General features: G+C 73.4%; 40 protein-coding genes and 1 riboswitch. Of the genes, 15 read left to right on the forward strand and 25 right to left on the reverse strand.

Annotated elements, in window-relative coordinates; all coding sequences use genetic code 11:
• Positions 1–411: 411 nt before the first annotated feature.
• The gene (locus PIJ49_RS13465) at positions 412–813 is read right to left on the reverse strand and encodes an SCO2097 family morphological protein (protein ID WP_066653735.1); all 402 of its coding nucleotides are present in this window, start codon (positions 811–813) and stop codon (positions 412–414) included.
• Between the two features lie 125 nt (positions 814–938).
• Between PIJ49_RS13465 and PIJ49_RS13470 the strand changes: the two genes are divergently transcribed.
• A complete protein-coding gene (locus PIJ49_RS13470) occupies positions 939–2057 on the forward strand; it encodes a polyprenyl synthetase family protein (protein ID WP_396137141.1) in 1119 nt (372 codons plus the stop codon).
• A 153-nt stretch (positions 2058–2210) separates the two neighbouring features.
• Here PIJ49_RS13470 and PIJ49_RS13475 read toward each other — a convergent pair whose 3' ends face one another.
• Positions 2211–2567: an Rv2175c family DNA-binding protein gene (locus PIJ49_RS13475; protein ID WP_271826835.1), complete on the reverse strand. Its 357-nt coding sequence runs from the start codon at positions 2565–2567 to the stop codon at positions 2211–2213.
• A 171-nt stretch (positions 2568–2738) separates the two neighbouring features.
• Here PIJ49_RS13475 and PIJ49_RS13480 point away from each other — a divergent pair, with 171 nt between their 5' ends.
• Both PIJ49_RS13480 and pknB read left to right on the forward strand, forming a co-directional pair.
• Complete coding sequence (locus PIJ49_RS13480) at positions 2739–4004, forward strand: LysM peptidoglycan-binding domain-containing protein (protein WP_251160129.1); 1266 nt, start codon at positions 2739–2741, stop codon at positions 4002–4004.
• Positions 4005–4116: 112 nt separating this feature from the next.
• A complete protein-coding gene (gene pknB, locus PIJ49_RS13485) occupies positions 4117–6159 on the forward strand; it encodes a Stk1 family PASTA domain-containing Ser/Thr kinase (RefSeq protein ID WP_251160130.1) in 2043 nt (680 codons plus the stop codon).
• A 182-nt stretch (positions 6160–6341) separates the two neighbouring features.
• Here pknB and PIJ49_RS13490 read toward each other — a convergent pair whose 3' ends face one another.
• The 3 genes from PIJ49_RS13490 to PIJ49_RS13500 all read right to left on the reverse strand — a co-directional run bounded on the left by PIJ49_RS13490 (position 6342) and on the right by PIJ49_RS13500 (position 9590).
• On the reverse strand, positions 6342–7685 hold the full coding sequence (locus tag PIJ49_RS13490) for a class II 3-deoxy-7-phosphoheptulonate synthase (RefSeq protein ID WP_144411431.1): 1344 nt from the start codon (positions 7683–7685) through the stop codon (positions 6342–6344).
• A gap of 187 nt (positions 7686–7872) precedes the next feature.
• The gene (locus PIJ49_RS13495; RefSeq protein ID WP_066653708.1) at positions 7873–8595 is read right to left on the reverse strand and encodes a lysophospholipid acyltransferase family protein; all 723 of its coding nucleotides are present in this window, start codon (positions 8593–8595) and stop codon (positions 7873–7875) included.
• A 41-nt stretch (positions 8596–8636) separates the two neighbouring features.
• The gene (locus PIJ49_RS13500; protein WP_066653706.1) at positions 8637–9590 is read right to left on the reverse strand and encodes an ROK family glucokinase; all 954 of its coding nucleotides are present in this window, start codon (positions 9588–9590) and stop codon (positions 8637–8639) included.
• A 233-nt stretch (positions 9591–9823) separates the two neighbouring features.
• Between PIJ49_RS13500 and PIJ49_RS13505 the strand changes: the two genes are divergently transcribed.
• Positions 9824–11671, forward strand: coding sequence for an AMP-dependent synthetase/ligase (locus PIJ49_RS13505; protein ID WP_271826836.1), 1848 nt, complete (start codon positions 9824–9826; stop codon positions 11669–11671).
• A 112-nt stretch (positions 11672–11783) separates the two neighbouring features.
• On the opposite strand, the gene PIJ49_RS13510 is transcribed toward PIJ49_RS13505, so the two are convergent.
• The 3 genes from PIJ49_RS13510 to PIJ49_RS13520 all read right to left on the reverse strand — a co-directional run bounded on the left by PIJ49_RS13510 (position 11784) and on the right by PIJ49_RS13520 (position 16014).
• Entirely contained in the window at positions 11784–11909 is a 126-nt protein-coding gene (locus PIJ49_RS13510; RefSeq protein WP_268746771.1) for a hypothetical protein, read from the reverse strand.
• Between the two features lie 189 nt (positions 11910–12098).
• On the reverse strand, positions 12099–12602 hold the full coding sequence (locus PIJ49_RS13515) for a peptide deformylase (protein WP_066653701.1): 504 nt from the start codon (positions 12600–12602) through the stop codon (positions 12099–12101).
• Between the two features lies 1 nt (position 12603).
• Positions 12604–16014, reverse strand: coding sequence for a pyruvate carboxylase (locus tag PIJ49_RS13520; protein ID WP_271826837.1), 3411 nt, complete (start codon positions 16012–16014; stop codon positions 12604–12606).
• Between the two features lie 60 nt (positions 16015–16074).
• Here PIJ49_RS13520 and PIJ49_RS13525 point away from each other — a divergent pair, with 60 nt between their 5' ends.
• Positions 16075–16887, forward strand: a complete 813-nt coding sequence (locus PIJ49_RS13525; protein WP_058729211.1) for a ParA family protein — start codon at positions 16075–16077, stop codon at positions 16885–16887.
• A 701-nt stretch (positions 16888–17588) separates the two neighbouring features.
• On the opposite strand, the gene PIJ49_RS13530 is transcribed toward PIJ49_RS13525, so the two are convergent.
• The 7 genes from PIJ49_RS13530 to PIJ49_RS13560 form a co-directional block, all read right to left on the reverse strand.
• Entirely contained in the window at positions 17589–18149 is a 561-nt protein-coding gene (locus tag PIJ49_RS13530) for a MerR family transcriptional regulator (protein ID WP_066658032.1), read from the reverse strand.
• 199 nt (positions 18150–18348) lie between these two features.
• A complete protein-coding gene (gene ftsR / locus PIJ49_RS13535; protein ID WP_066653699.1) occupies positions 18349–19053 on the reverse strand; it encodes a transcriptional regulator FtsR in 705 nt (234 codons plus the stop codon).
• The gene (locus tag PIJ49_RS13540; RefSeq protein WP_066653698.1) at positions 19053–19532 is read right to left on the reverse strand and encodes an FHA domain-containing protein; all 480 of its coding nucleotides are present in this window, start codon (positions 19530–19532) and stop codon (positions 19053–19055) included. Before PIJ49_RS13540 ends, ftsR begins: the two co-directional genes overlap by 1 nt.
• Positions 19533–19722: 190 nt before the next feature.
• Positions 19723–21321 (reverse strand): chitinase, encoded by a 1599-nt coding sequence (locus PIJ49_RS13545; RefSeq protein WP_066653695.1) that lies wholly within the window; start codon positions 21319–21321, stop codon positions 19723–19725.
• Positions 21321–23756 (reverse strand): glycosyltransferase family 2 protein, encoded by a 2436-nt coding sequence (locus PIJ49_RS13550; RefSeq protein ID WP_271826838.1) that lies wholly within the window; start codon positions 23754–23756, stop codon positions 21321–21323. Before PIJ49_RS13550 ends, PIJ49_RS13545 begins: the two co-directional genes overlap by 1 nt.
• A gap of 595 nt (positions 23757–24351) precedes the next feature.
• Entirely contained in the window at positions 24352–25332 is a 981-nt protein-coding gene (locus tag PIJ49_RS13555) for a FecCD family ABC transporter permease (RefSeq protein ID WP_251154921.1), read from the reverse strand.
• On the reverse strand, positions 25329–26381 hold the full coding sequence (locus PIJ49_RS13560; protein WP_066653690.1) for a FecCD family ABC transporter permease: 1053 nt from the start codon (positions 26379–26381) through the stop codon (positions 25329–25331). The genes PIJ49_RS13555 and PIJ49_RS13560 overlap by 4 nt, the downstream gene beginning before the upstream one ends.
• A gap of 189 nt (positions 26382–26570) precedes the next feature.
• Here PIJ49_RS13560 and PIJ49_RS13565 point away from each other — a divergent pair, with 189 nt between their 5' ends.
• On the forward strand, positions 26571–28091 hold the full coding sequence (locus PIJ49_RS13565) for a S1C family serine protease (protein WP_271826839.1): 1521 nt from the start codon (positions 26571–26573) through the stop codon (positions 28089–28091).
• Positions 28092–28173: 82 nt separating this feature from the next.
• On the opposite strand, the gene PIJ49_RS13570 is transcribed toward PIJ49_RS13565, so the two are convergent.
• Complete coding sequence (locus tag PIJ49_RS13570) at positions 28174–29331, reverse strand: hypothetical protein (RefSeq protein ID WP_271826840.1); 1158 nt, start codon at positions 29329–29331, stop codon at positions 28174–28176.
• Positions 29332–29495: 164 nt separating this feature from the next.
• Positions 29496–29786: a hypothetical protein gene (locus tag PIJ49_RS13575; RefSeq protein ID WP_271826841.1), complete on the reverse strand. Its 291-nt coding sequence runs from the start codon at positions 29784–29786 to the stop codon at positions 29496–29498.
• 97 nt (positions 29787–29883) lie between these two features.
• On the opposite strand from PIJ49_RS13575, the gene PIJ49_RS13580 reads away from it, so the two are divergent.
• Complete coding sequence (locus PIJ49_RS13580; RefSeq protein WP_271826842.1) at positions 29884–30246, forward strand: Hsp15 family ribosome-associated heat shock protein; 363 nt, start codon at positions 29884–29886, stop codon at positions 30244–30246.
• A gap of 23 nt (positions 30247–30269) precedes the next feature.
• On the opposite strand, the gene PIJ49_RS13585 is transcribed toward PIJ49_RS13580, so the two are convergent.
• Together PIJ49_RS13585 and PIJ49_RS13590 are read right to left on the reverse strand one after the other, a co-directional pair.
• Positions 30270–31211 carry a J domain-containing protein gene (locus tag PIJ49_RS13585; protein ID WP_209683119.1) on the reverse strand — a complete coding sequence of 314 codons (942 nt, stop codon included), beginning with the start codon at positions 31209–31211 and terminating at the stop codon, positions 30270–30272.
• 355 nt (positions 31212–31566) lie between these two features.
• Positions 31567–32319: a phosphotransferase enzyme family protein gene (locus tag PIJ49_RS13590; RefSeq protein WP_081984784.1), complete on the reverse strand. Its 753-nt coding sequence runs from the start codon at positions 32317–32319 to the stop codon at positions 31567–31569.
• 150 nt (positions 32320–32469) lie between these two features.
• Between PIJ49_RS13590 and PIJ49_RS13595 the strand changes: the two genes are divergently transcribed.
• Both PIJ49_RS13595 and PIJ49_RS13600 read left to right on the forward strand, forming a co-directional pair.
• On the forward strand, positions 32470–33111 hold the full coding sequence (locus tag PIJ49_RS13595) for a GntR family transcriptional regulator (RefSeq protein WP_066653683.1): 642 nt from the start codon (positions 32470–32472) through the stop codon (positions 33109–33111).
• Positions 33108–34361, forward strand: coding sequence for an MFS transporter (locus tag PIJ49_RS13600; RefSeq protein WP_271826843.1), 1254 nt, complete (start codon positions 33108–33110; stop codon positions 34359–34361). Before PIJ49_RS13595 ends, PIJ49_RS13600 begins: the two co-directional genes overlap by 4 nt.
• A gap of 79 nt (positions 34362–34440) precedes the next feature.
• On the opposite strand, the gene PIJ49_RS13605 is transcribed toward PIJ49_RS13600, so the two are convergent.
• On the reverse strand, positions 34441–35385 hold the full coding sequence (locus PIJ49_RS13605) for an NUDIX domain-containing protein (RefSeq protein ID WP_209683127.1): 945 nt from the start codon (positions 35383–35385) through the stop codon (positions 34441–34443).
• 68 nt (positions 35386–35453) lie between these two features.
• Positions 35454–35549: riboswitch (TPP riboswitch) on the forward strand.
• Between PIJ49_RS13605 and thiM the strand changes: the two genes are divergently transcribed.
• The 3 genes from thiM (at position 35538) to thiD (ending at position 38715) form a co-directional block, all read left to right on the forward strand.
• Positions 35538–36446 (forward strand): hydroxyethylthiazole kinase, encoded by a 909-nt coding sequence (thiM, locus tag PIJ49_RS13610; RefSeq protein WP_209683130.1) that lies wholly within the window; start codon positions 35538–35540, stop codon positions 36444–36446. (Overlaps the previous riboswitch by 12 nt.)
• A complete protein-coding gene (gene thiE / locus PIJ49_RS13615) occupies positions 36443–37111 on the forward strand; it encodes a thiamine phosphate synthase (protein ID WP_209683133.1) in 669 nt (222 codons plus the stop codon). Before thiM ends, thiE begins: the two co-directional genes overlap by 4 nt.
• A complete protein-coding gene (thiD, locus tag PIJ49_RS13620; protein WP_271826844.1) occupies positions 37108–38715 on the forward strand; it encodes a bifunctional hydroxymethylpyrimidine kinase/phosphomethylpyrimidine kinase in 1608 nt (535 codons plus the stop codon). The genes thiE and thiD overlap by 4 nt, the downstream gene beginning before the upstream one ends.
• 124 nt (positions 38716–38839) lie before the next feature.
• Here thiD and PIJ49_RS13625 read toward each other — a convergent pair whose 3' ends face one another.
• The 4 genes from PIJ49_RS13625 to PIJ49_RS13640 form a co-directional block, all read right to left on the reverse strand.
• A complete protein-coding gene (locus tag PIJ49_RS13625; RefSeq protein WP_066653676.1) occupies positions 38840–39349 on the reverse strand; it encodes a metallophosphoesterase family protein in 510 nt (169 codons plus the stop codon).
• The gene (locus PIJ49_RS13630) at positions 39346–39882 is read right to left on the reverse strand and encodes a MarR family winged helix-turn-helix transcriptional regulator (protein ID WP_066653673.1); all 537 of its coding nucleotides are present in this window, start codon (positions 39880–39882) and stop codon (positions 39346–39348) included. The genes PIJ49_RS13625 and PIJ49_RS13630 overlap by 4 nt, the downstream gene beginning before the upstream one ends.
• Positions 39883–39969: 87 nt before the next feature.
• A complete protein-coding gene (locus tag PIJ49_RS13635; protein WP_271826845.1) occupies positions 39970–40431 on the reverse strand; it encodes a VOC family protein in 462 nt (153 codons plus the stop codon).
• Between the two features lie 56 nt (positions 40432–40487).
• Positions 40488–40784 (reverse strand): GNAT family N-acetyltransferase, encoded by a 297-nt coding sequence (locus PIJ49_RS13640; protein WP_066653669.1) that lies wholly within the window; start codon positions 40782–40784, stop codon positions 40488–40490.
• Here PIJ49_RS13640 and PIJ49_RS13645 point away from each other — a divergent pair.
• Both PIJ49_RS13645 and PIJ49_RS13650 read left to right on the forward strand, forming a co-directional pair.
• Positions 40783–41532 (forward strand): NADPH-dependent F420 reductase, encoded by a 750-nt coding sequence (locus tag PIJ49_RS13645; RefSeq protein WP_271826846.1) that lies wholly within the window; start codon positions 40783–40785, stop codon positions 41530–41532. The genes PIJ49_RS13640 and PIJ49_RS13645 overlap by 2 nt on opposite strands.
• A 174-nt stretch (positions 41533–41706) precedes the next feature.
• Entirely contained in the window at positions 41707–42969 is a 1263-nt protein-coding gene (locus tag PIJ49_RS13650) for a hypothetical protein (protein ID WP_271826847.1), read from the forward strand.
• A gap of 3 nt (positions 42970–42972) precedes the next feature.
• On the opposite strand, the gene PIJ49_RS13655 is transcribed toward PIJ49_RS13650, so the two are convergent.
• Positions 42973–43830: a LysR substrate-binding domain-containing protein gene (locus PIJ49_RS13655; protein WP_066653658.1), complete on the reverse strand. Its 858-nt coding sequence runs from the start codon at positions 43828–43830 to the stop codon at positions 42973–42975.
• Between the two features lie 141 nt (positions 43831–43971).
• Between PIJ49_RS13655 and PIJ49_RS13660 the strand changes: the two genes are divergently transcribed.
• The gene (locus PIJ49_RS13660) at positions 43972–45294 is read left to right on the forward strand and encodes an MFS transporter (protein ID WP_066653656.1); all 1323 of its coding nucleotides are present in this window, start codon (positions 43972–43974) and stop codon (positions 45292–45294) included.
• The last annotated feature ends 34 nt before the right edge of the window (positions 45295–45328 follow it).

Raw genomic sequence — 45328 nt, forward strand, 5'->3', positions numbered from 1 at the left:
CGCCGTCGCGCGCGTCGCGCCGTCGCGCCGTCGCGCCCGTCGCGCCGTCGCGCCCGTTCCTTCCCATCACACCCGCGATGGCAGGCGGAACCGGGCGTACCTGATGGTTCCGTTCGACCCGGTACGCCCGGTTCCACCCGCTACCCCCGGTTCCACCCGCTACGCCCGATTCCACCCACTACGCCCGGTTCCACCCACTACGCCCGGTTCGACCAGGCACGCCCGGATTCGCCAGGGACAGCGGCAGGAGCATGGGGTGCGAGGGCGGGCACGGATGCCACGGGCGGGTGTCACTGGCGGGCGGACGGCGCGGAGCAGCGGCCACGAGCACGACCGCGACCCCGGACACGACGACGGGGCCGGTCCCGAAGGACCGGCCCCGTGGAGGCGTGTGGAGGGCGTGCGGTGCGGCTACTGCTGCCCCGGGTCGTTGCGCTTGTCCCAGCGCTCGTTCATGCGGTCCATGAAGGAGCCACCGGAGGAGGACGGGCGCGACGGCCGACCCGCGGACTGCCCCTTCGCCCGCGGCGCCTTCGCCCCGGACTTCGACATCCGCATCCCCGGGCGCAGTGCGTAGAGCACACCGGCGAGCATCACCACGAAGCCCGGCAGCCCGAGCCACGGCTGCTTCACGACGAGCGCCACGATCACGATGGCGATCCCCACGAGGGCACCGAGCACACCGATCGTGATGGACGTGTAACTCGCGCGTCCCTGGCGGCGCGTGACACGCGCCACGAAGTCGGAGTCGTTCTGGTAGAGGCTCCGCTCCATCTCTTCGAGGAGTCGCTGCTCTTGCTCCGAGAGTGGCATCTCGTTTCCCTCTTGTTCCTGGGGATGCTGTCTGACGACCGCTGGTGTGCCGCGCTGCCGCCGGGTTGTGGCATCGCTGAAGTGGACCGATTCTATGACTCGACCGCTCCACTAGGGTAGGAGTCGTGGCTGAGAGTACGCGATTAGTGGACCTCGTTTCGGCACGGGTCGGACGGGCACTCGACGAGCAGCGTGATCGGCTCCTCGCGATCAGCCCGGACCTCGCGCCGTTCGACCGGTACGCCCGTGACCTGCTGTCCGGCGGCAAGCGCTTCCGAGCGCTGTTCTGCTACTGGGGATGGCAGTCCGTGGCCGGCCGCTCGGGGTCCTTCGACCCCCTCGCCGAGGGCTCCCGTCAGACCACGGCCGAGGCCGTCGTCACGGTGGCCGCCGCGCTCGAGATCTTCCACGCCGCCGCCCTGGTGCACGACGACATCATGGACCGTTCGGACACCCGTCGTGGTCGTCCCGCCGCGCACCGGCGCTTCGAGTCCCTGCACGAGGAGTCCGGCTGGGTCGGCGACCGCTCGCTGTACGGCACGAACTCGGCGCTGCTGCTCGGGGACGTCCTGCTCTCGTTGAGCGACTCCGTCTTCGACGAGGGGCTCGCGCTCCTCGACCCGGCGCGCGCACGCATCGTCCGCCAGGAGTTCCACACGATGCGGCTCGACGTGACCGCGGGGCAGTACCTCGACGTGCACGAGGAGACCGCCTGGCCGACGATCGACGAGACCGAGCACCTGGTGCGGGCACAGCGGGTCATCGTCTTCAAGTCGGCGAAGTACTCGATCGAGGCACCGCTCGTCATCGGAGCCCTGGTCGCTGGCGCCTCGGAGGCGCAGCTCGACGGCCTGCGGTCCTTCGGCCTGCCGCTCGGCGTCGCGTACCAGCTCCGCGACGACGTGCTCGGTGTGTTCGGCGACCCCGAGGTCACCGGCAAGCCCGCCGGCGACGACCTCCGCGAGGGCAAGCGCACCGTCCTCATCGCCTCGGCCCGCAAGGCGCTCCCGCCCGGCCCGAGGCAGCTCCTCGACGAGCTGCTCGGCGACCCCGACCTCGACGAGGAGCAGGTGCAGATGCTGCGCGCCACGCTCACCGAGTCCGGGGCGGTCGCCGCCGTCGAGCGCTCGATCGACCGGCACGTGCAGCGCGCGAAGGCAGCGCTCGAGGCCGCGCCGTTGACGCCGTCGGCGCGCGACCAGCTGCTGTCGCTGGCCGACACGGTCAGCAGCCGCGTCGCCTAGACGCCGACCACGACGACGGACGGGAGGCCCGTGGCGACACCGCCACGGGCCTCCCGTCCGTCACCCGATCGTCCTCACCGGGGCGGCTCCTGCTGCGCGGGCCAGCCCGCCGGGACGGGTCTCCGGTCCAGGGCGCCGGGTCGGCTCCCGGGCTCAGAGCAGGGACTGTGCGACGCGGCGCACCTCGGCCTTGCGGCCGGCGCGCAGCGCGGCGATCGGCGAGGTGCGGAGTGCGGGCTCCTCGGAGAGCATCCAGCGGACCGCCTCGTCGTCGGAGAACCCGTTGTCACCGAGGACGATCAGCGTGCCGCGCAGCTCCGGCATCGGCTCGGAGCCGTCGAGGAACTCGCTCGGCACCCGCAGCACGCCGCCCACGCGGGCAGCCAGCAGCGTCTTCTGCTCGAACAGGCGGTGGACGCGCCCGGGGCTCACCCCGAGCAGGTCCACGAGGTCGGGCACCGTCAGCCAGCGCTCGGAGAGGGTCGTGTCGTCGGTGGGTCCATCACTCACCCGCCCCATGTTGCCAGAGCACCGGCCTGCGTCGTGCCGTCACGCTGATCACACGAGTCACACGCGCAACACGCGGCTCTCTGGTTGACTTGGGAATCACGCCATGTCAGCGTGGAGCCACCTGTGAGTACCCGCTCCCGCGCACGGCTCACCCAGGACAGGAGACAACCCGTGGACAACGCTGCAGACGACGCCGCCCGGCGCGCTCGATCCGCCCGGTTCGCCACCATGCCCATCGTCCTCGCGGGCACGATCGCCGTGACCGCCGGCCTCACCGGCCCGGTGGCGCACGCCGAGCCCCGGCACGACGACGCCGCGAAGAAGCGGCACGTGGACGAGGACCGGAACGTGGGCCAGCGCCCGGTGTTCGGCACCGCCGTCGCCCGCCCGTCGACCACCACCGTCACCACGGTCGCCGCGGTGTCGAAGGCCCCCACCACCTACACGGTGCGTCAGGGCGACACCGTCTCGGGCATCGCAGCGCGCTTCGGGCTCTCGGCGCAGGAGGTCCTGGTCCGCAACGGCCTCGGCTGGAACACGATCATCCACCCCGGGCAGACGCTGCACCTGTCCTCGACACCCGCCGCCCCCGCAGCAGCACCCGCGACGTCGAGCACGAGCGGCAGCTACCACGTGAAGTCGGGCGACACCGTGTCCGGCATCGCCGCCCGCGTCGGCGTGTCGACCTCGGCGATCCTCGCCGCGAACAACCTCTCGCAGCGCTCGCTGATCTACCCGGGCCAGACCCTGACCATCCCCCGCGCCGGGACGGCACCCGCCGCGAAGCCGGCGCCCGCCGTGAGCACCGCGCCGGCCGCACCTGCCCGGGCGTCGAGCGTGAAGATCGTCGCCGGCGACACCATCGGGGCGATCGCGGCGAAGCACGGGGTGTCGGTGAAGGCCCTCCTCGCGGCGAACGGCCTCAGCTACACGAGCACGATCTACGCGGGGAAGACCCTCGTGCTGCCCGCTGCGACCTCGAAGCCGACGACCACCCCGACCGGGGGTGCCGTGACCACGGCCGTCGGCAGCGTCAACGGCGTCGAGCTGACCGGTGAGCAGCGGCGCAACGCGGCCACCATCGTCAGCGTCGGCCGGACCCTCGGCGTCCCCGACCGCGGCATCGTGATCGCCCTCGCAGCGGCTCTGCAGGAGTCGAGCCTGCGCAACCTGTCGCACGGCGACCGCGACTCCGTCGGCCTGTTCCAGCAGCGTCCGAGCCAGGGCTGGGGCACGTCGGCAGCACTGCAGGACCCGGCCACCGCCGCCGAACTGTTCTTCGTGGGCAACCCCGGCAAGACCCGCGGCCTGCTCGGCGTGCGTGGGTGGTCGTCGATGGCCCTGACCGACGCCGCCCAGGCGGTCCAGGTCTCCGCGTACCCGAACGAGTACGCGAAGTGGGAGCAGACCGCGCGCGCCCTGCTGGCCTCGCTCTGAGGTCCCGCCCGTCTGGTCGGCCGGACAGCCGACTCATCCTCGAGATCGAGATTGGGTCACGGTCGGTGCGTCAGGTCGGACCGTACCGGCAGCCCTTCGTAGAATGCCGCCGATGACCACGAACGCCGCAACGGACCCGATGATCGGTCGCATGATCGACCAGCGGTACCGCGTGCGCTCGCGCATCGCGCGCGGGGGCATGGCGACGGTGTACCTCGCCACCGACGTCCGGCTCGAGCGTCGCGTCGCGATCAAGATCATGCACGGGCACCTGGCCGACGACCAGGCCTTCCGTGAGCGCTTCATCCAGGAGGCCCGCTCGGCCGCCCGGCTCTCCCACCCGAACCTCGTCGGGGTGTACGACCAGGGTGCCGAGGACGACACGGCGTACATCGTCATGGAGTACATCCCGGGCATCACCCTGCGCGACCTGCTGCAGGAGCACCGGGCGCTCACCCCGGAGCAGGCCACCGACATCCTGCGCGCCGTGCTCGCCGGCCTCGCGTCGGCGCACCGTGCCGGCATCGTGCACCGCGACCTCAAGCCCGAGAACGTCCTGCTCGCCGACGACGGGCGCATCAAGCTCGGCGACTTCGGCCTGGCGCGGGCGACCACGGCGAACACGGCCACCGGAGCAGCCCTGCTCGGCACGATCGCATACCTGTCCCCCGAGCTCGTGACGCGCGGCGCCGCCGACTCGCGCAGCGACATCTACGCACTCGGCATCATGCTCTACGAGATGCTCACCGGCGAGCAGCCCTACAAGGGCGACCAGCCGATGCAGATCGCCTACCAGCACGCCAACGACACGGTCCCGGTGCCGAGCGCCGCGGAGCCGGGCGTCCCGCCGGAGCTCGACGACCTGGTCGCCTGGGCCACCGCCCGCGACCCCGCAGACCGTCCGCGTGACGCCCGCGAGATGCTCGACCACATGTCGGGCAACCAGCAGCGCGCGACCGGCCAGTACCGCACCGCGGTGCTGCGTCCGGAGAACGCCACCGCGATCCTGCCGGCCGGCAGCGCGTCGCCCTCCTCGGCCGATGCGTCCGGACGGTGGGACGGCCCCGAGCAGGACGACGCCACCCGGGTGATCGCCGACACGACGGGCGGTGCGCCCGCTGCTCCGGCCCGCCGCGGTGCGCCCGGCCCCCGACGCACGGGAGCCCAGCCCGGGACGCTCTCCCCGGCGGCGCAACGCCTCGCCGACAAGTCCGTCAAGCGTCGGAAGCGCGGGTGGATCCTGCTCGCGGTCGTCGTGGTCCTCGCGATCATCGCCGGCGTCGTCGGCTGGGCCCTCGGTCCGGGGCCCTGGGGCAACGTCCGCATCCCCGAGGTCGCCGGGAAGTCCGTGGCACAGGCCCGGCAGCTGCTCCAGGCACAGGGGCTCCAGCCCACCGCCGAGACCGACAGCCGGTACGACGCCGTCGTGGCGAAGGGGCAGGTGTCGACGACCAAGCCGGCGGCCGAACGCGAGGTCCGCAAGGGCACCCCGGTGCGGATCGTCGTGTCGGACGGCCCGCGGATGATCGCCCTGCCCGCGATCGTCGGGCAACCGCTGTCGACCGTGACGGCCGCACTGGACGACGACTTCCAGCTGCAGGACGACCAGTACGAGTTCTCGGCCGACGCTCCGGAGGACACCGTGATCGCGGCGAAGGGCCTGGGCACCGACGGGCAGACGGTCGACCTGTCCTCCGTCGGCGAGTACGCCGAACGCGGGCCGGTCACGCTCACGGTCTCGCTCGGCGCCGTCCCGGACGTCACGGGGAAGACCCTCGACGGCGCGACCGCCGCGCTCGACGCCGTCGGTCTGGTCGTCGGGGCGCAGCAGGAGCGCTACAGCGACGACGTGCCGAAGGGGCAGGTCATCTCGTCCAGCGTCGAGGACTCCCCCGCCGTGCAGGGCTCTGCCGTCGACCTCGTGCTCTCGAAGGGCCCGACGCCGATCACGCTGCCCGACGTCGCCGGCAAGACCATCGACGAGGCGACCTCCACGCTCGAGAACCTCGGCCTCGACGTGAAGGTGCCCGACTGCACGAACGTGCTCTGCCGCTTCTACGACTGGAAGTCGGCGCTCCCGGTCACCGCGACGGACCCGGTCCAGGGTTCCACGGTGTACCGCGGCGACACGATCACGCTCTCCTACGAGCAGTAGCCGCCAGGCGGCCGCTCGGCTGCTCGACCGCTCGCCGGTTCCGGTCCCACGACGTGCCGTCGGCGGTCGCTGCGGTCAGGACGGGCGACCGGAGCCGGGCAGGACGGGCGGACGCACGAGCGGACGGACGGGAGGCGCGGTGCCGGCTGGCACCGCGCCTCCCGTCCGGCGTGCGGTCGCGACTACGGCCGCTGGTAGGGGTGGGCGCTCAGCTCCTCCGCCACCAGGAAGGCGAGCTCGAGCGACTGCATGTGGTTGAGCCGCGGGTCGCACAGCGACTCGTAGCGCGTCGCCAGGGTCGCCTCGTCGATCTGCTCGGAGCCGCCCAGGCACTCGGTGACGTCGTCACCGGTGAGCTCGACGTGCATGCCGCCCGGGTAGGTGCCGACCTGGCGGTGCGCCTCGAAGAAGCCGAGGACCTCGTCCACGACGTCGTCGAAGCGACGGGTCTTGTAGCCCGTCGGGGTCGTCAGGCCGTTGCCGTGCATCGGGTCGGTCACCCAGAGCGGGTTCGCGTCCATGCCCTTGATCGCCTCGAGCAGCTTCGGCAGCTCGTCGCGGATCCTGCCCGCACCCATCCGGGTGATGAACGTCAGACGTCCGGGCTCGCGCTCCGGATCGAGCGTGTCGACCAGGGCCTTCATGTCGTCCACGGTCGTCGTCGGGCCGAGCTTCACACCGATCGGGTTCCGCACGCGGGACAGGAAGTCGACGTGGGCGCCGTCGAGGTCGCGGGTCCGCTCGCCGATCCAGATGAAGTGGCCGGAGGTGTCGTAGGCGAGACCGGAGCGCGAGTCGATGCGGGTCATCGGCCGCTCGTAGTCCATGAGGAGCCCCTCGTGCGAGGCGTAGAACTCGGTGTGCTTCAGCGCCTCGAAGTCGGCTCCGCAGGCGTCCATGAAGCGGATCGCGCGGTCGATCTCCTTCGCGAGGTGCTCGTAGCGGGCGTTCGCCGGGTTCGACGCGAAGCCCTTGTTCCACGAGTGCACCTGCCGCAGGTCGGCGAACCCGCCCTGCGTGAATGCACGGACCAGGTTCAGCGTCGACGCGGCCGTGTGGTAGCCCTGCACCAGGCGGCGGGGGTCGGCCTGGCGGCTCTCCGGGGTGAAGTCGTAGCCGTTCACGATGTCGCCGCGGTACGCCGGCAGCGTCACGTCGCCGCGCGTCTCGAAGTCGCTCGACCGCGGCTTGGCGAACTGCCCCGCCATGCGTCCCATCTTGATCACCGGTGTCGAGGCACCGTAGGTGAGCACGACGGCCATCTGGAGGATGGTCTTCACGCGGTCACGGATCGAGTCCGCCGTGGCTCCGGCGAAGGTCTCGGCGCAGTCGCCGCCCTGCAGCAGGAACGCCCTGCCCTGCGCCGCTGCGGCGAGCCGGTCACGGAGCTTGTCGACCTCGCCCGCGAAGACGAGCGGCGGCAGCGTCGCGATCTCGGCGGACGCCGCCTCGGCCGCGGCGCGGTCGGGCCAGGTCGGCTGCTGCTTGATCGGCAGGGTGCGCCAGTGGTCGAGACCCTCGATCACGTCCGGATCCTGCAGGGCGACGACGTCGGTCGACTCGATCAAGGCGGTACCTCGGTGTTCTGGGTCGGGCGGGAGCGGGAGGCCTGCGCGCAGGCCGGTCCGGCCGGGGCCGGAGTCCTCAGATCCTACCGTCCGCGCCCGACCCGCCGCTCCCGCGTGACGCGGGGGCGACGACGGCGGTCGCCCGTCAGGCCGTCGGCGTACGGCGGTCCTTCATGACCTGCTCACGAGCGCTGCTGGCACGCTCCTTGACGCTCGTCGCGTAGACGTCGACGTACTCCTGGCGGCTCAGCCCGGCGAGTTCGTGCATGACCTCGTCGGTGACGCTGCGCAGGATGAACCGGTCGGTCTCGAAGCCCTCGAACCGCGAGAAGTCGAGCGGCCTGCCGAAGACGACGCCGACGCGCTTGAACTTGGGGAACTTCTGGCCGATCTGCTGCACCTCGCGCGTGCCGACCATCGCGACCGGAACGACGGTCACCCGGCCCTCGAGGATCATCCGGGCGATGCCGGTGCGGCCGCGGTAGAGCTTGCCGTCCGGGCTGCGGGTGCCCTCGGGGTAGATGCCGAGCTGCTCGCCGCGTGCCAGGACCTGGAGCCCGGTGTGGAGCGACGCCTCGGACGCCTTGCCGCCGGAGCGGTCGATGGGCAGCTGCCCGATGGCGTTGAAGAAGGTCTTCGTCGCCCAGCCCTTGAGGCCCCGACCGGTGAAGTAGTCGCTCTTCGCCAGGAAGGAGATCCGCCGGTCGAGCACCGCCGGCAGGATCACCGAGTCGATGAACGAGATGTGGTTCGACGCGAAGATCACCGGGCCCTTCGCGGGCACGTGCTCACGGCCGACGACCCAGGGTCGGAAGAGCGTCAGGATGAGCGGGCCGAGCAGGAAGTTCTTGAGCAGCCAGTAGGTCATCGTCGACTCCAGTTCGGGACGCGCGTACCGTCGGGGTGACCCTACGCCGTGCGGGCGTGGATGCGGGCGAGGTCGGCCGCGCCGACGACGCCGGCGTCGTTCACGAGCTCGGCGATCACGAAGTCGGGCTCCGGGTGGTACCCGCGCGCCGGCAGGTTGTTGAGGTAGGCCTGCTTGATCGGCTCGAGCAGACGGTCGCCGGCGCTCGCGACACCGCCGCCGAAGACGAACAGCTGCGGGTCGAGCACCGCGGACAGCGACGCGCAGGCCTCGCCGAGGTGGCGACCGAGGCGACGGAGCGCGGCGAGGGCGCCCGGGTCGTCGGCCAGGATCAGGTCGCCGACGATCGCGCCGTCGAGCTGCCCGCCGTTCTGCTCGCGCGCGTCGGCGAGTGCCGAACCGATGCCGCCGGCGTCGGCGACGTCGTTCGCCATGCGCTGCAGGGCACGGCCGGAGCCGTACTGCTCGATGCAGCCGCGGGCGCCGCAGCCGCAGGGCAGGCCGTTCGGGACGATCCGCAGGTGACCGATCTCGCCGCCGGTGCCGAAGCCGCCGCGGAAGAGCCGGTCCTCGGTCACGATCGCGCCACCGACACCGGTCCCGATCGTGAGCATCGTCATGTCGGACACGAGGCGACCGGCACCGAAGCGGAACTCCGCCCAGCCGGCGGCGTTCGCGTCGTTGTCGACGGTGATGTGCAGGTCGCCGAGGCGCTCCTGGAGCTTCTGCCGGAGGGGCTCGTTCCGCCAGCGGATGTTCGGCGTGTAGTAGACGATCGACTGCGACGCGTCGATGAAGCCCGGTGCCGCGACACCGACCGCTCCCACGTCGTGGGCGGCTCGCAGACGGGTGACCATCGTCACGACGTCGTCGAGCATGGCGTCCGGGTCCGCCGCGTTGGTGGCGACGCGGTCCTCGGCGAGGATCTCGCCGAGCTCCGAGACGACCGCTCCCGCGATCTTGGTGCCCCCGATGTCGATTCCGATGGCATGCACGAGGGTCGAGCCTACCGTCTCCGCGTGGCGACGCCGAACGCCGGCAACGCGACCGAGGCGGGTGCCGGGCACCGTTCGTCCGCACGGCCTCGGCCGACGACGCCCGACGGCTGACGAGGTGCTGCGAACCGCACCGGAGCCCGTCCGTCCGGTGCCGCTCCGCCCGTATGCTGGCGGTGACGTCTCATCGTCGAGGCGTCCTCGTATCGCACCGGCCGACAAGGGAGTCAACCGTGAACGATCAGCGGCAGCCCGCACCCAACTCCGCACCCGACCACGGCTCCGCCGCCCGACTGCTCTCCGACCGGGCGCGTCGGACGCCCGACCGGCCGATCCTCGCCCAGCGGCACGGCGACACCTGGACGACCGTCAGCGCCGCGGACACCCTCGCGCGCGTCCGCGGGATCGCGAAGGGCTTCGTCGCCGCCGGGCTCGCCCCGGGCGCGCACGTCGCCGTCCTCTCCCGCACCCGCATGGAGTGGACGCTCGTCGACTTCGCCGTCTGGACCGCGGGGCTCGTGTCCGTGCCGGTCTACGAGACGAGCTCCCCCGACCAGGTGCGCTGGATCCTCTCCGACTCGGAGACCGTGGCGATCGTGGTCGAGCAGGAGGAGCACGCCCGCCGGGTGGCGTCGATCGCCCCGGACCTGCCGCACCTCGGACAGCACTGGACGATCGACGGCGGCGGTCTCGACGACCTGGTCCGCCTCGGCGAGACGGTCACCAACGCCGAGCTCGACGCCCGCACGGCGGACGTGCACGGGCACGACGACGCGACGATCATCTACACGTCGGGCACCACCGGACGCCCGAAGGGGTGCGTCCTGCGGCACGACAACTTCACCGGGACGGTCGAGGGCGCCACCGAGGCGATGCCCGAGGTCGTCGCCGACGGGTCCTCCACGCTGCTGTTCATCCCGATGGCCCACGTCTTCGCCCGCTTCATCGCGGTCATGTCGATCTCGACCGGGGTGCTCGTCGGCCACGAGCCGGACACCCGCGACCTCATGCGCGCCGTGTCGACGTTCAAGCCGACCTTCCTGCTGGCGGTGCCCCGCGTCTTCGAGAAGATCTACAACTCGGCCGAGCAGAAGGCCGACCTCGGCGGCAAGGGTCGGATCTTCCGTGCCGCGGCCGACGTCGCGGTCGCCCACTCCGAGGCGGTGGCCGCGGGACGGGTGCCCCTCGGCCTGAAGCTGCGGTTCGCGCTGTTCGACAAGCTGGTCTACGCCAAGCTGCGCGACGCGATCGGTGGACGCGTGCAGTACGCGATCAGCGGCTCCGCTCCGCTCTCCCCCCGCCTGTCGCACTTCTTCCGCTCGATCGGCGTGCACATCCTCGAGGGCTACGGCCTGACCGAGACCACCGCGCCGGCGACCGTGAACCGGGCGCGCGAGCTCCGCATCGGCACGGTCGGTCGAGCACTCCCGGGCGTCGAGGTACGGATCGCCGAGGACGGCGAGATCCTGATCCGCGGCGTCGACGTGTTCGACCGCTACTGGCACAACGACGAGGCGACCGCGAAGGCCTTCAGCGACGGCTGGTTCCGCACGGGCGACCTCGGGCGGCTCGACGCCGACGGGGTGCTCACGGTGACCGGTCGGGCGAAGGAGCTCATCGTCACCGCGAGCGGCAAGAACGTCGCGCCGGCACCGCTCGAGGACGGCATCCGCGAGCACCCGCTGGTCGGGCAGGTGGTGGTCGTCGGCGAGGGCAAGCCCTTCGTCGCCGCGCTCGTCACGCTCGACCGGGAGATGCTCCCCGGGTGGTGCGAGGCCCGCGGCATCACCCCCGCGCTCACGCCGCGCGAGGCGGCCTACGACGAGCGCGTGCACGTCGCCGTGCAGGAGGCCGTGGACACCGCGAACCAGCGGGTGTCCCGGGCCGAGTCCGTGCGGTCCTTCACCATCGTCGACACCGAGCTGACGGAGGCCTCCGGCCACCTCACCCCGAAGCTGACGATCAAGCGCGCCGTCGTGCTGCGGGACTTCGCCGCGGACGTCGAGCACATCTACTCGGGGTCGAAGGTCCAGACCACGGCCACCCCCGTGGTCGCGTCCCGACGACGGGGCCGCGCGTAGGGACGACGGACGGGAGGCCCGGTGCCGGTCCGACGGACCGACACCGGGCCTCCCGTGTGTCGTCTGCGCGCGGGGCGCGACCCGTCGCCGGGTTCGCGGACGCGCTCTCGGATCAGGCCTCCGGGGCCTGCACCTCCGGCGCGTCGAGGACGGCGACCGACGACGTCGTCGGCGCGGGGTCGGGGCGGCGGTTGGTGCGGGTGCGGTGCGAGCTGAGCTCGTCGTTCTGAACGGTCATGCTGGGTGTCCTGAGGGTGTGGGAGCCGTGTCGGTGGGAAGCCGACGCGGACACGGTACCTCGCGACCGGGACGTTCGGACAATCCCGCGAAGGGGTGTCACGCCCTGGTCGCCGGAAGCGGCCCGACCGCGTGCGCCGTCGGTCGCGGGAACGGCCGGGGCGCCGTCGCCCGCGTGCTCGGGACGCGGTCAGTGGAACCAGGACTGGGCGCGGACGTCACGCAGTGCGGCGCGACGGACCTCCGGGGCGAGGGTCATCACGTAGACGGTGCCGTCGAGGTGGTCGACCTCGTGCTGCAGCGCCTCCGCCATCAGCCCGGTGCCCTCGAGGACGACCTCGGCGCCGTCGACGTCGACGCCGCGGACCCTGGCCCACGGGTGGCGCGGGGTCGGGTAGGAGAGCCCGGGGACGGACAGGCAGCCCTCGTCCATGAGCTCGACCTCGCCGCGCACCTCGACGACCTCGGGGTTGAGCACGTACCCGACCTCGCCGTCGACGTTGTACGAGAACGCGCGCAGGCCGACACCGATCTGCGGAGCGGCCACGCCGGCACGACCGGGCTCGCGCACGGTGTCCAGGAGGTCCTGCACGAGGTCGCGCACGCCCGGCGAACCGAGGGCGTCCGGTGCGATCGGGTCCGCGGGGGAACGGAGGACGGGGTCGCCGAACAGGCGGATGGGACGGACGGTCACGTTACTGCAGCACCACCAGGAGGTCGCCGGCGTCCACCTGCTGGGTCACCGGGATCGCGAGACGGCCGACGGTGCCCGACACGGGCGCCGTGATGGCCGCTTCCATCTTCATAGCCTCGATGCTCGCCACGGGCTGACCAGCCCGGACGACGTCACCGACGGCGACCTTGAGCGTCACCACACCGGAGAACGGTGCGGCGACGTGCTTCGGGTCGGACGGGTCCGCCTGCTCGGCGACCTTCGTCGCGACCTCGACCGAGCGGTCACGGACGGCGACCGGGCGGAGCTGCCCGTTCAGCGTCGTCATGACCGTGCGCACGCCCCGCTCGTCGACCTCGCCGATCGCCTCGAGCCCGACGAGCAGCTCCACGCCGCGCCCGAGCGGCACGACGTGCTCCTGCCCGGGACGCAGACCGTAGAGGTAGTCGAGGGTCGGCAGCACCGAGAGGTCGCCGTACTGCTCCCGCACCGCGGCGAACTGCCGGGTCGGCTGCGGGAAGAGCAGTCGGTTGAGGGCCTGCTGCCGCTCGGGTCCGGCGGTCGCGAGCGCGGCGCGTTCCGACTCCGGCACGGGGGTCGTCCCGACGTGCACCTCGCGGCCCTCGAGCACCTTCGACCGGAACGGCTCCGGCCACCCGCCGGGCAGGTCGCCGAGCTCGCCGGCCATGAAGCCGATCACCGAGTCGGGGATGTCGTACTGCTGCGGGTTCTGCTCGAAGTCGTCGGGGTCGGCGCCGACCGCGGCCAGCTGCAGCGCCAGGTCGCCGACGACCTTCGAGGACGGCGTGACCTTGGTCGGGCGGCCGAGGATGCGGTTCGCCGCGGCGTACCAGTCCTCGACCTGCTCGAAGCGGTCGCCGAGTCCCAGGGCGATGGCCTGCTGCCGGAGGTTCGACAACTGCCCGCCGGGGATCTCGTGCTGGTACACGCGGCCGGTCGGACCGGGCAGGCCGGACTCGAACGGGGCGTACGCGCGACGGACCGCCTCCCAGTAGGGCTCGAGCGCGCCGACCGCGGTCAGGTCGAGGCCGGTGTCGCGCTCGGTGTGCGCCAGCGCCGCCACGAGCGCGGACATGCTCGGCTGGCTCGTCGTCCCGGCCATCGGCGCCGCCGCGACGTCGACCGCGTCGGCGCCGGCCCGGCTGGCCGCCAGGAGCGTCGCGAGCTGCCCGCCGGCGGTGTCGTGCGTGTGCACGTGCACGGGCTGGTCGAACCGCTCACGCAGCGCGCCCACGAGCCGCTCGGCCGCTCCCGCACGGAGCAGACCGGCCATGTCCTTGATGCCGATGACGTGCGCGCCGGCCTCCACCATCTGCTCGGCGAGCCGCAGGTAGTAGTCGAGCGTGTAGAGGTCCTCTGCCGGGTCGAGGAGGTCGCCGGAGTAGCAGAGCGCCGCCTCGGCGACGGCCGTGCCGGTCGCGAGCACGGCCTCCAGGGCGGGACGCAGCTGGCTGACGTCGTTCAGCGCGTCGAACACGCGGAAGACGTCGACGCCGCTCGCGGCGGCCTCGGCGACGAAGGCGTCGGTGACCTCGGTCGGGTACGGGGTGTAGCCGACCGTGTTGCGCCCGCGCAGCAGCATCTGCACCGGGATGTTCGGGATCGCCCCGCGGAGTGCCGCCAGGCGCTCCCACGGGTCCTCGCCGAGGAAGCGCAGGGCGACGTCGTAGGTCGCTCCGCCCCAGGCCTCGACGCTCAGCAGCTGCGGGGTGAGCCGGGCCACGTGCGGCGCCACGGCGACCAGGTCCTTCGTCCGGACGCGCGTGGCGAGCAGCGACTGGTGGGCGTCACGCATCGTCGTCTCGGTGACCGCGAGCGCGGTCTGGGCGCGGAGCCGTCGCGCCCACTCGGCGGGGCCGACCTGCAGCAGCAGGTCGCGCTGCCCGGACGGCGGCGCGGCGGACAGGTCGACGGCCGGGAGCTTCTCGACCGGTTCGACGGTCTGCGGGCGACGCTCGCCGTTCGGCTTGTTCACCGTCACGTCGGCGAGCCACCCGAGCACCTTCGTGCCGCGGTCCTTCGACACGTGGCCGCCGAAGAGCTGCGGGCGCTCCTCGATGAACTGCGTCGAGACGTCACCACGGGCGAAGTCCGGGTCGTCGAGCACGGCCTGCAGGAACGGGATGTTCGTGCTCACGCCGCGGATGCGGAACTCGGCCAGGGCACGCTTCGCCCGGGCGACGGCCGCCGGGAAGTCCCGCCCACGGCAGGTCATCTTCGCGAGCATCGAGTCGAAGTGCGGGCTGATCTGCGCACCCGTCGCGACCGTGCCGCCGTCGAGCCGGACCCCCGCGCCACCCGGGCTGCGGTAGGTCGTGATGCGTCCGGTGTCCGGACGGAAGCCCTGCGTCGGGTCCTCGGTCGTGATGCGGGTCTGCAGCGCCGCACCGTGCACGGCGACGGTGTCCTGCGCGAGCCCGAGGTCGGCGAGGGTCTCCCCCGCGGCGATGCGCATCTGCGACTGCACGAGGTCGACGTCCGTCACCTCCTCCGTCACGGTGTGCTCGACCTGGATGCGCGGGTTCATCTCGATGAAGACGTGCTGACCGGCACGCTCGCCCTCGGTGTCGAGGAGGAACTCGACGGTGCCGGCGTTGACGTAGCCGATCGACCGGGCGAAGGCGACGGCGTCACGGTGGAGCGCGGCGGCGATCGCCGGATCGAGGTCGGGCGCCGGTGCGATCTCCACCACCTTCTGGTGGCGGCGCTGCACCGAGCAGTCGCGCTCGAAGAGGTGGATCGTGCCGTCGTCCGTGCCCGTGGCGTCCGCGAGGATCTGCACCTCGATGTGCCGCGGACGCAGGACGGCCTGCTCGAGGAACATCGTCGGGTCGCCGAACGCGCTGTCGGCCTCGCGCATCGCGGCCTCGAGCGCCTCGCGGAGCTCGGCCTTCGTCTCCACGCGGCGCATCCCGCGCCCACCGCCGCCGGCGACCGCCTTCGCGAAGACCGGGAACCCGACGGCGTCGGCGCCCGCGAGCAACTCGTCGACGTCGCGGCTCGGCGGGGTGCTCGCGAGGACCGGGACACCGGCGGCGATCGCGTGCTCCTTCGCGGTGACCTTGTTGCCGGCCATCTCGAGGACGTGCTCGCCCGGCCCGATGAACGTGATCCCCGCAGCGGCGGCAGCGGCGGCCAGCTCCGGGTTCTCGGAGAGGAAGCCGTACCCCGGGTAGATCGCGTCGGCACCCGACTCGCGGGCGACACGGATGATCTCGGAGACGTCCAGGTAGGCGCGGACCGGGTGCCCCGGCTCGCCGATCACGTAGGCCTCGTCGGCCTTCAGCCGGTGCAGGGATCCGCGGTCCTCGTACGGGTAGACGGCCACCGTCCGGGCCCCCAGCTCGTACGCGGCACGGAACGCGCGGATGGCGATCTCGCCACGGTTCGCCACGAGGATCTTGCTGAACACGACGTCCCTTTCAGCCCGGGTTGAGGTGTCACAACCTTACTGGCGGTAACGTGGCTCACCGTGCATGTACTCAGCGTGAGCTCCCTCAAGGGTGGTGTCGGCAAGACGACGGTGACGCTCGGCCTGACATCGGCCGCGTTCGCCAAGGGACTGCGCACGCTGGTGGTGGACCTCGACCCGCAGTCCGACGTCTCGACCGGCCTCGACATCGACATCTCCGGCCACCTCAACGTCGCCGACGTCCTCGAGAACCCGAAGGAGAAGATCGTCCGCCAGGCGATCGCCCCGTCCGGGTGGACGAAGGGCTCGCAGGGCAAGGTCGACGTGCTCGTCGGGTCGCCGTCCGCCATCAACTTCGACGGTCCCCACCCCTCCATCCGGGACATCTGGAAGCTGGAGGAGGCACTGGCGAACGTCGAGCAGGACTACGAGCTGGTCCTCATCGACTGCGCCCCGTCGCTCAACGCCCTGACCCGCACCGCCTGGGCTGCCTCGGACCGCGTGACCGTGGTCACCGAGCCGGGCCTGTTCTCCGTCGCCGCCGCGGACCGCGCGCTCCGTGCGATCGAGGAGATCCGCCGTGGGCTCTCCCCCCGCCTGCAGCCGCTCGGCATCATCGTGAACCGGGCGCGCGTGCAGTCGCTCGAGCACCAGTTCCGCATCAAGGAACTCCGGGACATGTTCGGCCCGCTCGTGCTCTCGCCGCAGCTGCCGGAGCGCACGTCGCTGCAGCAGGCGCAGGGCGCGGCGAAGCCCCTGCACGTGTGGCCCGGCGAGTCGGCGCAGGAGATGGCGAAGAACTTCGACCAGCTGCTCGAGCGCATCATGCGCACGGGCAAGATCGGTCCGTACGCCGAGGGCGGCGCCGCCTAGGCGCTGCCGCCTCTCCGGGCCGGCTTCCTCCCCCGGACCGGCTGCTCCCCGGCCGGCTCCTCGCTGGGCCGGCCGTCGAGCGCGCACCATCTGTCACGGTCGAGGTCCCCGGACGACGGATCCCGCCCGCGCCGTGACGACCCGGCGGCATGTCGTGCTCGCTCGGATCGGCGCGCACTGAAGCCGATGCGCACCGAGGCGAGCCCTCGACCGTTCGGGCCCGTCATCCGCTGAACGGCCGAGATGTCGCACGCTCGACTCGATGCAGTCGTCGACGGTCCTGGTCGCACGGCATGCCGTCCGCACGGGAGCTGAGCGGCAAGTCGTGCGACCGAGACGGACACTCGCGGCAGTTCGCGCGACCGGAACCATCCGCGCGGGAAGTCGGGGCCCGGGGTCGGGGCTCGCGTCCAGGGGGTCGGGGCTCGGGGTCGGGGCTCGCGTCCCGGGGGTCGGGGCTCGGGTCTCAGCAGCCGAAGGTCGGTGCTCGAACGCCGAGTGGGCAGGACACGCGGGCTGTGGGCCGCCGGGCGGGGTCTGCCGAGTGCCGAGTGGGCACGACACGCAGCTGGTGCGACGCCGAGTGGGTCAGGGACGTCGTCGAACGGCGCGAGCGTGACAGATCTGGCCCGGTCGAGGGCACCGGACGACGCACCGACGACTCTCCGGCGGAGCCGGACGAGCGGGAGGGCGAGGAACGGCTAGGACGCGCGGTTCGCCCGGCGGGCGGCGAGCTCGTCGGCGGGGTCCGCAGCAGGGGTGGCGTCGAGCTCGACCAGGGAGCTCTCGACCTCGCGCAGGACCTTGCCGACCGCGATGCCGAACACGCCCTGGCCGCGGGACACCAGGTCGATGACCTCGTCGTCCGAGGTGCACAGGTAGACCGACGCCCCGTCGGACATCAGCGTCGTCTGGGCGAGGTCGGACACGCCGGACTCGCGGAGCTGGTTCACGGCGGTGCGGATCTGCTGCAGCGAGATCCCGGTGTCGAGGAGTCGCTTGACGAGCTTGAGCACCAGGATGTCCCGGAAGCCGTAGAGCCGCTGCGACCCCGACCCGGCAGCGCCGCGGATGGTCGGCTGCACGAGCTCGGTGCGGGCCCAGTAGTCGAGCTGTCGGTACGAGATGCCGGCTGCGCGTGCGGCGACGGTGCCGCGGTAGCCGTTCTGCTCGTCGTGCTCGGGGAGGCCGTCGGTGAAGAGCAGGCCGAGGTCGTACCGAGTCATCTCGGACTCGGTACCGGGGGTGTCAGTCCCACTCATGTGCATGCCTTCCACGACGTTCGAGCTCCCACCAGAAGGTTCAACGACGGGTTGAGAGTTGTTCCGAGGTCCACGGTAGCGACTCGGACACGGTCTGCCCGGCACATCCGCACCGGCGCGTCCGGCGTGTCGAGGATACGCCCCGACCACCGACGGTCGACAGGGCGCAGCCCCGGTCCGGACGCCGACCGGTCGCCGGTCATGCGTCGAGTCGGCCGATCGCCGTGCGGATCAGGTTCGACCGGACGACCTCGAGCTGCCCGGCGATCTCGCGCGCGAGCTCCGTCGCCTTGGCCCGCGAGGTGGCGTCGCCCCGGCGGGACACCGGCATGAGGGCCGACTCGATCAGGCCGACCTCGCGCTCGACGACACCGCGCATGGTGCGCAGGTGCCGCGGCTCGATGCCGGTGCGCTGCAGTTCGACGAGGGCCTTGAGCACCGCCACAGCGTCGTCGCCGTAGGTGTCGGCCGCGGGCAGCAGCGACGCCGAGACCGCGTCGGTCAGCAGCATCGGCGAGGCACCTGCAGCGCGGACGGTCTCGTCCCGCGTGTACCGACGCTCGCGGCCGAGGATCGACGGTCTCGGGGCGTCACCGCCGCCGGGCAGGACGGGCTCGCGCCCCGCGTCGAGATCGGCGAGGTAGTCCTTGATGACCTTGAGCGGCAGGTAGTGGTCACGCTGCAGACCGAGCACGATCCGGAGCCGCTCGACGTCGGCCGCCGAGAACTTCCGGTACCCGCTGGCGGTGCGGATCGGCGTGACGAGCTCGCGTTCCTCGAGGAAGCGGAGCTTCGAGCTCGACAGGTCGGGGAAGTCGGGCTTCAACCGGGCGATGACCTGCCCGATGGTGAGCAGGTCCGGTACCGCAGCACCGGCCCGGGCTGCGGCGGACCGCGCAGCCACTACGCGGTCGCCAGGCGCGCCAGGTCGACCCGGGATGCGTAGAACGTGAGGCGGAACTTGCCGACCTGCACCTCGGCGCCGTCGGTCAGGAGTGCCTCGTCGATGCGTACGCCGTCGAAGTAGGTGCCGTTCAGCGACCCGTTGTCCTTGACGCTGAAGGCCGTGCCGTGGCGCAGGAACTGCGCGTGCTTCCGCGACACCGTCACGTCGTCGAGGAAGATGTCGGCAGCGGGGTGCCGACCGGCCGTCGTGACGTCGGAGTCGAGGAGGAACCGCGCGCCGACGTTCGGACCACGCCGGACCACCAGCAACGCCGAACCCGAGGGCAGGGCGTTGATCGCCTCGCGCTCCTCGGTCGAGACACCGGACTCGGCCGTCAGGGCCGCTCCCATGTCCATGCTGAAGGTCAGGGTCGTGTCGACCAGCCGCTGTTCCGGAGTCTTCTGACCACCCGGCTGCGGGACCACTGGCTCTGGCATCGTGGACCTCCTCCTCTTGGCGCACCAGCGTATCGGAAACGGGTGACCTCGCGGGAGCCCCGAACGGGGCTGGGGAGAACTCAGGAGCACGCGCACAGCGAACACACCGCCGTGACCCAGCCGACGGACGGGAGGCACGGGGCGGACCCGCACCGTGCCTCCAGGCCGGACCGGATCACGAGGTGCGTCGTCACGGAGCCGGCGTCGCCGTCGCGGTGGCGGTCGGCGCCGGCTCGCCCGAGGCGAGCCCGTCGAGGATCCGACGCACCTCGGCATCCTTCAGACGGACCCAGGGCGACCCGTCCGGGTCGCTCGTGGACGCCTCGGGGCTGTCGCCGGTGTTCCACCACTTCGACTGGTACGGGATGCCGTGGAACAGGACGCGGGCGCCCGTGTCGTACTGCTTCGTCCCCGACCACGCGGCGTAGGTCCCGTCGGGCAGCGTCAGCGGTTCCACGGGCTTCTCCCCCGGCAGGACCGGGCCGATGATCTGCCACGGCGTCTCGTACGCGCTGAGCACCGGATCGTCCGGCAGGTCGCCCGACGTCCACCACTTCGCCTCGTAGACGTTGCGGTGCCACACCACCTTCGTGCCCTCGAGGTAGGACGCGTCCTGGTCCCAGACCGGGTAGGGACTGGTCTTCGGGTCGTCGGTGGGCTGCTCGGTGGCGGAGGGCTCGGCCTCCGTGACGTCGGAGGCCGCCGCGACGATCCCGCCGCCGAACCCCTTGCCGAGCACGTCGGCGAAGAGCAGTCCGTCCTGGTCGACGCCGGAGCACGAGTTCGAGACGGTCGACAGGTTCACGTAGTTCGACCCACACGTGGTGTCACGGTTGAGCGACCACATCGACATGCGCCCCAGCCCGCGGTCGCGCGCCCAGGCGTTGAGCTTCCGGGCATCGCTGAGCGAGAACACCTCGTCACGGACGTCGTTCTGCCCGATCATGGGCGTCGCCCCGACCTTGTGCCAGAGGGTGCCGTCACCGAGGGGCGTGCCCGCGCGCTGGTACAGGACACCGAGCTGTCGCTGGACCTCCTGCAGCGCCTGCACCGACGCCGAGTACATGCTCTGGCTCGACCCCTTGGCCTCGCCGTAGTCCATCGTCATCGCGTTCACCCCGGCGAGGTCCACGCCGGCGGCGAGGAACTGCGCGACCGCGGTGGTCCCGTCGGACGTCAGCCCCGAGGGCGCGGCCGGCAGGGTGAGCCACACCGCGAGCGGGTGACCGGCGGCCCGGCGCTCGTCCTGGAGCGCCGCCACCGCCTTCGCACGCCGCTCCCCCGCAGCGCGGTTCGTGAGGTCGTCGCCCTCGACGTCGAAGTCGACGGTCGACAGGTCGTAGCGCTGCACGACCTGCCGGTAGGCACCCAGCAGGTCGGACGCCTTCGTGCAGGTGGTGGCGAGCTCGTCGTTCGCCAGGCCGCCGAACGACACCCCGACCTCGCCGTGCTGCTGCTGCAGACGGGCGACACGGCGGTCGAGGTCGAGCTGGTCCGCCGCACCCTGCAGCGAGTAGTACGAGCCCCAGGTCGGCGAGCAGGCGTCGTCGTGGTCGGCGACGACGAAGGACAGCATGACGTTGCGTCCCTTGGCCGACTTGACGTCCTCGAACGCGAAGACCGGGGTCGCGGTGACGTCGGTGTAGGCGGCGAACCACGCTGGTTGCCGTTCGGTCGCCTGCGCCGAGTGCCAGCGGTCGAAGCCGGCGTACCCGGCGACGGCGACGGCGGCGGCGACCACGACCGCGATGGTGACCCGGACCGGGGAGAGTCGTCTCGTCGTCGACATCAGGCTGCGCTCCGTTCCTGGCGCGGGCCGGTCGCGTCGGCCTGGGCGGACGCGGTGGCACGTGCGCCCGCCGCCCCGACGACGTCGGCGTCGTGCCGGACGGGCAGGTTGCCGCCGCCGTGTCCGAAGTACAGGACCGCGTGCCAGTCCTCGAGGACGGGCTCCGGGACCGGGCGGACGCCGCCGCGACGACGTCCGCGCCGACGGTCGGCACGGGCGGCCGCACGAGCGGTACGACGAGCGGCACGACGGGCTGCGCGCGCCGACGGGTCGTAGTACATCCAGCGCGTGGCCCACAGCCAGACGTCGACCACGGAGTTCCACACGCCGATGTAGGCGACGATCGCGTAGGTGGCGAGGAGCGCGTTGAAGGCGGCGAAGACCGCGTTCCCCCAGTTCTGCGCGCCGTAGTCGCGGACGAAGGTGAAGACCGAGAAGGCGACGATCGCGTAGGGCGCGAGGACGTAGAGCGCCGGCGAGGCCGTGCGGTCCCGCACCTTGGGCGTCCGCGCGAACGGGATCTTCTTCGCCGTGAGGGCCTGCTGGATGCTCTTGAGCACGCCCGCGACGTTCACCGGCGTGAGGATGAGGTTGAAGCCGTAGATGCGGAAGACGTCCGTGCGCTTGTAGCCGCAGTACCGCAGGTCGCTCGACAGCAGCCAGAAGTAGGGCAGCGCCGCGAGCAGCACCATCGGGCTGAGCAGCCGCGAGTCGTACGGGTACGCGAGCAGGAAGACGAGCCCGAACGACGCCCAGGTGATCGACGCCATGTAGTTGACGCGCAGCGCCATCTCGACGAGACCGACCCGCTCGCCTCGTGCCCGGCGCTCACGGACCTGGCGGACGTACTTCGGCAGGATGAGGAGGCCGCCGTTCGCCCAGCGGCGGCGCTGGACGACGAGCGACCCGAAGTCCGGCGGCGTGGCACTGTACGAGAGCCGCTCCGGGTAGTTGACGAGCGTCCAGCCGTGCATGCCGAGGTCGACGCTCGACTCGGTGTCCTCGATCACGGTGCGGTCCTGGACGTAGCGCTTCACCTCGAAGCCGCCGACGGTCTCGACCTCCTCGATGTCACGGAGCGCCTGGGTGCGGATGACGGCGTTCGCCCCGACCCAGAACGTCGCGTCGTACCGGGACATCCCCTGGTGGAGGATGTGCTGGATGTCGGTGGTGGCCCCCGCGAGCCGCTCGATGCGCGTGGCAGCGCCGCGGAAGGACGAGTACGGGGTCTGCGTCACGGCGACCCGGGCGTTCTCCGGCTGCTCGAGGAAGTAGACCAGGCGCAGGCAGTAGTCGCGGAGCAGGACGGAGTCGGCATCGAGCGTCAGGAGGTAGTCCGACGCCGGGACCACGAGGTCGGCCGCGCCGGCGTCGTCCACGGTGCGCAGGACGGTCCCGGACGCGGTCTCGTCGAACGCGTACGCCCCGCCCATGAGTCCGATGTAGGCGTTGAGGTTCATCGCCTTGTTGGCCTCGTCGGAGAGGTTCACGTACCGCTTCCGCTCGAACGTGGTCAGCTCCGCGGTGAAGGTCCAGGCGAGACGGCGCTGCAGCTCGAGCGCCCGCGCCGAGGTCACCTCGCTGAAGTCCTGACCGAGGGCGACGGCGTCGGCGATGGCCGCTTCGAGGGCCTCGGCGGTCAGCCGGAACTCGTCGGCGAGCCCGACGAGCACCTGGTCGTGGAAGAACCGGTCGACGTGGTCGGCGACCTCGTGTTCCCGGGCGTTCCGGCGGAGCCACGCGTCGGCCCAGCGGTGGTGCTCGACGAGGGTCCGGAGCGCGTGCGTGCTGGCGAACGGTGCAGCGTCCGCCTCGACCTCGGCCGAGAAGAGCGCTTCCTGGAACCGGCGCGAGGGGACCTCGAGCTGCGCCTGGATGCGGTCCGCGACCGCGCGCGTGCGCTCCAGCTTGTCGAGCGTCGCCGGGTCGGTCGGGAACGGCGCGTCGTCGACGAGCAGGACGACGCGCAGGGACGGGTACTCCTGGAGCGCTGCCGACCAGAGCGTGGTCGCGACGACGTCCGGCTCCTCGGCGTAGCTCGGGACGAGGACGGTCATCGGCGCCTCGTGGCCGGAGGCGAAGTGTCGGTCGAGCTCGGCGCGCGGGACCCGCACGTGGCTCGCGAACCGCTCCATCGCACCCTGGCGGGCCACCAGGTGCATGAGCGCGGAGAAGGTCAGGAAGGTGACGACGACGAGGTACGAGATCGCCTCGGTGGTGAAGCGGAAGCTCTCGGTGCCGTAGTCGAGGAACTGGCGGATCACGGTGTAGACGACGTACGCCAGCCAGAAGGCGACGGTCAGGATGATCGCCACGCGACCGGAGACGAGCTTCCGGTCGGAGGGGCGTGCGTGCAGGGTGTCGAGCGGACGGGTCCGGCGCTCGGCACCCCACTGACGACGGCGCGTCGGTGCGCCGGCAGACGGATCGGGCATGGCAGTCCTTCGTTCCTTCCGGACCAGCACTCCGTCGGGTCGGGCGCTGTCGGGGGTCCGGTCGGTCGGGACGACGGTACGAGAGATCCCGCAGGCCGCCGACACCCGAACGGGGGGTCCGGGCGGTTGTGTGCGGCATCACGCAGCGCGGTGCGGCATCGCGGGACCGCGCGCGGTTTCCCGCACGGGGGGCACGCCCGCCGCTTCGGCCGGCACCGCCCCGCGTCACCAGCGCAACCAGCGCCGCCAGGGCCGCCAGGGCCGCCAGGGCCGCCAGGGCCGCCAGCGCCGCCAGCGCCGCCAGCGCGACCATGCGACGGACGGGAGGCGCGGTGCCGGCCCGCACCGCGCCTCCCGTCCGTCCGTGCATGCGTGCGTCGATCGCCGACACCCGTTCCGTGCGCCCGTTCCTTCCCAGAACGGGTGGGATGCCTTGCGGGAACGGGCGTACCTGGTGGACCAGGACGATCAGGTACGCCCGGAACGACCAGGTACGCCCGGAACGACCAGGCACGCCCGGCAGGGCCGGGTACGCCCGGAACGACCAGGTACGCCCGGAACGACCAGGCACGCCCGGCAGGGCCGGGTACCGCGCCTACCGCCCGCGTGCGAGGAGCCAGAGCAGGTACGGCGCCCCGACCACGCCCGTGACCACACCGACCGGCAGGGCGTTGCCGGGGATCGCGAACTGCGCCAGCAGGTCGCTCGCGAGCGTGACGACCGCGCCGACGGCCGCGACGACGCCGAGCGCGACCCGCCCGTTGCCGACGAGGCGGCGTCCGATCGGTGCCGCCATCAGCGCGACGAAGGCGACCGGGCCCGCCGTCGCGACCGCTCCCGCGGTGAGGCCGACGGCGGTGAGGAGCAGGAGCGACTTCGCGCGGTCGGGCCGGAGTCCGAGGGCGGCGGCCACCTCGTCCCCGAGCGCGAGGACCGTCAGCCGGCGGGACTGCGCGAGCGCGGCGGCCAGGAGCAGGACGACGGCGACCGCGAGGATGCCGACGAGGGTGCGGTCCACCGCGTTCAGGCTGCCCGAGAGCCAGAGGAGCGCGGTGCCCGCCTGCTGGACGGTGCCCGCGGTCAGCATCCAGCCGGTGATGCTGAGGCAGATCGCCGCCACCCCGATGCCGACCAGGACGACGCGGTTGCCGGTGATCCCTCGACGCCAGGAGAGCGCGGCGATGACGACCGACACGAGCAGGGCGCCGACGACGACGGACCCGAAGAGCACACCGCCGCTCGCCCCGAAGAGCACGATCGCGGTCAGCCCCGAGGCACTCGCGCCCGAGGTGATGCCGATGACGTCGGGGCTCGCGATCGGGTTGCGGACGACGCTCTGCACGATGCCGCCGGCGGCACCGAGGGCGGCACCGACCAGCACGGCACCGGCGACCCGGGGGCCGCGGAGCTGCCCGACGACGAAGTCCGAGACGGTGTCACCGTGTCCGACCAGGGCGCCGGCGACCTGCAGCGGCGAGAGCGGGATCTCCCCCACCCCGAGCCCGACGAGCACGAGGGCGACCAGGAGCACGACCACCGCGCCGAGGACGGCGAGCTCGCGACGGACCGCGGTCACAGGCCGGTCACCACCCGCGACCGGACGAGCCAGATGAACACCGGGGCACCGATGAGCGCGGTCACGATGCCGACCTGCAGCTCCCCGGGGTACGCGACGACCCGCCCGATCACGTCGGCGACGAGCAGGAGGGCGGGTGCGACGAGGGCGGACAGGAGGATCGTCCAGCGCTGGTCGGGCCCGCTCAGTCGGCGGACGGCGTGCGGGACGGCGAGGCCGACGAACGCGATCGGTCCGGCGGCTGCCACCGCGGACCCCGCGAGCAGGACCGTCACGACACCGCCGACGATGCGGACGAGCACGACCCGCTGCCCGAGCGACGCGGCGAGCTCGTCCCCGAGCGCGAGGGTGTTCAGGGAGCGCCCCAGGCCGGCGGCCACGACGAGTCCGACGAGCACGGGGACGGCCACGACGCCGGCGGTGCCGAGGTCCTTGCCGGCGAGCGCCCCGACCTGCCAGAAGCGCAGCTGGTCGAGCAGGCTCTGGCTCGACACGAGGACCGCCGTGGTGACCGACGACAGGGCGGCGGCGACGACCGCTCCGGCGAGCGCGAGGCCCACCGGCGACAGGCCCCGCCGGGCGACGGCCGCGATGCCGTAGACGAGCAGCGCCGCGAGCCCGGCCCCGACGAAGGCGAAGGGCAGGTACGCGGCGGTCCCGCTGATGCCGAACACCGCGATCCCGACGACCACGGCGAGGGCTGCTCCGGCGTTGATGCCGAGGATGCTCGGGTCGGCCAGCGGGTTCCGGGTCACGCCCTGCATCACGGCACCGGCCACCCCGAGCGCGGCGCCGGCGAGCAGCCCCACGACGGTACGCGGGACGCGGTTGCCGAGCACGATGAGTCCCACCTCGTCGTCCCGGTGCGGGTGCAGGACGACGTCGAGGACGGTGCCGAGCGGGATCGGGCGCGAGCCGAACGCCACGGAGAGCGCGACGGCCACCACCAGGGCGGCGACGGCGAGCAGCGCTGCCCCGACGAGACGGGACCGCGAGGCGGGTGCCGGGCGGGGCCGGACTGCAGGGGTGACGGGTGAGGACGCGCGCATGGGAGGTGCGGCAAGCCTAATCCCGCCCCTCGTTCGGCGGCCCCCGAGGAAGCCCGGAGCCGGCACAGGGTCCGTTCATAGGGTCGTCATGGGTTCGGCTCCTGTACTGGTCTCCGTCGACGCCCGACCGGGTCGTCGAGGAACGAACCGCCACCCCTCGGGTGGTCGAGGGACGACCGGAGAGCACCCATGAACGAGAACCCCGCCGACGACCAGCGCGCGACCGACCGTCCCGGCTGGGAGGCCCCGCACGCCGACCGCGACGCCCTCCGCCCGGCGTACGCCTTCGACGGCAGCGGCCCGTGGCTGTACGGCACCGACGGCTCGGGGCCGTACGCCTACACCCCGGACGGTCGCGGCCCGTACCTGCTCGGCAGCGCGGCCCTCGGCGGTCCCACGGACCCGCGTCCCGGTACCGCGAGCACGAGCACGGCGGCAGCAGGCGCGACGGCCGGCAGCACCCCCTGGGGCTGGACCTCGGGCGCGGCGGCAGCGAACCACCCCGGCGCGAAGCGCCCCCGGCGGCTCGGACTCGTCATCGGCTCGGGCGTCGCGGCGCTGGCGATCATCGGCGCGGCCGGTGGGACGGCGCTCGGCCTGTCCTCGCAGGGCACCACGACCACGTCGAGCCAGTCGCAGGGCACCACGACGCTGCCGGGCGGTGGCTCCGGCACGAGCGGCGGGACGAACGGCTTCACCGTGCCCGGGTACGGGAACGGCTCGGGCAGCGACGGCAGCAGCGGCAGCGGCAGCGGTACCGGCACGGGCACGGGCACGCAGACCGCCGCGACCCCGGCGACCGCGGCCCAGACGAAGGGCGTCGTGACGATCGACACCGTGATGAACTACGACACCTCGTCGCAGGCCGCGGGCACCGGCATGGTCCTCACCGCGGACGGCTTCGTCCTGACGAACAACCACGTGGTGCAGGGCGCCACGAGCATCGCGGTCACCGACGAGACGACCGGCAAGCAGTACCGGGCCGAGGTCGTCGGCACCGATGCCACGCACGACGTGGCCGTGCTCAAGCTGCAGGACGCGTCCGGCCTGTCCACGGTGACGCTCGACGACGACGGCGAACCGTCGACGGGGGACGCGGTGACCGACGTCGGCAACGCGGAGGGCACGGGCAACCTCGTCGCCGCCGCGGGCACGGTCACCGCCCTCGACCAGGACATCCAGGTGCAGAGCGAGTCCGGCACGGGCACGGAGTCGTTGCAGGGCCTGATCGAGGTCGCCGCGCAGATCGTCCCGGGCGACTCCGGCGGTCCGGTCCTGGACAGCGAGGGCGAGGTGGTCGGCATGGCCACCGCGGCGTCGTCGGGCTCCGCCGAGGTCACCGGGTACGCGATCCCGATCACGACCGCGAAGGCCATCGCGGACAAGATCCTCGCCGGGGAGTCCTCGGACACCGTCACCATCGGCCTGCCGGCGTTCCTCGGCGTCGAGGTCGGCTCGACCGCGGCGACGCAGACCACCGCGGGTGTGCCGGTCGCCGGGACCGTCGACGGTTCGGGCGCCGCAGCAGCGGGACTGGTCGCCGGCGACACCATCACGAGCCTCGACGGCACGGCGGTCACGAGCAACGACGCACTGACGTCCGCGATCCGCTCGCACGCCGTCGGTGACCGTGTGCAGGTCGGCTACACCGATGCCTCGGGCACGGCGCACACCGTGACGGTGACCCTGACCGCAGGCCCCGCCGCCTAGCGAGGGCGCCGCGCCAGCGCCAGCGGCAGCAGCAGCAGCAGCGGCAGCAGCGGCAGCAGCGGCAGCAGCGGCAGCAGCAGCCTCAGCCGAGCAGCGCGCGCACCACGGACCGGTACACGTTCGCCGGGGAGTCGGACCGGAAGGCCGTCTCCCCGGCCTCCGTGCGTCCGACCCGGGCGAACCCGACGCCCTCGGCGTGCACGACGACGACGGGGGCCGGTCGACCCGGGCGACGGATCGACGAGACCGTCCACGGCGCGGCCCAGAAGCGCGCGAGCCGCGGGTCGGCCTCGGCGACGGCCACCGGCAGGTCCGGCGCGGTGTCGGCCGCACCCGTCCTGCGGGCCAGCAGGTCCGCGTGGAGCGACCCCGTGCGGAAGGGGAAGGTCCACGACGGGCGGATGCCGAGCCTCCCGGCCGCCAGCGCGACCACGCGCTCGACCGGCAGCCGGGCCACGGTGCCGCCCGTCTCGTCAGTCCCGTCCACGACGGTCTCCGACCAGGCCTGGAGGCGCGTGGTCCGCCCGTCGGGCAGGCGCTGTTCGAGGGTGACCGGCCGGGTGTCGTCGGCCCACGGCGCGAGGAGCTCCTGGGTGGTCTCGGGGAGCGTCCCGAGGCGGCCGACGAGCCCCGTCTGCACGAGCTCGCGACCGGCGGGCGAGCGCAGGAGCATCGGGTCCCACCGGCGTCCTGCCAGGCTGCGCAGGGTCGTGAGCGCGTCGGGACCGAGGTGCGTCCCGTCGAGCTGCGGGACCGGCGCCGCGACCGGCAGGGCCTCGAGCTCGCGCTGCGGGCGGGAGGGTGCCGGCTCGGTGGCACGGACCGACTCGAGCACGGTCGAGACCAGGTCGTCGGTCGCGAGCATCCGGGTGAGCGGTCGCTCGACGGTCAGGTCGACCCGGTGCCGACCGGTCACGAAGAGCAGGTGGGCGCCCGCGACGTCGCCGTCCTCGTCGGGGCGCACGTACTCGACCAGGCGTGCCGGGGCGCCCGCGGTCGTCCACGGGTCGCAGCCGATGAGCCGCAGGCCCTCGACCGACCCGGGCAGGCGTTCGAGCAGGCTGGTGTGCTCCTCGGCGACGGTGCGCTCCGAGGGGCGGGACCGGACGGTCAGGACGACGTCGTCACCGGTCAGCCGGAGGTCGGCCTGCGGGGAGTCCTCGCGGTGCCAGCGGTCGGGGCGGCGGAGCGTCAGGCGGGAGGTTCGGTCCTCGGTACCGAGCGGGACGGGGACGGCCATGGGTCGAGGCTACGTGGCGACGGCTGCGGGGACGGCGACGGCTCGCCGGTGCGCCGCGCGGGCGGAGCCTGCTCGCCGACGGACGGGGTGGTGGAGCTGCGTTGCCGGGCCGCGTCGCGGGCTGCGTTGCCGGGCTGCGTCGCGCGGCTGCGTCCCCTGGCCCTTCAGGGGCGGCGCGTCCGCGGTGTCGGCGGCGGGGGCACGTGCTTCGCCGCGACCACGTCGGCGAGCGGGACGTCGACGGGCCCCCGTCGCGTCTCGATCGTGACCGTGTCGACGGTCCGTGCGGACAGGGTGCCGAGGGCGTCGCGAGCGCCGTCCCCCACCCGTGCCCGCACGACGAGCCGGTCGCCGGGGGACGCCGCACGCAGCACGCCGAGCGCCAGCGCCCGGGCGAGGGCGTCCTGCTCGCTCGGAGCCCGGCCGTCCGGGTCCTGCTGCCGCGGTTCCTGCACCCGTCGAGCGTACGGCCCGGTCGCACGGCTCGGGTGTCGGCCCGCTCGGCTCCCCGGCGCGGGCTGCTCGCAGGGCTGCGCCGCCTAGGGTGGTGGGATGGAGAAGGCGCGCGTCGACAGCTGGATCTGGGCGGTGCGGATCACGAAGACCCGGTCCGCCGCGACCAGTGCGTGCAAGGCCGGCCACGTCCGGGTGAACGGGGAGCGTGCGAAGCCGTCGCAGCCGATCGCCCCCGGGGACGAGGTGCGGGTCCGTCAGCACGGGTTCGACCGCGTCGTCGTCGTGACGGGCATCATCCTCAAGCGGACGAGCGCGACCGAGGCGGCGAAGCACTTCGAGGACCGGACCCCGCCCCGGCTCCCCCGCGAGGAGGCCGGGTTCGTCCCGACGCGGGACCGAGGCGCCGGTCGTCCGAGCAAGCGGGAGCGCCGCGACCTCGAGAAGCTCCGCGGCCACTGACGCGACCGGGCGTCGCGCCGCCGTCAGACGAAGCGGACGGTCTGCTGCAGGCGGTCGCGGACGTCGAACACGTCGACCGAGCCCTCCGGGGAGAACACCCCGTTCAGGACCTGACCGAGCGCACTGCGACGGACCACGAGCGCGGTGGGCTTGCGCGCCGACCCGACGACCTGGACGTCCTCGTCGACGGCGGAGTCCGGCACGACCATCAGCCGTCCGGTGAACTTCACGCGGGTCTGCTTCTGTACCGCTCGGGCCGCCCGCACGAGCTCCTTGACCGGACGCTCGCCCGGCGCCAGGGTCTCGCCGGCGATGTCACCGTGCTCGATGCGCACGGGAGCGCCCCAGTCGATCGACTCGACGGCCCAGAGTCCGCTCGGGGTCAGCACGGCGTGGTCGAGCTTGCCCTCGGCACCGGCGTCGAGGTCGTGCCACACGGTCACGCCGATGCCCATCTCCGCGATGATCGACGCCGTCGCCTCCTCCGCGAGGGCCTCGGCGAGCAGTCGGCGGATGTGCCGCGGCGCGGAGCGGACCAGCGCCGGGTCGTACGGGTCCTCGACGGGGTCGCCGAGGCCGACCCACTCGCGTTCGGCCTGCAGGAAGACCTCGCGGGAACGACCACCCGGGTGCCCGTACGAGCGCGCCCGCGGCCGGGAGTCGCGCCGAGCCGTCGGGGGCGCGAACCCCTCGCCGTCGTGCGACCAGACCGAGGACCCGGACGGACCGGACGCTGCGCTGGGGGTCGACGTGCGGGAGCCAGCGTCGTACGCCCGGCGGGCAGCCGGGGTCCCGATGCGCTCCCACGCGATCTGCACCTGGCGGAAGCGCCGGGCGTCTCCACCGAGGTCGGGGTGGGTCTCGCGGGCGGCACGACGGTACGCACGGCGGAGCGCGTCGTCGTCGGCGGTCGCGGGGACGCCGAGGACCTCGTACGGGGTGGCGTCGGCCGGGCTGTCGGTCATGGCCCTGCGACACTACCCGCTGGAGCATCGGAGTCCGCCGCGTGCGGGCTGGGAGCTGCCGGGAGGCCCGGTGCACGTCCGACGCGCGCGTCGCGCCCCGAGACGCCGGCGTCTGCGCGGGACGCCGCGGTCCGACGCGCGTCCCACACCGGCGAGACGACGGCGTCGGTGCGAGACGCCGTCCGCCGGTCGAGACGCCGCGGGATCCGGCGGCGTCTCGACGGCTCCGCGGCGTCCGGCACCGACGCCGGCGTCTCGACGGCTCTGCGGCGTCCGGCACCGACGCCGGCGTCTCACGTGCACGGCGGTGTCCCGCACCGACGCCGGTGCCCCGCGCAGCTCGTCCGCGCGGACGTCAGTCGGCGGTGACGGCCGCGCGGATCAGGTCCGCGTGGGACTCGATCCACGCCACGTCGGCCCGGTACAGGTCGGCGTGCCCGTGCTCGAGGTCGCTGAGGAACTTCGGGTTCCCCGCGGCGGCCTCGGTCTCCATCGTCGTGACGAGGGCGACGAGCGAGGCCGTGATCGTCTCGACGAGCACCCCGCGGGAACGGTCGTCGAGCCCGTAGGCGCGGCAGAACTCCGCCGCGCGGTCGAGGCGCTCGTCGAGTCCCGGCGCCGAACTGCCCTCGACGAGACCGGTGGTGAACGGCGCGAAGCGGTAGACCGCGCTCGCGACGTCCCAGACGCGCGGCCCGGGGTGCGCGGTGTCGAAGTCGATGAGCCCGACCGCGGCGATGCCGTCGTACACGCAGTTGTACGGCGCGAAGTCACCGTGCACGATCGTCTCGACCGGCAGCCGTTCGGCCTGCGACCAGACGTCGACCGCGTCGTCCCGCGGGTAGGTCGCCGCGACGTCGTGGTACTGGCGCAGCAGTCGCGCGGACGTGACGAGGGCCGCCTCGCTCGCGATCTCGGTGCTCCAGGGGTAGTTGCCCGCCGTGCCCGGCACGAAGCTCACCGTCTCGAGGGCGTCCCCGACGGCGATCGGTTCGGGTGCCGCGACGAAGCCCTGCTCGTGCAGGTGCGCGAGCAGCCGGTGCACCGTCGGTGTCCAGGGCCCCGCAGGGCGGTGCACACGGTCGTCGGCTCTGGTGACACGCTCCATCGTGACCTCCTGATCGGTACGTCTCCGTTGACGTGAGGGTCAGCGTAGCGACGCCGGGTGGGCGATGTCTCGATCCGGTCACGACGGCCGCGTGACGATCTCGCTCCACAACGTGTGCAAGCTTGCATGCAAGGCGTAGGATCGGCTGCCGTGAGCGACACCAGCACCGAGGTCTCCGCCGCAGGACGGGCGTACGAGCACGTCAAGCGGGCGATCATCCGCGGCGACCTGCCGGGCGGCACGGCGATCAGCGAGAACGTGCTCTGCCGGGAGATCGGCGTCTCGCGGACACCCGTGCACGAGGCGTTCCTGCGCCTGGCGGCCGAGGACCTCATCCTGCTCGGCGCCCGCCGGGGCGCCGTCGTGCGCCCGATGTCCCCGAACGAGGCGGCGGACGTGCTCGAGGTGCGTGAGGCGATCGAGTCGACCGCGGCGACCCGCGTCGTCACCGACGGCCGCGTGCCGGAACTGGCACCGCTCCTCCAGGCCGAGCTGGCGGAGCAGGAGGCGGCGGTGGCCGCCGGGGACGTCGACCGCTTCGTCGAGCGGGACGCGGCGTTCCACGGCGCCGTCGTCGCGGCGTCGCGGAACGCGATCGCCGTCCGCTTCGCGCGGACGCTCGGCGACCGGCAGCAGCGGCTGCGGCACCAGCTGATGCGCGTGCGACCGGAGCAGTTGCAGGCGTCGCTCGACGAGCACCGGGCGCTCGCCGCGGCCCTCGACGACGGGGACGCCGAGCGGTACGCGGCGGTCCTCCGAGCGCACGTCGCGTCCCACCGGGGCGCGCTGTGAGCGGCGCGACCGGGAGCATCCCGACCACCGGCTCCGTGCCGGTGCCGGCCAGCCGGGTGGCCCCGTGGGCGATGGTCTGGGGCGCGGTCTTCGTGTGCTCGTGGGGCGGCAACCAGTTCTCGCCGCTGCTGCTCATGTACGAGGAGCGGGCGCACTACTCGTCCGTGCTCGTCAACGTCTTCCTCGGGGTCTACGTCCTCGGGCTCGCACCCGCGCTGCTCGTCGCCGGGTCGCTCTCGGACCGGCACGGGCGGAAGCCGCTCATGCTCGTCGGCATCGCCGCGGCCGTCGTCGGCAGCGGACTCCTGGCACTCGGGCCGTTCGGACCCGGCTTCCTCGCGGCCGGCCGGCTGTTCTCCGGCATCACGGTCGGCATCGCGATGGCGGTCGGCAACAGCTGGGTGAAGGAGCTCTCGCAGGGCCGCCACGACCCCTCGGCCGATGCCGGCTCCGGGGCTTGGCGCGCGTCGCTGGCCTTCACGCTTGGGTCCGGGATCGGTGCCCTCGTCGCCGGTGGGATCGCGCAGTGGGGGCCGGTGCCCGAGGTCCTGCCGTTCCTCGTGCACATCTGCGTCGCGGCACCGTTCGCCCTCGTCGTGTGGCGGGCGCCGGAGACCGCGGTGAACGGTGGCCTCGCCGGTCCGTGGTGGCGGCAGCTCGCGATCCCGAGTGCCGGGCACCGACGGTTCACGCGGGTGGTCGTCGTCGCGGCACCGTGGATCTTCGGGTCCGCTGCGATCGGCTACGGGTACCTGCCGACCCGGCTCGCGGGAGCGACCGGTCCGTGGGGCCTGGTGTTCGCGACCGCCGCGACCGTCGTCGCCCTCGGGGTCTCGAGCGCGGTGCAGCCGCTCGCCAAGCGCGTGCACTCGGTGTCCTCGGCGCGCGGGCTCGTCACCGCCGTCGCCGTGATGACCGTCGGGATCGGGGTCGTGCTCCTGGCGGTGGAGCTGCAGTCGGTGTCGGTCGGGCTCGCGGCGAACGTGGTGATCGGCGTCGGGATGGGGACCGCGCTCGTGTCCTCGTTGCTCGAGGTCCAGCGGATCGCCGGGTCGCGCGACCTCGCCGGCCTGACGGGAGCGTTCTACGCGGTGGCGTACAGCGGGTTCCTGGCGCCGGCGGTCATCGCGGCGATCGCGGGCGGTGCCGGGGTCCCGGTGTCGGTGATCCTGGCCGTCGTGGTCGGGCTCGGGGTGGTGTCGTGGGTGGCGCTGCTGGTGTCGTCGAAGCGGTACGTGCCGGAGGGCTGACGCCGCACCGGACCGGCGCTGCGGTGGACCGGCGCTGCGGTGGGCCGACGCAGCAGCGGACCGATGCAGCGGCGGCGGACTACTGCTCGCGGAACCAGCCGGGGCCGCGGACCTCGGCGCCCAGGGCCTCGACCCGGGTACGGAGCTCCCGGTCCGCCGTGACGACGACGACCGGTGCGTGTCCGTCGCCGAGCGCCGACCGGGAGGCCTCGACGATCGCGTCGTCGCCGGAGCCCTCGGCGCGGACGACCCCGACCGAGTCGGCCGCACCGCCGAGGTCGCCGGCACCGACGGCACCCGCCGCCGTGCCCGCAGCACCGGCACCCGCGCCGGCCGCCCGTGCCTCGCCCTCGAGCACCACCGTCCACCGCGGCCACCAGCGGGCGAAGGGCAACCCGAGCTCCCCCGCGCCCACGCCCCGTCCGGCGAGCGCCGCCACGGACGACAGCAGCCGCTCCGCCGCGCCCGCACGGTCCTTCCACCAGCCGTCCGGGACGCTGCCGACGACGTTCGCCGCGTCCACCACCACGTGCGGCACCGTCTCGATCGCGCCGCGCAGGGCCGGCCACGAGGCACCGAAGCCCGGGTGCAGGGGCAGCGCGTCGACCTCGGCGACGGGGACCCACGACAGCGCGAGGCTCTCGCGGTCCGCGATCACCGGCTCGAACGGGCGGCGGGCGCGACCGACGACGGTCGTGTAGGTCCAGAAGCCCAGGTCGAGCACGGCGGCGTGCCGCAGGTCGATGCCGTCCTCGGGCACCCCGGCCTCCTCCGCGGACTCCCGGAGCGCGGCGGTGACGGCGTCCTCGTCCTGGTGGCGTGCACCACCGGGGATCCCCCACGTGCCGCCGTGGTGGCTCCACTCCACGCGGTGCTGCAGGAGCACCCGTCCGGCACCGTCGTCGACGAGCAGGCCGGCCGCGCCGAAGCGTCCCCAGGCCTTGGTGCCGTCCGGTCCGACGGCCCACGCGTCGCCGGGGTCGCGGGGTCCGGGCGGCGGTCCGGGAGGGGTCACGTCAGGCACCCGTCAACACTGGCACACCGCACCCCCGGAGTGCCCGGAGGAGGTCGTCGGACGTCGTGTACGGTGTCGTCCGAGACACGGGGTGCCGCACCGAGCGGCTGAGATCACACCCGTCGAACCTGCTCGAGCTCGTACTCGCGAAGGGATCGTCCATGCACACTGCTGCGCCCGTACCCGGACCCGCCGGCTCCCCGTCCCCGGACTGGGCCGACCGCACCGCCACGCTGCTCGAGGAGGTGCGCGCCCGCAGCCCCCTGGTGCAGTGCATCACGAACACCGTGGTGCAGAACGTCACGGCGAACGTCCTGCTCGCCCTCGGCGCCTCCGCGGCGATGGTCGACGTCACCACCGAGGCCGGTCCCTTCGCCCGCGTCGCCGACGCCCTGCTCGTCAACACCGGCACCCCGCACCCGGAGCCGCGTGCGGCGTCGGTCGAGGCGGCATCCGCAGCCGTCGACGTCGGCACACCGTGGGTCCTGGACCCCGTCGCGGTCGGCGCGCTGCCGGTCCGCACCGCCCTCGCCCGCGAGCTCCTCGCGCTCCGGCCGACCGTGCTGCGCGGGAACGCGTCGGAGGTCCTCGCCCTGCTCGGCGACGCCGACGGCGGCCGCGGGGTCGACAGCACCGTCGGCACGGACGAGGCGCGGGCGGCAGCGCTCCGGGCATCGGACGGGAGGCTCGTGGGTGCCGTGGCCGTGTCCGGTCCCGTCGACCTGCTGGTCGCGCCGGGCACCGGTGTGGTGCGGGTCGCGAACGGGTCGCCGCTGCTGACCCGCATCACCGGCGGCGGGTGCGCGCTCGGCGCGGTGGTCGCCGCCTTCGCGGCGGTGGTCCCGGACGACCCGGGTGCAGCCGCCGTCGCCGGGACGGTGGTGCACACGGTCGCCGCCGAGCTCGCCGCACGTGACGCCGGCGGCCCGGGGACCTTCCAGCCGCTGTTCCTCGACCGGCTGGCGACGCTGACCCCCGAGGACGTCCTCCGGGTGGCGCGCATCACCACGGAGTCCGCACCACCGACGATCCCGGGGTCCGCTGCAGCGCCGACGGTGGTCCGACCGTGAGCGCCCCGACGGACCTGGGCGTCTACCTGGTCACCGACCCGGTGCTCGTCGACCGGCACGGCAGGGGCGTGCTCGGCGTCGTCCGTGCCGCGGTCGACGCCGGGGTGCGGCTCGTGCAGGTGCGCGACAAGCAGGCACCGGTCCGCGACCTCCTCGCCCTCACCGCCGCGGTGGCCGACGCCGTCGGGGACCGCGCGACCGTCGTGGTGGACGACCGGACGGACGTCGCGCTCGCCGCCCGACGTGCCGGACACCGGGTCGCGGGCGTGCACCTCGGCCAGTCGGACCTGCCCGTCGCGGCCGCCCGCGCGCTCCTCGGGCCGGACGCCCACGTGGGGCTCACCGCGAACGCCCCGGCCCACCTGGCGGCCCTCGCGGAGCTGCCCCGCGGCACCGTCGACCTGCTCGGCGTCGGTGTCGTCCACCCGACCTCGACGAAGCCGGACCACCCGCCGGCGCTCGGCGTGGACGGCGTCGCCCGGATCACCGGTGCGGCGCGCCCGCTCGGGGTCCCGTGCGTCGCGATCGGCGGCGTGACCCTGGACGACGTCGCGCCGCTGCGTGCGGCCGGTGTCGCCGGTGTCGCGGTGGTGTCCGGGATCTGCGCCGCCGCCGACCCGCACGCGGCAGCGGCGGCGTACCTCCGCGCCTGGAGCGGGTCGTGACCGCCGCCGAGCCCGCCGTGGGCTCGACGTCGCCGCCGGTGCCGCCGGTGCCGGTGCCGGGGCGGCCGCACGTGCCGCGGGTCCTCAGCATCGCGGGCACCGACCCGACGGGCGGCGCCGGACTCCACGCGGACCTCAAGGCGATCACGGCGCACGACGGCTACGGCATGGGCGTCGTCACGGCCCTGGTCGCGCAGAACACCCACGGCGTGCGGTCGGTGCACGTCCCCGACGTCGGGTTCCTCCGCGAGCAGCTCGACGCCGTGTCGGACGACGTGGTGGTCGACGCCGTCAAGGTCGGGATGCTCGGCACCGTCGACGTCGTCCGTAGGGTCACGGACTGGCTCCGCGACCACCGCCCGCCCGTGGTCGTCGTGGACCCGGTGATGGTGGCCACGAGCGGCGACCGGCTGCTCGACCGGCAGGCGACCGCCGCGATGGGCGACCTGCTCGCGCTCGCCGACCTCGTGACCCCGAACCGCGCGGAGCTGACCGACCTCGTCGCGCTCGCCGGGGGCACCGCACCGACGCCCCTCGAAGCCGCACGGCTCGTGGCCCGTCGGTGGGACGTCCTGGTGCTCGCGAAGGGCGGGCACGACACGGGGCCGACCGCCGACGACGTGCTCGTCCGGCCCGACGGCTCCGCCCGCACCTTCCGGGGCCCGCGCATCGCGACGACCAACACGCACGGAACGGGGTGCTCCCTGTCGAGCGCGATCGCGACGCTCGCCGCACGGGACGGCGACTGGGAGCTCGCGGTCGGCGGGGCGAAGACGTGGCTCACCGCCGCACTCCGTGGCGCCGACGCGCTCCGGGTCGGGACGGGCAACGGACCGCTCGACCACGGTGCGCTCACCCGTGCCGCGCTCCCCCCGACGACCTGGACGGACCGGTGGTGGGCGGACGTCGCCGAGACCCTCGACCGGACGCTCTCGTGCTCCTTCCTCGAGGGCCTGCGTGACGGCACGCTCGACGGGGACGTGTTCGCCCGGTACCTCGCGCAGGACGTCCACTACCTGCGGGCCTACGAGCAGCACCTGCGACGGCTGGTCGCCACCACGGACGGCGAGCCCGCGGCGTTCTGGGCCTCGGCCGCCGCGGGCTGCGCCGACGAGGCACGCGACCTGCACCACCGCCGCCTGGCGGGCACGCACGCCGACGACCCGGTCCACCCGACGTGCGCCGGGTACCTCGCCCACCTGCAGGCCGCGGCCGACAGCGGGTCGGTCGGGGTGCTCGCCGCCGCCGTGCTGCCGTGCTTCCGGGTCTACGCCTGGGTCGGCACGCAGCTCGGCCGCGCCCCGGAGGGACACCCCTTCGCGGACTGGCTCGGCGCGTACGGCGACCCGGCGTTCGCCGCGGCGAGCGCCGAGGCGACCGCGCGCGTCGAGGCGCTCGCGGCCGCCGCGGACCCGTCCGAGCGGGGGCGGATGGCGCGGGTGCACCGACGGTCGACCGAGTGGGAGCTCGCGTTCTTCCGGATGCCGACGGAACAGGTGGACCCGTCGGCTCGGGTTGACCCCGCGGACGCGGCGGACCCGCCGGAACCGGCGATCCTGGAGGACCCGTCGGCCCCGGCGGACCCGCCGGCGCAGCGCGACTGACCGGACCACGGCCGTCGCACGCGGCACGGGACGGACGGGAGGCTCGTGGCGGACCCGAGCCGTGCCTCCCGGTCGGTGCATCCCCCGTCTGACGACTCGCCCGTCCGGTGGTCGTGCGGTCGCGTCAGCGCGCCGCCGGCGGCAACCGGACCGTCTCGACCGTCAGCGCACGCCCGTCCACCGTTCCCCGCATCCACGTGAAGTCGGGCTGCCTGCGGCGGTCCGTCGGCGACCCGGGGTTGAGCAGGCGCATCCCCGACGGCGCGACCGAGTCCCACGGGATGTGCGAGTGCCCGAACACGAGCACGTCGGTGTCCGGGTACGCGGCGTCCGCCCGGCGCTCGCGACCCGTCGCCGCACCGGTCTCGTGCACCAGGGCGAAGCGGAGGTCCTCCACCGTGAAGCGGGCCACCAGCGGCAGCCGGTCGTCGAACTCGGGGCCGTCGTTGTTGCCGCGGACGCCCTCGAACCGACGGGAGCGCCCCTGCACGGCGTCGAGGGTGGCGAGGTCGACCCAGTCCCCCGCGTGCACGACGAGGTCCGCCGCGTCGACGTCCGCCCAGAGCCCAGCCGGCAGGTCCTTCGCGCGCTTCGGCAGGTGGGTGTCGGAGAGCAGGACGAACGAGGTGGTCACGGGGCGTCGGGACCGTCCGTACCGGCGTGGCCGTCCGGCGTCGCGCGGGCGGGCATCGGCAGACCGGCCTCGTCGGCGGCGCCGAGTCGTTCGAGCAGCCCGGCGAGGAGCGCGATGTCGTCGTCCGACCAGTCGGCGAGTCGTTCCTCGAGCGCGTCGCGGTGCAGGCGCACCGAGCGGTCGAGGGCGGCACGGCCGGCGTCGGTCGCCTCGAGGGGCTTCGCGTTGCCGGAGCCGCCGTCGGTGGTCCGCACGAGCCCCGCCGCGAGCAGGCCGGACAGCTGCCGCGAGATCGTCGAGCGGTTGAGCCGCAGGTACCGGGCGATGTCGATCGCCATGCACCCGGGGTGCTGCACGACGAAGTCGACGAGGGACTGGTCGACGACGCTGAGCACGAGGTCGTCGCCGCGCGCCCGGATGCTCGCACGTCGCGTGATGCGGGCGAGTTCGGTGTAGGCGCGTCCGATGTCGCCGTTGCGGACCTCGTCGTCGGGGCGTCCGCCGTCACGGACCGCCGAGCTCGGGCTGCTCATCGCGTTCTCCAGCCTGTCACTGCGTGCGCCGGGTGCTCGGCGCTGGTGGGTGCCGCCACCCTACCGGCGGTCACGGGCTGCTCCCCCTCAGTGACCGGCGGCTGCGGCCTGCAGCGCGGGGATGTCGAGCTTGACCATGTCCTGCATCGCCTTGAACACCCGGGCGTTCGCCTCGGGGTCACCGCCGCCGATCATCAGGTCGCCCATCATCGACGGGGTCACCTGCCACGTCAGGCCCCAGCGGTCGTGCAGCCACCCGCACGCGAGCGGTCGGCCGCCGTCGGCGAGGAGCGCGTCCCACACCCGGTCGAGCTCGTCCTGCGTGTCGACGTCGACCTGGAAGGACACGGCGTCGGTGTGCGGGTGCCCCGGGCCGCCGTTCATCGCCCGGTAGGGCTGTCCGAGGAGCGTGAACTCGACGACGAGGGCGGTGCCGTCCGGCGTCCGGGCGACGCTGTCGACCCGACTGTCCGGGAAGAGCGACGTGTAGGTCGTGGCGGCCTGTTCGGCCTGGTCGTCGAACCAGAGGAACGGGGTGATCGTGGGCACGGTGCCTCCGGGTGCTCGGGTCCGGCCGCGACGCTGCGGCCGGACCGTGGGGTGGGTCAGTCCGCGGTGCCGCGGCTGAGCAGGTCGGCCTTCTCGGGGTGTTCGTCGAACCACTTGCCGACGAACCAGCACATCGGCACGATGCGCTTCGTGGTCCTCGCCTCGACGTCGGCGACGGCGTGCGCGACGAGCTCCGCCGCGTAGCCGTGCCCGCGGTGGCTCGGGACCGTGTACGTGTGCGGGAACGACACGGCGTCCTCCGCGGCCCGGTAGTCGAGCACGCTCACGAGCTCGCCGTCGACGTACATCGCGTAGCGGTCGCGGTCGGCTTCGTCGCGGAACTCGTGGGCCATGGCGCCATCATGCACCCGACGGGCAGCGGCCGCACGGCGACGACGGCCCGGGGCGACCGCCGGTGGGAATGCACTGCTCGGCGCCGCGTTGCACGACCGCATGACAACGATCGGCATCATCGGAGCAGGCAACATCGGATCCCAGCTCGCGCGCCTCGCCGTGCAGCACGGCCACGAGGTCGTGATCGCCAACTCGCGCGGCCCCGAGACCCTGCAGGACCTGGTCTCGGAGCTCGGCGAGCACGCCCGCGCGGCCACCCGCGACGACGCGGCAGCAGCGGGCGACATCGTCGTCGTGACCACCCCGCTCGCGGCGATCGAGACGATCCCGGTCGAGCCCCTGGTCGGCAAGGTCGTCATCGACACCAACAACTACTACCCGCAGCGCGACGGCCACATCGCGTCCCTCGACGAGGAGACGACGACCACCGCCGAGCTCCTGCAGGACCACCTGCGCGGTGCCCGGGTCGTCAAGGCGTTCAACCACATCGCCGCCACGGCGCTGACCGACGAGGCCACCCCCGCCGGCACCCCCGACCGCCGCGCCCTGGTGGTCGCGGGCGACGACGCCGACGCCAAGCGGGTCGTCTCCGACCTGATCGACGAGTTCGGGTTCGACGTGGTCGACGCGGGCCCCCTCGCCGAGGGCTGGCGCATCCAGCGCGACACCCCCGGGTACGTCACGCGGTACACCGCCGACGAGCTCCGGGCGAAGCTCGCCGAGGCGGAGCGCTACCGCGACATGTAGCCCCCACCTCCGCAACACGCCACGAAGGCGGTTCCCCGCAGCGGTACAGCTCGGCGCGGAGCCGCCTTCGTTGCGTCTCGCGAGCCCCGGCCGCGAGGCATCCTGCGCGAAGTGGACTGCGCGACCCCGGAACTGGGGCTGCGCAGCGGTCCATGCACGCGGATAGAAATGACGATGGATCAGAAGAGCGAGGGAGCACGAGTGGCGTCGCACCGCATGCCGGACCGAGACCGGCCGCGTCGAGCGGTCCCTGCGTGGGTCGTCGCACCCCCCGAGGACACCGCCGTCGGCCGGGAGGCACCACGCGCCCCCGCCCCGCAGGCACCCGTCCTCGACGCGGTCGCGGCCGTCCCCGTGGTCACCCCCGGGATGCCGGGTGCGGCAGGTCCGACGCCGCCGCAGGACCCGACCGACGTGCTGCCCGCCGTCGACGTCGTCGTGCCCGACTACCCGCCGCAGGAGCACCTGCTCCCGCCGGCCCCGACCTCGCCCGCGGTGCAGGTGCCGCCGTTCGACACCGCACCCCTGCCGGTGTCCCCCGTCGACGCCGCCGAGTCGGGCGGCCCCCTCACACCGCCGGTCGACCCGACGCACAGCGCCCAGGCCCCGGCACCGGTGCAGCCCCCCGCTCCCGCCGCCCCCGTCGTCGGACAGCCCCGCTTCTCGGTCCCCGGACTCGAGCACGTCCTGGTCGAGGGCGCGGAACCCGAGCCCTCCGGACCGATCGGGTACCGCACGCCGGCGCGCTTCGCCCGGCAGCAGGCACCGCGGCCGACCGTCGTCGACCCCGCGCCGTCCGGCTTCGACGCCGTCATCGCAGCGCCCGCCGCGCCCACCGTCCAGGCACCGTCGGTCTTCCCGGGCGGAGCCGCAGCCGCCTCCACGCCGGAGGCCGCCGTGCCCACGGCAGCGGCTGCCGCACCCACGGCGGCGGCCGGGCCGTCGGCAGCCGGTGCCCCGGTCGCCGGCGGTGTGTCCGCGCCCTACCGGCGGGGTCGCCGGTCGGGACCGGCCGCGGCTCGCACCGGCACCGACGCCGAGGTGGGCGGACACGACGACGGTGAGCAGGGCCTCCAGACCGACCGTCGGGCGTCCCGCGACCGCAGCCGCACCGCGATCGGGGCGACCCCCGCAGCCGTGCTCGGCGCGGTGACCGGTGTCGCCGCCCTCGCCCTCGCCGCCTGGTGGTTCACGGCGCCGGCGACGGTGCACGCGACCGGACTGGTCCTCGGGGTGCTCGCACTCGCGCTGTCGGTGACGGCCCTGCGGACCCCCGCGGCGACGTGGCAGCGACCGGTGGCGCTCCTCGGGGCGGTGCTCGGCGGTGTCGGCACGCTCGTGCTCCTCTGGGCGGTCGCCGCGGCGCTGCTGGCACCCGCCGGCGTGACGCTGCCCGACCTCACCGGCACGGGGACGACGCCGACCCTCGCGCCGTAGCGCTCAGACGGCGCGGACGACCCCGCGGGACAGGATCGCGCTCGTCAGGGCGTCGATCGGCTCGCGCTGCACGGTCGGGTTCGCGATGAGCACGTAGTCGACGGCGGGCAGGTCGGGCAGCGAGAGCCGCTGCGAGACCTTCACGAGGTCGGCCGGGATCAGCGAGTGCGGGAACACCGCGACCCCGATGCCCGCCCGGACCGCCGCGAGCACGCCGTTCACGTCACGGGTGTTGCAGGTGATCCGCCAGGTGCGCCCGGCGGACTCGAGGGCGTCGATCGCCATCTGCCGGCTGATGCTCGGCGCCTGGTACGCGATCAGCGGGACGGGCTCGTCGGCTTCGAGCGCGATGCCGTCCTGCGCCATCCACACCATCTGGTCGGTCGCGACGCGGGTGCCCTCGGCGGACTCCCCCGCGGTCTGCTTGATGAACACGAGGTCGAGCTGACCCGCGTGCACCCGGCGGAGGAGCGGCGCGGACTGGTTCACCGTCAGCTCGAGGTTCACCTGCGGGTGCAGCCGGCGGAAGTCCCGCAGGATGCGCGGCAGCTGGGTGATCGCGAGGTCGTCCGCCGCACCGAAGCGGAGCCGGCCGCGGGTCGCGGCCCCGGAGAAGTAGGCGTCGGCGGTCGCGTGCGCGGCGAGGATCGAGCGGGCGAACCCGGCCATCGCGTCGCCGTTGTCGGTGAGCGCCACCCCGCGGGTGTCCCGGGCCACGAGGGTCCTCGCCACCGCGGTCTCGAGCCGACGCACGTGCTGCGAGACGGTCGGCTGGCTGATGCCGAGGCGCTGCCCGGCGAGCGTGAAGCTGCCGGTCTCTGCGACGGCGAGGAACGTGCGGAGCAGCACCGGGTCGAGCACGTGACCTCCTCCGGCGGGCGGGCCGCCGCCATTCGACATCGCAATGGAGTGATAGCCACCATAGGGGTGTCGAATGGCCCGGCGCCACGTAGTTTCGAACGGGTACCGACTCCACCCCCGACGATCCGGAGCCCCACCACCGTGAGTGCGTCATCGACGACCCTCCCTCCACCCACCGAACCACTCCCGATCCAGGCCGAGCGTCCACCGTGGCGGCACACCCTCATCGCCCTGTCGGTCCCCAACTTCCGGCTGTTCACCGCGACCAACCTCGTCGCGATGACCGCGGGCTGGATGCAGCGGATCGCGCAGGACTGGCTCGTCCTGCAGCTCACCGGCTCCGTCGCGCAGGTCGGCATCACCGTCGCGTGCCAGTTCGCGCCGATGCTGTTCTTCGGGCTCTGGGGCGGGGTGCTCGTCGACCGGTTCTCGAAGCGCGCGCTCATGATGCTCACCCAGGGCGCCTTCGCGGTGCTCTCCGCACTGCTCGCCGTCCTGACCCTCACCGGCGTGGTCGAGGCGTGGCACATCTGGGTCATCGCGTTCCTGGTCGGGATGGTCACCGTCATCGACAACCCCGCGCGGCAGGTCTTCGTCACCGAGATCGTCGGGCACCAGCACCTGCGGAACGCGATCAGCGTCAACTCGAGCGTGTTCCAGCTCGGCGGGATGATCGGGCCCGCGCTGTCCGGAGCGCTGCTCGTCGCCGTCGGGGCGGGGTGGTCGTTCGGGGTGAACGCGATCGCCTGCGTCGCCGTGGTCGTGACGCTCGGGTTCCTCCGGACCTCGGAGCTCCACCGGACCCCGCCGATGCCGCGCGCCAAGGGACAGCTCGTCGAGGGCCTGCGCTACGCCGTCCGGAAGCCGACGATCCTGGTGCCGGTCGTGCTCATGGCGTTCTTCTCGGTGTTCGCCCTGACGATGCCGGTGCTGCTCTCGGCCTTCGCGTCCGAGGTCTACGACGTGGGCGCGGGCGGCTACGGGGTGTTCAACTCCGCGGTCGCGGTCGGAGCCCTGGCCGGGGCGCTGCTCTCGACCAGGCGCGCGACCGTGCGGCTGCGGACGATCGTCGGCGGGGTGTTCTGGACGGGCGTGCTGCTCGTCGTGAGCGGCTCGATCCCGGTGATCGCGCCGTTCACCGTGGCGCTCGTCGCGGTCGGGATGTCACAACTGCTGTTCATGACGGCGTCGAACTCGCTCGTGCAGCTGTCGTCGAACGTCGCGATCCGAGGCCGGGTGATGTCGCTCTACGTGCTCGTGCTGCTCGGCGGCCAGGCCGTGGGCGGGCCGGTCATGGGGCAGGTCGTCGACCACTTCGGCGCGCACGTCGGCATGGTGGTCGCCGGGGGCGTCCCCGCGGTGGCGGCGGTCGTCGCCGGCGTCGTGCTCGCACGGCGGGGCGGGCTGCACCTGGCGGTGCGGATGCGGCACCACGTGCCGCTGCCCGCGATCGAGGCGCGGTAGCGCGCGGCGCGGGGCGCGCGGCGCGGCTGCGGGG

This window comes from Curtobacterium uvaldense (genome assembly GCF_028307415.1).
Classification (GTDB): domain Bacteria; phylum Actinomycetota; class Actinomycetes; order Actinomycetales; family Microbacteriaceae; genus Curtobacterium.

Coding starts and splice junctions, on each gene's coding strand:
- PIJ49_RS13510 (WP_268746771.1), bottom strand. CDS start 11,909: ATGACCGTTCAGAACGACGAGCTCAGCTCGCACCGCACCCGCACCAAC.
- pknB (WP_251160130.1), top strand. CDS start 4,117: ATGACCACGAACGCCGCAACGGACCCGATGATCGGTCGCATGATCGAC.
- PIJ49_RS13560 (WP_066653690.1), bottom strand. CDS start 26,381: ATGCGCGCGTCCTCACCCGTCACCCCTGCAGTCCGGCCCCGCCCGGCA.
- PIJ49_RS13640 (WP_066653669.1), bottom strand. CDS start 40,784: ATGGCCCACGAGTTCCGCGACGAAGCCGACCGCGACCGCTACGCGATG.
- PIJ49_RS13570 (WP_271826840.1), bottom strand. CDS start 29,331: ATGGCCGTCCCCGTCCCGCTCGGTACCGAGGACCGAACCTCCCGCCTG.
- PIJ49_RS13495 (WP_066653708.1), bottom strand. CDS start 8,595: ATGACCTACTGGCTGCTCAAGAACTTCCTGCTCGGCCCGCTCATCCTG.
- PIJ49_RS13465 (WP_066653735.1), bottom strand. CDS start 813: ATGCCACTCTCGGAGCAAGAGCAGCGACTCCTCGAAGAGATGGAGCGG.
- PIJ49_RS13580 (WP_271826842.1), top strand. CDS start 29,884: ATGGAGAAGGCGCGCGTCGACAGCTGGATCTGGGCGGTGCGGATCACG.
- PIJ49_RS13550 (WP_271826838.1), bottom strand. CDS start 23,756: ATGCCCGATCCGTCTGCCGGCGCACCGACGCGCCGTCGTCAGTGGGGT.
- thiM (WP_209683130.1), top strand. CDS start 35,538: ATGCACACTGCTGCGCCCGTACCCGGACCCGCCGGCTCCCCGTCCCCG.
- PIJ49_RS13585 (WP_209683119.1), bottom strand. CDS start 31,211: ATGACCGACAGCCCGGCCGACGCCACCCCGTACGAGGTCCTCGGCGTC.
- PIJ49_RS13630 (WP_066653673.1), bottom strand. CDS start 39,882: ATGAGCAGCCCGAGCTCGGCGGTCCGTGACGGCGGACGCCCCGACGAC.
- PIJ49_RS13530 (WP_066658032.1), bottom strand. CDS start 18,149: ATGAGTGGGACTGACACCCCCGGTACCGAGTCCGAGATGACTCGGTAC.
- PIJ49_RS13645 (WP_271826846.1), top strand. CDS start 40,783: ATGGCGCCATCATGCACCCGACGGGCAGCGGCCGCACGGCGACGACGG.
- PIJ49_RS13650 (WP_271826847.1), top strand. CDS start 41,707: ATGGATCAGAAGAGCGAGGGAGCACGAGTGGCGTCGCACCGCATGCCG.
- PIJ49_RS13590 (WP_081984784.1), bottom strand. CDS start 32,319: ATGGAGCGTGTCACCAGAGCCGACGACCGTGTGCACCGCCCTGCGGGG.
- PIJ49_RS13540 (WP_066653698.1), bottom strand. CDS start 19,532: ATGCCAGAGCCAGTGGTCCCGCAGCCGGGTGGTCAGAAGACTCCGGAA.
- PIJ49_RS13565 (WP_271826839.1), top strand. CDS start 26,571: ATGAACGAGAACCCCGCCGACGACCAGCGCGCGACCGACCGTCCCGGC.
- PIJ49_RS13545 (WP_066653695.1), bottom strand. CDS start 21,321: ATGTCGACGACGAGACGACTCTCCCCGGTCCGGGTCACCATCGCGGTC.